Raw genomic sequence first — 41,998 nt, forward strand, 5'->3', positions numbered from 1 at the left:
ATTTAGTTGCATAACTAAATTATACAGTATTTGCGGGCTCTTTGAGCCCGCTTTTGCTATTTCTCACGCAATAAAAGTAGGGCTATTGCCCACGAACGGTTACGTTCGTTGTGCAACAGCCCCTTTTATTATCAATAATTTTTATTTTTAAGCTATTATTTGTCAGTTCATCTCTCATGGATAGCTTGCCAAGTATTATCCATACGCTCATCCCCCTGCTCCTAGGATCTATCATATCACCGTATGAATACTTCTACAGAACTGATTTTTCCATTTATAACCATTTAAGCAAAAATATCTCTTTAGCGGAACCAAACTTCACAACCATCAAAGGGGTTGGCGGTTCCTAAATTCAAGTGCCCGTTTGCTGTTTTAAACAAGATCCTTGCACCGTAGTTATGCGGATTTCCCAAACCGTTTAAGGTAATTGGAGCCCAATGAATGCCATCCTTGGACTTAAACAAATCAAATCCATTAAATGGATAGATTGCATCGCCTACTGTAAGCAGCACGCTAAGAATGATTCGCAGAAGTTCTTCTAGAAATCCGGGTAAATTTAGAATTGCAGGAATGATAGCGGGAACGAGCGGTTTAAGGAGTACAGACCAGTCAAATGTGCCCAGGAAGAATTCCCCATTGTATTCTTCCAGCTGCCAGCAGTATAAATTAAAGGGATTTCCTAACCCCGAGGGTTTATGGCTTAATGCTTTGCCCCGTGTGCCCGTGGTGGGGTTGGTAGGCTTTTTAGCCTTGCCCCCGATTACCAGCTGCCAATGATCCTGCGCGTCTATCCTCACCAGGTCAAAGGGTTTAAATGCGGAGAGATTCATCGGCTGTTGCGCAAGAAGAGGGAACATAATGGCGCCAACATATAAATAATCTTTAAACGCTCCAAGTGTTAAGGGAATAATATTAAGCGCATCACCGGCTCCCTTGTCGATCACCAATTTCCATTCATTAATGATGGGTCCTGTGCCTTCAGTTCTCCAAAGTTCAAATCCTTCCACCAGATTAGAGGTAGCGGCATAAAGGTGTCCTTTAAAGCTTGCCATCATCATTACTTGCCCGCTTGGGTTTTTACCTTGGATAAATCCCGGGTTGCTTGGATCCCCTGTAACCTGCTCCCATCTGCCATTTGGAAAGTGAACGGTAGGAGGGATATATTCATAAATCAGAGCAGTTAGAGTTTGAGAGATCTCATCTACAGTTGACATATAGAGTTTTTCGTTGGTATGAATCACCATTGCCCTTGTGGAAGTACCGTTAAGATTATCATTGGGTATTTCAAGCCAGGACAATCCATCTGTGGACCTAAATGTCCTTACCTTACCCTGACAATACCCACCAACATAAAGCGCCGTTTGACCATTCAGGTCGGTATAACGGATCATATACCGAAAACCTTGGATAATATTGAAATCAGCTGGAGCTTTAAAAACTTTCTCCCAACCGGCATGGGGAAGCGCTTTGTTATAACGCCAGATTTCTGCTCTGTTATCGACAACCTCAGGGGTTAGCTCCTTCGGGATTTCGAAATCCCCCAATATTCCTGCATTCTTAATAGTCAGGAGAATGTTATAGAGAATATTTCTTCCGGTCCCTACATAGAGATATTCTCCCATCTCAGCCATTGACCAGGCATAATTGTTTTGCATGGCGTTGTTGGGATTTGTATCAAAACCGTTTCGGGGAGTTATTTTTTGGAAACCATATTTATTGAACACATAATCACCCTCCAAAAATTAGGACAGACTTTTTCCTGGTACATCATATGAACATTGTCCAGTTCTGACACAGAAATTTTTTTGAAAGGAGTCAGGGTGACTTAGCGTCAAATTGTGCGTATAATCCTCCTACCAATCAGGTTGTTTAACAAAAAAATAGAGAGTTATTAGTCAAAATCAAACAGCGCATTGAGCTCCTGTTCTGTTAGCTTGGACAACATCGTTTCTCCGGGCTGGATGACGGAATCGATCAGCTTTTTCTTCTTGGCCTGCAAGGCGTTGACTTTTTCTTCGATGGTCCCTTGGGTCAAAAGCTTGATGACCTGAACCGAATTATTTTGCCCGATCCGGTGCGCGCGGTCCGTAGCCTGGTCTTCAACGGCCGGATTCCACCAGGGGTCAAAATGAATGACAGTATCGGCGCCCGTCAGGTTAAGGCCCATCCCACCTGCTCTTAAAGAAATAAGAAAGACCTTGCCTTGACCGTCATTGAAGGCTTGGGCCATTTGAGTTCTTTCCAGAGCCTTGGTAGAACCGCTCAGGTAAAAGTGCGTGATCTTATGTTGATTAAGGTCATTCTGAATCAGATCCAGCATCGAAGTAAACTGGGAAAAGACCAGAATCCGATGGCCGGCGTTCAGCGATTCTGTCAAAATCTCCTGAAACAACAGCATCTTGCCGCTTCCCCCCGTATAATTTTCAATAAACATTGCCGGGTGGGAGCAGATTTGCCGCAAGCGGGTTAAGGCTGCCAGTATTTTAATCTGGCTTTTGGCAAAACCTGAGACAGCCAGTTCCTCAGCAAGCTGACGTTTCGTTTGCTGGAGGTAGGCCAGGTAGATTTTTCGTTGCTCATCTGTCAAAGCAGCTTTGATCTCCGTTTCAATTTTGGGAGGCAGTTCTTTTAGGACATCAACTTTCAGTCTGCGCAGGATGAACGGCTTGATCTGCCTGCTCAATTCCTGAAGAGATTCCGTGTCTCCTTTCGACACGGGCAGGGCGTATTTCTTGTGAAATTCCTGGTGGCTAGGCAGATAGCCGGGCATAATGAAATGAAAGATGGACCAGAGCTCCGACAGGGAATTTTCAATGGGTGTTCCGGTTAGAGCAAAATATCCTTTGGCTTGAATTTTCTGGACAGACTTGGCATTGAGGGTTTGCGGATTCTTGATGTTTTGGGCCTCATCCAAAAAACAATAGGAGAATGCCAACTTGGAAAATTGCTCAATATCACGGCGCAGTACGGCATAAGAAACGACAACAAGATCAGCTGGCGTAATCCGGCTGATTTGTTCCTGCCTCTCGGCAGGCTGCCCATCGATGACGAGCACATGTAGGTCAGGCGTAAATTTCTCTGCTTCACTTTGCCAGTTGTAGACCAGGGAAGTCGGCGCGATGACTAAAAACGGTAATAAAGAGGAGGGATTTTGGGCGGCAGTGAGCTTTTCCGATAGAACGAAGGCTAAAACCTGCAGGGTTTTGCCGAGACCCATGTCATCGGCAAGGATACCGCCCAGACCATAGGAAGCAAGCGTCTTCAGCCATTTAAAACCTGTTTTCTGGTAATCACGCAGCACCTGCTGCAGCGGCAGCGGAGGATCATATTCCCCGTCCTGGGGTTCCAGGATGCTTTGGACCAGTTGTTTGAAAGCTTTATTGCGTTGGATTCCAGAAAGTTCGGCCTGCCTGAGGAAGCTGTCAATGTACAGGGCCCGGAACTTCGGGAGGTGAAGCGTTTGGTTGGTTAAATCCTGCCCCTTCAGATCCAGGTGATCGAGAAGTTTGCTCATGGCTTCCAGGTCATGCTGCTGCAAATCAAGAAATGAGCCGTCACGCAGGCGGTAGTATTTCTTCTTCATCTGCAGGGATTGAAAGATATCAGCTAATTCCCCCGGATCAATATCACCGCAGGTAAAAGAGACTTCCAGCATATCCAGGGATTCATCCAGACGAATCCGGCCGGAAAAGGTGGCGGAAGTTTGAATTTTCAATCGGAAATCATCGGAATAGTAGGTTTCCGCCAAATCTTGAAGCTCCGAAAATCCCTTGACGGTAAAATCAAAGATCTTCTCGTCATCCTCCAGACTGATTTTGCCTTCAGATACGATAAAATCAGCCTGTTCAAAGATATTCAGAATTTTTCTTTCCTGCTCAAGATCCCGGATCAGGATTTGATCATCACCTGGCGCAGTCCGGAAGCCCCCGCGTGAAGAAAACGGATTAATCGAGATCTCCCCGTAATGAAATTCCAGGCGGGCTGTAACTCCGTTTTCTCCGGCCCGGTCAAAATAGATCTTCGGCTGCAAATCCTCACGGATAAATCTATCTGCAAGTGTTGGCTCTACGCGGACTGTCGCAATTTTTTGCATCAACGGGAGGGCTTCTGAAGCAAACCGGTCTTTTTGCGCCGCAGTAAACAGAATGCCTGGACGCTGCTTGCCGTTCAGGGCTTTGAGCAGGTTGGGCAGGAATTCCGTTTGCTCCTGAGAGACCTGATAAATCTGCCGGTTGTAAAGATAATATCTCCCATCTGCGGTTAACGGGACAGGCAGTTCATTTTGCAGCAACAGAAGGATATTTTGTTCTTCGGCCTCAACGGAAAAGTCTAGCGGGATATCCTTCCGTCTGATATTTACAGTCAGAAATTCGGTTGTTTCATAGCCGTTGGCAAAACCGGCATGCAGGGAAAAAGGCTTTGATCCCAGCGCATCCAATAATTTGCTCAAATAGTAAGTGCTGAGTACAAACGGTTTTTGACTGAACGGAGAAGCTGTATAGGCAAAATTGGAGACATTCCTGATTTCCTGGAAAGCTTCATATTGGGCCAGCATATCCTGGAGCATGGCGATCAAAGGCGCGTCAGTTTCTTTGAATTTGTGACGGGTCGGATCATAGGTGAATTTTGCCCCAAAGTCCAGAGAATGCTCATTTTTTACGGCAAGTAAAAAATCCTTTAAGTTTTTAACAACATAAGGACGCTTTAGGCCTACTTTCAGCTGGAGCTGGGCACTTATTTTGCGAAAAACCGTACTGAGCTGAAGTCCCACCTCGAGGTTCAGCTCTTCCAGCGGATTCTCCTGCTTGCGGTCGGAGATGAAGGTCATGAACTCACTGCCGGCCTTGATGGAATCCGAAAATGAAGACTGTATGGCAGAAAGTTTTTGCCGTGCAGTTTTTAAAACTGCGACGACATGTTTACAGGCCCCGGGATATTCGGCGTAGGCCGGACAAGTGCAATGAGCGGAGCTCACGGTCCCGCTCTGATTTAACACGATACGGACATCGTAGTGCCAATTGCCGGCGACAATCGCTTTGATGGCCCTTTGCTCAGGGTCAAAATTAAAGTTGCTTACTTTCCGGCTCTGCGCATAAATGACACCGAGCTCGTAAGATTTTCGGTTGGAGGCAAGGGCTTGAATCTCCCTTTCTGTGACGTTGAATAAGGCCATGAAAGGAACTCCTTTGAGGATTAATGGTGTGCAATAATCCTAGAATACCATAAAACAGAGGAAATATCATTTTAACGGCAGGTGTTCCGGTTGGCATTTTTAGCAGATATCTTGGAACAGCTGTTTATTAATAGAATGGATTGAGTCAAAAATTGCAAAAATAATTGTAAGCTGGCTACAAGATCTGTAAAATAAAAATAAAAAGGGAGTGACAGTATGTTAATCGTTACGACCGAAAATATCAAAGGTTACAAAGTAACGGATGTTAAAGGACAGGTGTTCGGTCTCGTTGTTCGCAGCCGGGGATTGGGCGGGAATATCATAGCTGGGCTGCGCAGTCTTATCGGCGGGGAAATCCATGAATATACCGCCCTGCTTGAAGATACCCGTAAACAGGCGATAGACCGTATGGTCAAGAATGCCCAGGCGATGGGAGCAAACGCTGTGGTGATGATGAGGTTTGATTCCAGCGAAATTGGACAGACCATGAGTGAGATTGTAGCCTTTGGAACCGCGGTTGTGGTGGAGAAAGAAGCTTAAGATGAGAATAACGGCTGAAATCTATATATTATTGGAAGTGGGGATATTTCTTATCATTGCCTTCTGTTCATGGTTTATTTGGGATAAACGCTATCGAAAGAATCATGGAAACGATATACCCAAAGGGTATATGGCTACGGATGAGGTTTTTATCGACCCAGTGAACGGTAAGAAATTTAAAGTTTATTATGAACCGGAAACCGGTAATCGGTTTTACAAAGAGGTTAAAGAGGAATGATGACCATTGAGTTTTTATGGATTAGGCAGGGCTTTTTGGGGATTTCAAACTAAGCCCTAACAGCCCAGCCAGCGCTGGTTTTTTTGATCGACCAGGTAACCGAAAACCGGCTGCAAAACAGATGATGTAAGGGTAAACGCCGAAACCAAAAAAGCGCCCTTGCTTATCCCCAATCCGGCAACCACTAAAAACGGCAGCAGTGTTTGAATAAAATTACTTGCCTTTTGGCTGTTTGCGGACCCGCTGGCGGAGGCAGGAAAATGGTGTTTTGCTAGATATCAAAACAAGGAAAATTTGGTATAATTAAGAACTAAGGAAGAAAAAGAAAGGGAGGTTTCAAAAGATTTTGAGCAGGAAAGTAAAAAGCCGGAGAGTCATCACATTCTCCCTGGTGCTTGTAAGCATCATCCTGCTTAGCGGATTGGTGGCTTGCAGTTCAGGCGGCACGGGCACTGAAGAAACGGTCCAAGACCAGGTGGACTCCACCGGAAACACTTTAAGCGATATCAAAACAAAACTCAACAAGGCAAATATTTATGGAGCTACTGTTTCTCCCGACAACGGGTTTGTCGCTTATATCCAGGGTAATTCGGAACTTTGGGAGGGACAGCTCTACCTTTGGCAGGTTGGCAGCAGTGAGCCGAAGCTTATTCCGAGAGTAAACGACAGGATCTGCAAACTATTATGGTCGCCGAACAGCAGCTATCTGTTTGTCGATATCGGGACTTCTGTACAGCGCGAAGGAATCATCGTTAGCGCCCGGGAAGACAAATCGATCGGGGATTTTGGTTACACCGGCGGGCCGTGCTGGTCGCCGGACTCCAAATGGGTGGCCGTCGGGATGGTTAACAGCAGTATCCAACCTGTTACGCCCACGGAATTAAACGGGGTCCAAGACCTGGTCCTTTACAATATCCAGACCAAGGAGAAAAAGGTGATCGTCAAAGCAACGAGCGAGTACGATTTTGTGCCGAGGGAATGGCTTGCAAATGGAAATCTTGAGTATGATAAATATTATTATAGGGGCCAAGCCATGGAAAAGTTGATTTATTCAGCTAAGCCGGACACCGCTTCAGCTCCTGAAGTTTCGAATGCCTCGGCATCGGCGCCGGCGACTCGTGCATATTTTGGAATCTGGATTATTAAGAAAGAAATTCCAACCCCCAATGTCACCTGCTTAAGCCAGGAGCAAATCGACGGCTATCTCGGCCAGGAGATCGCAGTGAACGATAAGCAAGTCGTCACAAGTAAAGGAACGATCAAAAATCCTGTTTATCAGGAAAACATCTGGACAAATACCGACCTTTACAACAATTGGCGGATGCAGTTCAGCAGTCTGGGAGTCACGGACGATACGGTAACGGAAATCGAGATCGCCAATTATCAGAATGATACGGAAAACGGAATTGGCTCGGGTTTTATTCTTACAAACGACAAACGGCTGTATACCAATATTGGCGGTGTTCTTTTTGAGTTAGGGAAATAAACAACATCAGAAAATTATGCCCGTTTTGACTTATTAGAAAAGGAAATAAAGCTGTTTGTACGGCTAATGATTAAGATTTCTTGACTAACCGGACTAAATTTAGTACTATATTTGTACAGGGGGTGATTCGTTTCTATGAACATTAAGGATGATATTCGGCCGATTTCTTATATTAAAGCCAATGCAGCTGAGGTACTGGATCAAGTGAACGAGTCCCGCAGGCCGGTTTATGTAACCCAAAATGGAGAAGCCAAAGCTGTTTTATTGGATACGGAGTCTTACGAAAAAATGAAAAATACGCTTGGGCTGCTAAAATTGTTGACGCAAGGGGAAAGTGACATCGTTAACGGAAATGTTTTATCTCAGGATGACTTTTTTTTGAGTATGGATCATCATCTTCTTGAGCAGGACGAGCAACGATGAATATTAAAAAATATCAGGTTTTTTGGACCAAAACCGCTCAGCAGGATTTAAAAAAAATAATAGAGTATATTGCGATCGACAGTACAATCAATGCGGGAAAGGTCTATACAGACATCAAAGAAAAATCCGAAAATTTATACCTATTACCCCTCCAGGGAAGGATTGTTCCGGAATTGAATTATTTCGGAATTTTGATTTATCGGGAATTAATAATCCCTCCATGGCGGCTGATTTATAAGATTGAAGAAAATAAAGTATGGATACTTGCAGTAATCGACGGAAGAAGAAATGTTGAGGACATATTGCTGGACAGGTTTATCGGATAGCTTTCTTCATCCTCAATGCTGTCCGTTGGTAACAAGGGCAAAAACTAACTATAAGCCGTAGATGAAGTGGGTATGCTATCCTTCATCGCGGCTTTTTCTCGCCTTAACTGGTTAATCAGGGATATAAAAAGAAAAGATGAAAGATAAAAATCAATTGCTTCACTGCAGCGTCCCGCAAAATTAATGAATGGTGTGATCGCAGCACGGTTCGCGGAATGAATACTGCTTTTTTGGGAGAAAATGAAGGGAAAACAAAAGGAGAAACCTTTATGACAGAAGCAATCATTCCGCAGCCGACTTTCCCTGCTCAGCACCAGAATTTTCAGCCCGGACTGGAAACATTAATGAACCCGAGTCCTGCCTTTGAGGATCCCAACTATCAGCCGGGAGGCAAACTCCGGGGAAAAGTTGCCCTGATCAGCGGAGGGGACAGTGGGATCGGCAGGGCCGTTGCTATTCTTTATGCCAAAGAAAGAATAGAACAGCTTGGCCGTCGCTGCCTCCTGATCGCAGGGGATGTCGCCGACGAGATGTTCTGCAATCAAGCCGTCCGGGAAACGATCCAAACCTTTGGTCATCTGGATATCTTGGTCAATAATGCCGGGGAGCAGCATCCCCAGAACTCTATTCTGGATATCACTTCCGAACAGTTGGAAAGAACATTCAGGACAAACATCTTTGCTATGTTTTACCTGACCCGCGCCGCATTGCCTCATCTCCAAAAAGGCGCTGCGGTTATCAATACAGCTTCGATTACCGCCTATCAAGGTGAAGTCCGTTTAATTGATTACGCTTCTTCAAAAGGCGCAGTCGTATCTTTTACGCGGTCTTTGTCCGAATCCTTAGCCAAACAGGGCATCAGGGTCAACGGCGTAGCCCCCGGCCCGATCTGGACTCCGCTTATTCCCGCTTCTTTCAGCGCAGAGGAAGTCCGTACATTCGGCAGTACGAACCCGATGCAGCGTGCCGGCCAGCCAGTGGAGCTTGCTCCTGCCTATCTTTTTCTGGCCAGTGCCGATTCCGCCTATATGTCGGGGCAAATCCTGCATATCAACGGCGGAACGATCATCAATAATTAGAAGAAGCGAGGTTATAGGCCTGTTCGCTTTGCAATACAGTTTTAAGCAGGCGGCTTAACAAAATGCTGCGTGTTTCCGTGGAAAAGTGTCCACGGGATTTTTTTTATCAGGGGGCAAAAGATATTGACAGATATATCGGCTGATGATATATTATATATCGTTAGAAGATATATCGGAGGATGATTGGTTTGGACAATAATACACCTTTGACAGAAGCCTTGTTTTATATCTTATTGGCGGTACGCACACCGAATCATGGCTATGGGATTATTCAGGATATCGGTGAAATGACCGGCGGAAGAGTCACATTAGGACCGGGGACCTTATACGGGGCGATTAATTCCATGCTTTCAAAGGGGTGGATCTGTTTATACAGTGAGGATAAGGAATCCAGAAAGAAAAAAGAATATCTTCTGACGAGCCGGGGTGCGGAAGTCTTTCATAACGAAGTCCAAAGGCTGAATGAACTTGTCAAGAATGCAAAAAAGATGGATGAGGGGCGGATCTAAAAGATGATAAAATTCAAATGGTATTATGACAAAGATGCCGAACAGGATTGGCTTCAAAAAATGTCTTTGGAAGGATGGGCCTTTAAAAAATTCTTCCTTGGATTTTATACGTTTGAACCCTGCGACCCTGGTGAGTACAATTATCAGATCGATTTACTGGATAAATGGGACGGGGACAAGGCTGATTATGCATCTTTCATGGAGGATACCGGCGTAGAAGTCGTCGGTCAGTGGTTCAGATGGGTCTTTTTACGGAAAAAGGCTGCGGACGGGCCATTCGAGATGTATACGGATGTCCAATCCAAAATCATGCAATACAGTAAGATCAAGCGTTTTTTCACCGTCTTTTTGGCCATAGAGATCATCTGCTTCTTGGTGGAGTTGATGGCAGCCTTTGAAAGCGGCGAGGTTCTCTTTGGGGCTTTTACAGTGTTACTTGGGATTATTGCTATAGCGATGTTAAAGATCGTATGGAAATGCCAGTGGAAAATTGAGCAGTTAAAACGTGAGGAAATATGAAGAAGTGACAGCCTTGGGACAAGGCTGTTTTTTTATGACAAGCGCTGATAGCATGGGAAAAATAAAGGAGAACAAATTTATTTGGAGAATTTTACTAAAATAAAGTCCTTATTGCATAGGGGCCTGAAAATTTTGAGATTGCTGTTGTTGTACGGCTTGTCTTCCCTTTTCTATAGACGTCAAGTCCTTTGGACTAATCATGGCTAGCAACTGTTCTAATTCTCCGACGTGTTGTCTTTCTTCATCAGCAATATGATGGAGAACCTTTTTTACTCTCTCATCATTTGTTGCCATAGCATGAGATTCATAGCCGATAATTGCTTCGTACTCCCCTGCAATATCAACCCGAAGGGCCTGAGCCAACTCCTCATTGGACATCTGCTTAGGGACATTCGCTACAAATGGGTTTCCAAGTAAGGCCATAAGATCATATCCTTCCTATGAAAATGAGTTTATCTTATAGTCTGCCTGTTTATGAAAGCAGTAATCAGGTATTTATTGGTAACGAGTACGGCAGCCAGCAACGAAGGTGAGTAAATATAAAAAATAATAGGTTTTGGGGAGATAAGATGAATGTGCACCGGATGAAAAAAAAGAAATATGGGTGGGTTTGCCTTGCGCTAATCCTTCTGCTGGTGTCAGGCTGCGTTGCGCAGCCTGGGTCTTCCACAGGTCCTGCCGGTGCTGCTGAACCATCTCCGGCAACTGAAAACACCGGCAACCAAGGAGACATAGCGCCGGGGCTACAGGAGACCGGAGCTTCAAGTGAGAATAGTGCAGCTATCTCGGATGAAAAAAGCGACAGCATGCACAGCGGGAAGTTTTTCGCCAAGAACGGCAACATCCTGATTTATTATGCCGAACTGCAGGATGGGATCTATATGGTGGATACCGCAAAGAATACAGTACGGCGACTGGTGAAGACCCACTCCGTGCATAAGCTCTACTTTGACGGCACCTACGTCTACTATATGCCCTACTATTATCTGGGACGGGGTATTTACCGGGTTGACCTTAAGGGAAACACAGAAAAGATCTGTACGAACTCTTCGCTGCAACTGTGGCTGACAGAAGATAAGATCTATTTTACCGATCAGATCGGCTTTGACGATATTAACCAGACCCCGCGCGGAAATTTGTGTACGATGAATAAAGACGGCACCAACATCCAGATTTTGATCAAGAACGTCGGCAATTACTTTTCCATTCAGGACGAATGGATTTATTACACCCACTTGAGTAACAGGGACCTTTACCGGGCGGTCTTGGACGGGAGCCGCAGTGAATGTCTGGCCCAAGGGCGCACCTATATCACTGCTGCCGACAATGACTACCTGATTTATACGGATTACGAAGACGGTGAAACGCAGCATTTGCTGAATAACCGGACCGGCGAAAATATTATCCTTGGACAGTTTGGAGGAGGCTCCCGTTATAACGGTCAATTCTACATTGTGACTGAAGAGCGGGGTCCGAATGGTATTCCTTCTTCCACAGGCTGGTCGGTCTTCCGGGTCGATCAAAAAGCAGGAAAAGCTGTGAAACTTGCTTTCCTGGAAATGGACCGGTTTGGACTCGATGGTATGAGCTATGTGTATGGTGATTGGCTCTATTTTTACACGATGGATGGCGGGCCCACTGGTCAAAGGGGGACATACCGGGTAAAATGGCCTTGTGATGATTATGAAGCCGAGTATCTCGTCGACGGATATCTTTTTTATTTGGACGGCTATGGCTATTATATTGAGGAAGACGAGAATGCCCAGCCCCCTACTTTTGCCCGGATCAATCTGCAAACCGGGGAAGTCAGCCGCTGGTCGTTTCAGGAATAGGCAGAACCCGATGGTAGTGTAGCCATCGCCAAACCTTATCCAAACCCATGCAATATGTGCTGGAGAAAAAAGCAATTAGGAACGGTAAGCTAAAGGTCTGGCAAGCAATCCGGGAAATGATTACCGATGGGGATACGGCTAAATTTATGAAGAACAGCACGGAGCGTTTTCAATTCTATTTCGATGAAAAGACAAATAAGATTGTTTTTCTTGAGCACGTTCGGCTGTAGCTGATGGCTAATATTTTAACAAATATATTAGAACTGAACCAAATTTACCGAGAAGACTTCAGAATTGTAGGTATGTTTATTTATTGGATTATGAATTACTCATCGTTATCAAGGAACTCAAACTAATATTGTGCAAGATTGGTGATCCCGTACATGTAATCGCCAATTCTGGTTCGGGGTCATTATTTTGTTTCAACAGACGATTTTGATTGAGGGTATCTTAAATTAACCGGAAACCGGAGGAAGTCAATGAGCCGCTAGATCAAATCGTTAAGGAGGTAGAATAATGGAATTCAACAGCCTTAACCAGTACATACGCTATATTGAATTAGACAGGGAGCGTGTCCCCTCCTTTACGGAATACCCCTTTCATTTACCTGCCATCAAGAACTTAGACAGGTTGTCTTTTCACCCCAAAGTAACGTACATAGTCGGTGAAAATGGTTCGGGAAAATCAACAATTTTAGAATCGATCGCGGTTGCATTTGGTTTTAATGCGGAAGGCGGGACAAAGAATTTCAATTTCACTTCCAGAGCGACGCATTCAGACTTAAATCAATATATCAAAATTATTAAAGGAGCCAAAAGACCTAGAGATGGTTTCTTCTTTAGAGCAGAGAGCTTTTATAATTTTGCGTCCAATGTTGAAGATTTAATGTTGGAGGGGGCCTATGGCGGAAGGTCGTTGCATGAACAGTCGCATGGCGAGTCATTTTTCGCGGTTTTTCAGAATAGGTTTTGTCGGGAGAGTATCTATATTCTAGATGAACCGGAAGCGGCGTTATCCCCTTCACGGCAAATGTCGATGCTGACAAGGATTCATGAACTGATCAACGAAGGATCTCAGTTTATCATTGCAACGCATTCCCCGATCATCTTGGCCTACCCGGATGCCTTGATCTATCAGATTCGTGACGGATTCGAGCAGGTACGCTATGAAGAGACGGAGCATTATCAAATCACGCGTTCTTTCTTAAATAACACGAAAAAAATGCTTGATATTTTATTGAAATAATTAAAATTATTCGAATGCTCATTTGTTCATTGCCAAACATTGCTAATATCTTTTCCTGTAATTTCAGAAGGAAATAAAACATGTTTTAATATATAATTTTCCTTGGTGTTATTTTTTTATATCTTATCCATTATCCACCAGATATCTTACTTACTATTTTTAGGAGGAAGAAAGAATGAGCTTTCGAAAAAATTGGCTGAAGTTCCTGCTTTCAATGGCACTGGTGTTCACAATCACAATTCCTGCGATGCCTTTACAAGCATATGCTGCCCAGGCAGTAGAAAATAAAAGACTTGCAGGGGATAGCAGGACGCTAACTGCGATTGAAATCTCCAAGGAGGGATGGACTGCAGGTTCAAATGCCGTTATCCTTGTCCGTGATAACAATTTTCCAGATGCGTTAGCCGGTGCTGTCCTGGCGGCAGCCTATGATGCCCCGATACTTTTAACGAACAGTCAATCACTCTCTCCTGACACTGCGTTGGAGATCGAACGACTCCAAGCGCAAACGATCTATATCCTTGGCGGTACCGGTGCGGTATCCGCAGCGATTGAAGAGGATCTGTCTGCGGACTATACGGTCGAGCGTATCACAGGCGGCAATCGTTATGAGACTTCAGCGAATATTGCCAAATATCTGCAAGACAATCATAAACTGTTGACGAAAAAGGCTGTCATCGCCTATGCACAGAATTTCCCGGATGCCTTGGCGATCTCATCCTGGGCAGCGCAAAACGGTGTACCGATTCTGTTATCCGAAACAAATTCTCTACCAGCAGCGACAAGCGAAGCTTTAACTACACTGCAAGTAACCGATACGATTATTACTGGCGGGACTGGCGTCATCAGTGCGCAAGTCGAATCCAAACTTCCGGATCCAACCCGTTATGGCGGAAATAATCGTTATGAAACAGCAGTCAACATTATTAATGGCCTTGGTCAAGCGACGGATACCCTCTTTGTTGCCACAGGGCTAAATTTCCCCGATGCCTTAGCTGGTTCCGCGTTAGCTGCAAAACAAGGAAAAGCCATTCTGCTCGTCGGTAACGGCATTGATCCTTCCGTAGAAACTTTTTTAGCAGGTAAGGTAGGACAAATCAATAAAATTTATTCTGTCGGCGGTACCAGTGTTGTGAAGCCATTGGTCCTGAATCAGATCTATTCTTGTATCGTTTTGGAGCAACCCGCCGAAGCATTTGCCAACGCGATGAACGCGATCAAAGCACTGGATCAGGATACCGTTGACCGGTATTTCAGCTACGATGGACTCATGAATTCTGATGAATCGACCAGCACCACGATCACCGATGAAAATATTGCCTCTTTCTTCACCAAACTCGATTACAACATTGTGTCTTCAGCCATAAACGGTGATACGGCAACCGTGACAGCGGAAATCACCAATACCGATTTCGCGGCCGTCTTGGATGCTTACCTCGATGCGGTCATGAAATTGGCGATTGAACAGGGATTATTGCCTGAAGAGGAACAATTAAGTGATGAAGAAGCTGAACAGGCGATACAGGAGCTACTGTTTGACGCCATTGCCAATGAGGACCAGACAACAACAGTCACAATCGAAGTGAATCTTGTGAAGAATAATAATAGTTGGACAATTACCATGGATGACGAATTTGCAGATGCGATCCTGGGTGGATTCATCAGTGCATTTGAAGATCTTCTGAAAGAATAAATAAGCAGTAAATAAAGAATGGCGGCCATTTGGACGCCATTCTTTTTTATAAACTCATTACTGCCAAAAACAATCCAATGTGAAAGTAAGCGGTTTCTAAAAAACGTTAAATAAAAAGGAATAAAAAGGAATAGAAAGATAGATATAGAAATATTAAACATTAATGTAATGGATTAATGGAATTAGAATGAGTTGGGGGATGCGCACGTTGAAAAAACAGATTAATAAATTGCTTTGTCTGGGATTAATTCTGATGATGCTTCTTGTTATGTCATCCTGCGCTCAAAAGTCTGAGGGTTTTGCGTAATCTGAAAAAGGAAAACCGACAATGATCATAAGTGTAAGCAGGCGAACAGATATCCCGGCATATTATGCAAAATGGTTTTACCGTCGCCTAAAGGAAAAGTCTGTTCTTGTCCGTAACCCGATGAATATTCACCTAATCAGTAAAATTGACCTTTCGCCGGATGTCGTTGACGGTATTGTTTTCTGGACGAAAAATCCGGCACCGATGCTTGAACGGTTGGACGAGCTGAGAGCCTACACCTATTATTTTCAGTTTACCCTTAATGCCTACGGAAAAGATATTGAACCGAACGTACCATCAAAAAATGATATTGTTATTCCGACATTTCAAAAACTGTCTCAAAGAATTGGCAAGGACAAGGTGATTTGGCGGTACGATCCGATTCTGTTCAATACGGATTATACAACGGCGTATCATCTTAAGTTTTTTAAGTCGCTTGCAGTAAAGCTCGCCGGTTACACGGAAAAATGCACGGTCAGTTTTTTAGACTTTTACCAAAATACAGAGCGGAACCTTCGGACATGCAATATCATCAAACCGACAACCGATCAGAAAGTGGAATTAATGCAGCGGTTTGCAGAGACCAAAACAGTTCGGAATGGATATGGATACCTGTGCGGAGGATATTGACTGCGGAAAATTTGGCATCCGTCAGGCGCATTGTATTGATAAAGAGCGCTTTGAACGTTTAGGCGGATATTATCTAAACGTTGAGAAAGACAAAAACCAGCGGCTGGAATGCGGTTGTGTTACAAGCGTTGACATCGGGGCTTATAATACCTGTAAAAACGGATGTCTGTACTGCTATGCGAATTTCAGCCCGAACGCTGTTCAGAAAAATGATGCTGCGCATCATCCGGAATCCCCATTGCTGTTTGGCGGTGTCGGCGAAAATGATGTGGTAAAGACCCGTGATATTAAATCGTGCCGCAATTGTCAGTTCGAATTGTTTTAGGGTTGGGAAAAAGTCCATACCTTAGAGTTTCATTGCAATTTATTGTAAAGAGGAAAAGAAAATTGGGCGGTGCTTCACAATCGCAAAAGAAGTCAAGAAAAAAATAAGCATATTTGTTATCCTTTGAACTGGCAGGTGAGAACATGGAAAACTGGGAAAAAATTAAGGCAGTACAGCGGATGCAGGAGTATATCGATGAACACTTGACCGAACCCATTACCCTGCATTCTCTGGCCCGGGCGGCGGGGTATTCGCCCTGGCATTCAGCTAGAATGTTTAAGGAGCTGATCGGAAAAGCACCGTTTGAATACATCCGGGCTTTGAGGTTATCCCAGGCAGCTGTTACACTGAAGGACAGGGATCGGAAAATCATTGATGTTGCTTTCGACTTCGTCTTTGATTCCCATGAAGGATTCACCCGGGCCTTTTCTAAAGAATTCGGAATTACGCCCAAAACGTACAGCCAAAACAAAGAAACGGCATCTCTTAAACTTTTCATACCCGGCTATGTCCGTGATTATTACCTGACGAAACAAAAAGGAGAGAGCAATATGTCTGATCATTCTCAGTCAAACACGGTCTTTGTACAAGTGGTGGAACGTTCCGCCCGGAAACTGATCTTCAAAAGCGGCTTAAAAGCGACCCATTATTTTGAATACTGCGAAGAAGTAGGGTGTGCTGTCTGGGAACAGCTTTCTGCAATTAAAGAAGCCATCTATGAACCCATTGGGATGTGGCTGCCGGACAATTTGCGCCGGCCGGATACGTCGCTTTATGCCCAAGGGGTTGAGGTTCCGGCGGATTATACAGGGGAAATTCCGGATGGTTACGAGAGCATGAACCTGTCGCCGTGCAAGATGATGGTTTTTCAGGGTCAGCCTTTTGATGATCCAAAATTTGGCGAGGCGATCGAAGAATTATGGGAAGTCATGAAAAGTTACAATCCGGAAATCTATGGTTTTCAGTGGGCGGACGAGGACGGCCCGCGATTCCAGCTGGCGCCCATGGGCTACAGAGGGTATATCGAGGCCAGGCCAGTCAGAGAATTGAAAAAATAGGTTTCACAAGGCGGGAATTCAAGCTGGAGCGATTCGTTTCGTTCCGGCTTTTTGTTTTGTTTCCCGCTAATCTTTGAGTATAATATAGGCAAAGAAGGAAAAAAACGAAAAAGAGGATAACCTGTTATCAGTATCTGTCCATTAAAAAGGTATTTGCGAAGGATTAATGAAGGTAAACTCAACTATTTATTTATATTCTTTTCCGGAGAGTGAAATCTTGAATGACAAAGAATAAAAAGAGCATATAAGATTGGAGCCGCAATATCATCTAGGGAAAAACCTATATATAATCGAGAAATCCCAATATTTTGGTTCTAAACTGGTACTAAAGGGAATTATACATATTGTACACACACAAATGGGGTGGTATAATATGGATATAAAAAAAGGTAAAGTGATAGTCTTTAAAAAAGGAGGGGAAACAATGAGTGCGGTAAGAGTTAACGCAACTCCCGAGATTAAAGGAAAATTTGCTGAAGAAATAATGGCTGAGGTAAGAAAAAAACCTTCCCCTCAAGCGATAGAACGTAATAAAAAGGCACATGGTCTTCTTTTAAAACTACGGAAGAATTAAAAGGAGCATTTAATGAGTAGGAAAAGTATATATGACCATCAAAATATCATTCAACTGATTGAATTAACAGAAGGATATCGGTTGAATGATTTTTGTTGGCTGTCAAAATAGGTCATCTTGCGGTTGATAAGAAATATAAGGAAATCTATACGAATATTGGGTCTCTAATGGTTGAATTAGCCCGCGGTATTTGTATAGAAATACGAACTCATGGGGTAGCCTGCCGCTTTATTACAGTCGATGCTGATGTGGAAAACGATCAAGATGTTTGTGATTTTTATATTAAAAATGGCTTTAAATTTAATGAAAGTTATCAAAATCATAAGAGAAAGAACCCCAGTTTACGATTAGATATTGACGGGGATATAGAAGAAGTCAAATTTCAGCAATCAGGATAATTTTCATAGGATAATCTAGGAGGGACAGCCCTTCTTATTTACTAAAAATACGATAAATATACGTTTTCTTTAAAAAAATGAAAATCTAAAGGAGGTACTGAAATGGATTTTAAGGATTGTATGCAATTTATTATGGAGAGTCAGGCGACCTGTACCCTGTGTACGGTCGAGGGGGACCAGCCCCGGGGCAGGGGAATGATTCCTTTGTGGGTGAAAGATGACGGAATCTATTTTACGACTGCCGCTTCTAAGAATTTGTATAAACAACTGCGCACCAATTCCAAGGTGGAACTTTGTTTTGTCACCTCGCAGCCCATCAAGCATTTACGGGTAATGGGCGATGTGGAGTTTGTTGAGGATTCCGCTTTAAGGGAAAAGGCCCTGGAAGAAAGGCCTTTTCTCAAGGCCCTTGGTTTTGATACCTCGAATAATCCGAACTTTATTCTTTTCCGGGTAGTCAACGGGGAAGCCCATTTCTGGACCTGGGGAGACAATCTCAAGGAAGCGGACATACCGAGGATCAAATTCTAGACCGTTAGAATATTATTTTTGATTTGTCCGTTCAAACGCGCATGACAAGCACATAGGCTGTTGACATGCCGTTTTTTTATGGGGTAGAATTCAAATAATGGGAATCAGCGCAAAGAATCCTGAGAAGATCTGAAAGGAGAACAGGGATTGGTAAAGAGATTATGGGTTGCGATTTCGATTTTTACCCTGGTGCTGGTGGGTTGGCAGGCACCGACGGTTTGGGCCGACTCAAGCTCGGTGACGAGCGCCGACAAGTCCGTCAGTATTGCCGGTCAATCCACCACAATTAAGGCGGTGCGCGCCGATCTGAATGATCCCAATATCCGTGTGCTTTCCGTGCCGGCAGGCAAAGTCGGCGATGTTAAGCCCTTCGAGCAGATCATCGGCAGCATAGACAAAAACAAGTATGAAGTATTGGCGGCAGTCAACGGCGCGTTCTTTGAGGCCTACAATGAAGGCAAGAAGCCCATAAACGGGACCTTGGTACATAACGGGGCGACGATGCACTATGAAACCAGCAGCATGATAGGTTTCGGCAGCGCCGGCGAAGCGCAGCTTGATAGGGTGGCCTTCAGGCAGTACGTCTATGTCGACGTTACCGGAGGCAATTACCTTTATAAACAACTCTTTTACTTACGCAACTGGAATGTCATCAGGCCAGCCGGCTACACAGGTTATCGCGAGGCGATCATCACCCCGGATTACGGTACGGAAACCGGGAATACCGATATGGTCTGTGTGGTGGTACGCAATGTCAAAGACGTGACGGGTAGCGTTTATACAGCGGGCGGTGCGAAAGTTCTGCAGAAAGGTACGGTTACAGCTATCAGCCAGGGCAATACGGCCATTCCGGCTGATGGATTTTTATTGTTGATGCCGACTAGCAGCGCCTACCGCCAGCTATTCCATGTTGGATCGACGATTGATTTTGTGCGGCAAGTATGGAATAGCCGCACAAATACGGATGATACGGCTGATTGGATCAATTTGACCAACATCACCGGTTGCGGCCCGAGCCTCATCTTGGATGGACAGGTGACTGCCGATCCGGTCGGTGAGGGCTGGAACGACCCGAAACTCACCACGGCTGCCGGCAATCGTTCGTTCATCGGGCTGACGACCGACAAACAATTGGTTTTCGGTACCACGCCGGGTCTTACGATCAAAAATTTGGCTCAGGTTGCCCAGGCGTATAACCTAACAGACGCCATGAATTTAGACGGCGGCGCCTCCAGCGCCCTGTGGCTGGGCGGCAGGACCATAACGCCCGCCGGACGGGAGCTTTCCAATATCATCGCCGTCGTACGGCTGAAAGTTTCCGAGCCGGCCATGCCGGCGAGTGGAATCACTGCGGACAGAACCATTAACGGGGGCAGTACACCGGCTACCTCGGTAAAAGTGTCCCAAGAAGGATGGATAAAGGCTGATTCAGTGGTCGTCGTCCCCGGAGAAAACAACCATTTGATCGACGCCCTGGCAGCAGCACCCTTGGCCGGCCAGGAGCAGGCGCCGATCCTTATGGTGGAAGGTGGCGTCCCGACGGCCGAAGTGATTGGTGAGATAAAACGGCTGGGAGCAAAAAGAGCTTACTGCATCGGCTTCCAAGCGGATGTCGTGTCTGGAAAATTGAAAGCAGCCATCCCCGATCTCGAGGCAAAAGTGCTGCAGGGGGAAGGGCGCGCGGAGACGGCGAACCTGGTAGGAGACGAAATTGCTGATCCACGTGGGGTATTCCTCGTAGGTTTTGATGCTCTGGCCGACGCCGTGAGTGCCGGGCCCTACGCGGCAGCCAACGGATGGCTAATCCGCATAACGGACGGAGCCGGTGTCTATCATCCCGAAGCTTGGAGTTTACTAAAGGCTGGACTAGACGCCAATAATTTGGTTATCTTGGGCGGCACGTCCAGAGTCCAGGATACAAACGGATTCCGCCGCATGTCCGGCGTGGATCGCTACGTGACCAACCAGGATTTTAACGAGAAGATGGGACTTAATACCAGCAAGGTTTACTTTGCTGACGGTTACTCTTTGGCCGCGGCTCTGATGGTTGCACCGTTGGCTGCCCAGAACAATTGTCCGATTGTCCTGGCGGAAAAGAACGATCCGAACCAAGCCAGGTTTCCCGCCGGAGTCACTAACGACGCTACTGTTATCGGCATCGGCTCGCCTGCCCGTTAACCCGGGAGATCGTTGATAAGTGGGAATTTTATATAACACGATCATTGATTGGATGGAGGGGACATTAATGAACACGAATATAGACTTTTTGAAACTGGCAGAGGAACGCTATTCAGTGCGCAACTTTACCGACAAAGCGATCGAACAGGATACGCTGAATAAAATATTGAAAGCGGGACACCTCGCGCCGACTGCTTGCAACCGCCAACCGCAGAAGATTCTGGTCATCAACAGCGAAGAAGGATTGGCAAAGCTCAGAAAATGCACGAAATGCCACTTTGGCGCACCTGCCGCAATGCTTATCTGCTACGATAAGAACGAATGCTGGCAACGGGAATACGACGGCAAGACCAGCGGGGTTATCGACGCGAGCATTGTAACAACACACATGATGCTGGAGGCTACGACGCTGGGCGTGGGCACGACGTGGGTCATGTACTTTATACCTGAGGCTGTTAGGGAGGAGTTTGCGATTCCGGACAACATTGAGCCGGTCGCCTTGCTGGTGATGGGTTATCCTGCCCCGGCTGCAAAGCCTTCCCCCGGACATTCGGAATTCAAGCCAATAGAAGATGTCGTATCATACAACAAGTTCTGACAACAAGTTTTGATTGATACGGTTTTCAATATGATCTGCAGGCTGATAAGCTATGCGTACAAAAATATTGAAATATAGGAATAATTTGGGAGGTATTTGGCGTTAAGCTGAAGAATCATATAGTTACAACATAGTGGAGAGGGGAGTAACTATATGAAGATTAGAAAAAAAACAGCCTTAATTCTTACGGTCTTATTTGTATCCGTTGTGGTATTAGCTGGTTGTACCCAAAATCAGCTGGCAATCTTTAATGCCTATATGAAAATGCAAGATGTGACTTCAATGCAGCAGCATATGACGATGTCTCTTCAAATGTCCGGCACAGGGTTTGATCAGGCAGACCAAGAACAAATCGATTCAGTTGCTGAGATGTTAAATAATGCGAAACTCGATGTCGTTTTGAAAATGAATTGCAACGAAGAGAAAACAATCGCTAAATTACAGGCAGATTGTAACGTAATTGCATCCGGTCTTAATATTGACATGCCGTTTTGGGTAGATGAAGATTTCTCAGGGAAAACTCCAAAGCTAATTGAAGTCTTTAAAATCCCGCAAATTGCAGCAGCCTATTTACCCCCTGGATATGCTGGAAAGCCATATATGGTTATAAATCCTTTTGATGCGAAAAATACGGATCTTAAAAATATGGATGTAACGAACCTTATAAAATTGCAGTCAGATCTACAGAAAAAAAGTACTGATTTTCTAAACAGTTATGTTCAAAGGTTCAACCCGAATATTGACGTCGTTAGTGAATCAGCAAACGATGGCCTTGGCTCACAAAAATATACGATAAAACTTAATGATGCACAATTGAAGGAATTTATCCGTTATGGGATTAATAACTTTGCGAAGGACAAAGAAGCGTCGAACTTTTTAAATGAATACTTCACGATAATTGCTCAGTATAGTGAGCTCTCAGGCAGTTCATCGGAATTTGGTTCTATTGATGAAGAGTTTTTAACTGAATTTAATTCAGTCATGGATCAATTGAATGATGTTTCTATTCTAGGGGACAAAGGTATCGAGTTAACGTATACGATTTCAAGCGAAGGTTATATCACCCATGAAAATGGAAGTATCAACCTAGAGCTCGATATGTCAGCATTAAATAGATTGATGAATGATACCGTAGGCGGAGAAGAAATTCAATCGGATGTTACCGGCATTTTGAATCTTACGTTTAACTATGATACAGATATAACAAACATTAACCTACCCGTGGACATTCAAATGCCTGAGCTAAATTCAAGCAACTCGTTTAGTTATCTTGACCTGATACCAAAAACAGATGTAGAAGTGGTTAACAGCACGTATAAGGTTCTGCCCGGTGATACGTTAGCTACGATCGCCTTAAACCATTACGGAAGTTACAAATACTCCGGTAAGATATATGAGGCAAATCGTGATATTATTGAGAAGAATAATAACCGTTTATACGCAGGAATGGTTTTAACCCTTCCGCCTGAGGGGCTGCTCCCGGATATCGTTGCCGGTGAAAAGCAAAGAATATATACCGTGAAAGCAGGAGATACCCTGGCAAAAATAGCCCAATTAGAGTATGGTGATGCTTCACTTTACATGAAAATATACGCAGCAAATAAAAATATACTATCCAGTCCAGATTTGATTTATGAGGGACAAAAGATATTAATTCCATAAAATTGTATTTTAACTTGAATATAATATCATCATTCTTAGCATCATAAAAATATCGAGGATGGTAGGGGATGGTGGCTCGGTTCGCAGCTTTTGAGCAGCGGAGAATGATATCATCATCTGATATCATGGAGGGTCTGTTATGTCTGAGATTTATCTTGCAGGCGGCTGTTTTTGGGGTGTGGAAAAATATATTGCGTCTATTCGCGGGGTCCGTACCACGCAAGTGGGCTATGCCAATGGCAAGACCGCGAACCCGACCTATGAGGATGTGTGTCAGCGCGGCAGCGGACATGCCGAGACGGTGTATGTAGACTATGATCCGGAGATTGTGCCGCTGGAATTCTTGCTGGAATTATATTATCAGGCGATTGATCCGGTCTCACTTAACCGGCAGGGCGGCGACAAGGGGACGCAATACCGTACCGGGATTTATTATGCGGATATGAATGATCTGCCGGTGATAGAACGGTCCCTGGCCAAACTGCAAAAAAACTACGACAAACCTGTCGCGATCGAGATAAAAGCAATCGAGAACTTCTGTCCGGCGGAAGCGTACCACCAAAAATATCTGGATAAAAACCCGGACGGCTATTGTCACATTGGCAGGGATCAATTCACGAAGGCGGCAGGGGCCATTATTAACCCAGCCGATTATCAGGCGTCGGATCCTGGCAGGCTTCGCCAAACCCTGACCGGAACGCAGTACGAAGTGACGCAGAATAATGCCACCGAGCCGCCGTTTCATAACGCGTTCTGGGACATTTTCCGGCCGGGTATTTACGTGGATATTACGACAGGCGAGCCGCTTTTTGCCTCCTCGGATAAATTTGAATCAGGCTGCGGCTGGCCGAGCTTTACCAGGCCTATCGATCCGAATGTAGTCTCGGAGAAGACCGATACTTCCCATAGCATGCTGCGGACCGAGGTCAGGAGCCGTGCCGGCGATGCCCATCTGGGACATGTGTTTGCTGATGGACCCAGGGAATCCGGCGGTCTGAGATATTGTATCAACAGCGCCTCGCTGCGGTTCGTGCCTAAAGAAGATATGGAGCGGGAAGGGTACGGAAATTTAATTGGACTCGTGAAGTAAAAGATTGCTATGATGAAATTGTGAAAATCGCTGAAAACTTAGGCAAGTAGATGGATGATAATGGCAAAAATTTCATAAAAGTGTAACAAAACACCTCCCCTAATTGTTTATTAATAAATAGGCGATAATGGGGAGGTGATTTTTTTATTGACATCTTTGTATTGTTTGTATTATATTATATAATACAAACAATACAAAGAACACATTAACGCAAAGAAGGGAACGCCCATGCTATTAAGGATCGACATGACCAGCGATATCCCGATTTACCAGCAGATCCGCAATCAGATCGTGTTTGCTGCAGCCAAAGGGAATTTAAAGCCCGGGGATGCACTGCCGACCGTCCGCCAGCTGGCCCAGGATATTGGGGTGAATCCTATGACGGTCAACAAAGCCTATGCCCTCTTAAAAGACGAAGGCATCATCATCATTGACCGGCGGCACGGCGCCCAGATCAGAGATTGCGGCAAGACCGGCATGGTTTTTAATCAGGATTTTGACCGCCGGCTGGAACTTCTGCTTTCGGAGGCCCGGATGAAAGGTGCGTCCAAGCAGGAGATCACAACGCATCTATCCGGTCTGATTGACTTGGTTTACGAATAAGGAGGAATGTTTATGCTTTTAACACTGCTCATCCTATCCTGGTTGATTTTCGGGACGATGGCTGCGTTTACGCTCTTTTATAAGAACCAGCAAAATCAGCAGATTTTGGGCGTAACCCTGTCCGCAACCCATGCCCAATCATTGGAAGTTCAGGACATCATCAGCGGCTACAAACGGATGTGTTATCTCATCTTTCTGCTGTCCGCAGGGCTCAGCCTTCTGCTGCTGCTTCCAGCCGCGGCATCCTTCACGGAGTTCTTCCTGCTGATCCTGGTACTGGTCAATATTTTCTTCAATTGGCTGGCGGTTCACCGCTATCAGCGCAGGCTCCGGACGCTGAAGAAGGAAAAAGGCTGGATCTACCAGCGCTCGCGGATCGTAACCGTGGATATGAACGTGGTCAAAGAGAAAGGTAAAGCAGGCGTTTCCGCGGTTTGGTCCTGGTTGTTTCTGCTCCTGAGTTTCATTCCGACGTTCTACTTGCTGTTCTCACCGACGGCGCGGGCGTTCTATCCCGTTGTCTTCAGCATGATCGGTCCGTTCTGCCAACTGAATATGATTTTCTTGTATTACCAGATGCGCAATAGTCATACCCCGGCCTTAAGCGAGAACACCGAGATCAATAAGGTCTGCGCCAGAACCCAGGAGCGTATCCGTACGCAGGCGGCGACGCTGAGCGGGCTGACGATGCTGGTGTTTTGGTTTCTGTTCAGTTTTTCCGTCTTTTACGCCGGAGATGGTATCCTGATTATACTGCCGGTGTTTGTCTTGATCACCGCGCTGCTCCTCATTGCCTACTGGCAGCAGAAAAAAATCCGCGCTGCTGAAAATCACTTCTTCGGTCCTGAACTTCAAAACGAAAGCCATCTTTCCGAACAAGAAGGCGCTTACAAATGGGGATGCTACTATAACCCGAGTGATCCCAGAATCTTTGTACCCAAACGGATCGCGGGCATGGGCTTCACCATTAATCTCGCCCACCCGGTCGGTAAGGCCGTCGGCTTCGGTATCCTGGCGCTGGTCCTGGCTGCCCTGATTCCTGTATTCTACGGCGGCGCCAAGGATTATGTGATCACGGAGAACGGTTCCCAGATCACCATCGACGCCGCGATGTATGACCTAAGCCTTGCAAAAGACCGGATCGTATCCGTTTCCACCCTGGAAAGCCTGCCCCGAAGCTTGCGTACCAACGGCTACGGCGGAGAAAGCAAAAGTTTCGGCCATTTCACTGTCGAGGGATACGGGAAATGCATGCTCTATGTGTACAGCCAGGGCGGAGCGTACATTGTCCTCAAGCTGGACGGGGACAATCCAGGATATGTCATTGTCAACGGCAAGACCCCGGCAGAAACCGAGAACCTGTACCGATCCATCAAAGCGTGGCTGGGCGAGGGAGTCTCCATATATTAACAGAAAAGATGCTGCGAACTTCAAACTTGCAGCATCTTTTTGCAATCAGAAGATGAAAAGACTCCTTTACACATCGTTATTTTCGATGGATTGCTTTTTGGCATAGCGGTATTATAAAAGCGGGCTGATCTCTCCGGTATAAAACAGGTTCAGTCGATGCAGCGCCCGCGTACAGGCAACATATAAAAGGTTTTGATCATCAGTGCTGTGATAATGCCCCTGATCGGCCTCGCAGATCAGTACGGCGTCAAATTCCAGGCCTTTGGCCAGATAGACCGGGATCAGGAATACGCCGTTTAAATCAAATTGAACGTCACCTTTTAGCAGCTGAATATCGCTTTGGTCCTTGAGCTGCTCATATAAGGCAAGGGCGTCGTATTCCGTTTTACAGATCAACCCGATGGATTGGTAACCCATTTCCCGGCAGGTATTCATTTCCGCAAGCAGGAGAGTAGTCAGCGCCGCCCGGTTTGACGCCGCAAACACGGCAGGCGTATCTCCCGATCTCCCGAAAGGATGGAGCTTAACGCTTTGGTCAAGAAACCTGGCGCTGTACGTCAAGATCTCCTTGGTGGAGCGAAAGCTTTTGTCCAAAGTCACCAGCGTGGATTTCGGCTTAGCGAATATCTTGCCAATCTGTTCATAGCGTGCGGAATCTTCCTGTTTGCCGATCGTCTGATGAATATCGCCCAGGATGGTATAATGCGCTTTGGGAAACAGACCGTGGAGTATTTCAAAATGCAGGGGATCATAATCCTGGGCTTCATCGACCACAACCTGCTTGATATCACGGTAAGCCGTATATCCTTTGATATGGATATGGAGAAAAGTAAGGGCCAGGGCGTCATCATAAAGCAAACCATCTTTTTGCAGGTTTTCTCTGGTGAAGTCCAAAATCTCTTCCATACAATCAGGCAGCTCCAGACCTTCGGCTAAATGATAAAAATAGCTTTTATCGCTGAACAGCTTCCGGTATAGTTCCTGACAATCCAGCTCGGTAAACCTTCGTATCTTCTTCAGCAAGGCGGTGCTTTCCAGGATGGATAACCGCCGGGCTACTTCTTTCCATTCAAATTCATGCTCGGGTTTGGCCTGAATAAACTTTTTTAATTTTTCCTGACGGCTGGGACGCAGTTCATGGACAATTTGCAGAATCGACGCTTCCAATTGCTTTAAACGTACGCTCAGCAGGAATTCCTGATCGCCCTTAAGGATTTTGGCTTTCAGCAATTGCCGGTCCGCGACGACCTTTCCGTCATAATAAATATCGGCAAACGGCAGCCAGCGATAAGGCAAGTCCTTAATGAAACGTCTTAAAATCTCAGCAAACAGGCCGGAGCCTTTAAATGCCATGCTGCGTTTGGCGAGCTTCTTGTCGTTATAACTAAGCGCTCGGTCATTTTGGCCGGGGGAGAGCAGGCCTTCCCAATATTGATTCCTGCTTTGGATAGAACCAGTCTGCAAAACCTTGCCGAATATTTCTTCAAAGACGAGCGAATGGACATTTTTCTCGCCCAGCTCAGGCAAGACATTGGCGATGTACTGTTCAAACAGGGTGTTGGGAGAAATGATCACGATCTCATTGGAAGCCAGCTTGGCCGCCAGTCCCTGGTACATCAGATAAGCCGCGCGGTGCAGCGCCACCGAAGTTTTACCGCTTCCGGCAGCTCCCTGGACCATCAGCAAATCCGTTTCCAGATCGCGGATCACCATATCCTGATCTTTCTGGATGGTCTCGACGATGGTTTTCATTTTAGGGGAAGCATTCTGGGAAAGCAGTTCGCGCAGGAATTCGTCAATGATTTGAATATCCGCATCGAAGAAATATTGCAGTTTGCCATCTTTGATCTCGTATTGGCGTTTTAAATGCACCTCTCCCGTTATTTTACCGCCCGGCGACTCATAGAACGCTTTCCCCGGGCCAAAGCGGTAAAAGACACTGGCGATGGGAGAGCGCCAGTCATAGACAACCATTTCCCGGGTTAGGCCGTCCTGCAGCGAAGACCGCCCGATATAAATATTCTCAAAGGCTTCCTCGCCCGCGAACTGAAAATCAATCCGCGCAAAGTAGGGGGAATAGAGCAATCTTTTTAAAGCCAGGATCTTAGCTGCATCCCGTTCGTAATCCGACACCCGTTCCGACACCGGATTGGCGTACTGGCTCAACTCGACCAGCTCATGGAAATTATCCATATTCCAAAGACCGGAGATGGAGCGGGAAGTATCTTCCCACATATCTAACTTCGCGGCAATAATGGCGTCTTTATTTTCCTCGCTCTTTTGCAGGGCACAGTCTAATTGTTCCCGGGCGAGAGCCAGCACCTGCTCCAGGCGTCTGATTTCAAAATCTTGATCAAGGCGGTCCCGTTCCAAAAGTTTACCCCCTAAGTTTGGCTTAAGTTTGATAAGTTTTATCTTACACAAAATATAGGATAATTATAAGAATGTTATTAGAGAAATGTTTTTGGTATAATTAATGTAGAAAGAGTATTTAAATAATTCAGGGAATGTATAATTGACAAAATTTTCAAGTAGCTATGTATTTTAACTTCAATATGGTATATAATATAAGCAAAGAGGAATCATGCAGTAACATGATTCCTCACAACAGCCGCTTTAAGGGCGGTCGGCAGATGAATACGGATAGACCGCTATCCATGTGAGTTGGGCGGTCTATTTCCGTTTGTGGAAAGAAAGTATCAAAACCACCAATGTTCCGAAGGATATCATCAGTGTTAATGTTTGATATACTTCCATGGCATCACCTCCTTTCCGGAGGGAATGCCGACCGCCCTGCACGCCATCTGTTGCAGGGTTATTATAACATAAATTACCAGAATAAACCATATAATAACATAAAAGATGCTGCGTATAACTTGCAGCATCTTTTTGCAATTTATTGTAAAAAAGAAAAGGAAATAGAAAAATAAAAGAGAATTAAACAAAATTGGGTATTTTAGCCAAGTGAAAATATAGGGCTATGAAATGTTTAAGGGTGTAGTTCAAAAACATCAAACCAATCAATTGATAGTGGGTTGAGACGATGGAAGAAAAGAAAATAACACAGGTTACTGCAGCGATCCTGCGACAGGATGAAAAAATCTTAATCTGTCAGCGAGACAACAGCGGCAGCTGTCCACTGCTCTGGGAATTCCCGGGCGGGAAGCTGGAAGAAGGGGAGACTCTAGCCGAATGCTTGGTTCGGGAATGCCAGGAAGAACTGGGCGTGACGATACAGGTCGGAGAGGTTTTTGCTGAGAGTCGGCATACTTATGGAGATAAAGAGATGTGCTTTACTTTCTTTGAGGGACGGATTGTTGAGGGGGAGCTGGAAAGAACGGTGCATCAGGATATACGGTGGGTGAGGGCGGAGGATTTGGGAAGGTATACGTTTTGCCCGGCGGATGTGGAAGTGGCGGAGAGGTTGGGAAAGGCAAGCAAGATGGTGAGAATAGTCCTTAAATGAAAGTAGGATTATGTATATAATGGGAAATTGACTAAAAGTCATAAAGTACATTTGATGATACCAATTAGATTTTTAAATACAAAATATTTTTGTTTGTAATATTAAATCAATAACAGATAGCGCCAAGAACCAACCATCCGTTGCTAGATAGAAATGCGATTTTGAGGAGGATTTCAAATGGAATGGGGAAAGCTTCTAATGCCTTATCGTTTGGGATGTCCCAAAGAAAAATGCGCTCATAGTCCGGATAGGAATGAATTTCTCAGAGATTTTGACCGCATAATTTTTTCTGCTGCGTTTAGAAGACTAAATGGGAAAACACAAGTCTTTCCATTTCCCGAAACCGATGTAATTCATACAAGACTTACACATAGTTTAGAGGCAGCATCTGTGGGAAGATCATTAGGTACTATTGTCGGAAATGAATTAAGTAAGAAAGACCCCACTATTCAGCAGCTACAATTCGGTTCAGTTGTTTGTGCAGCTTGTCTAGCGCATGACATCGGGAATCCACCTTTAGGGCATTCTGGGGAAAAGGCAATATCTGAGTTTTTCAACAGTGAACGTGGTGACGAAATAATGAAAGGCATTAATCCTAATGAAAGAGCTGATTTTCAGAACTTTGAAGGTAATGCGATGGGATTTCATATCCTAACATACAGCAATCCCCAAAAGACAAATGTGGCTGGTGGTCATGGATTAACTTATCCGACTTTGGCTGCGTTCACAAAGTATCCGAGACCCATTAACATTTATAATGAGAAAAAAGTTGCTAGTGAGAAAAAAGCTGGCCTATTTCAATGTGATGTAAACGTATTTTCTGAAATTGCAAAAGATTTAGATATAAATATTAAGGAAGATGGTGGAAGATGGTATCGTTATCCATTGGCTTTTTTAACAGAAGCTGCAGATGACATATGTTATGGCGTTATAGATCTTGAAGATGGCTATAAGCATGGACTTATCTCATTTGAAGAAGCGTCTAGCTTATTTATTGAAGTATGTAAAGCTTCATCCGGTGATACGGATATTAACAACTTAACCAACATTTTAAATGAGAGAGAAAGAATAGGTTACCTTCGGGCTAAGGCTGTGAATAGCTTAATTTATCAAGTTACTGATGTTTTTATTAAGAATGAAAGGGATATTCTTTCCGGCAAATTAGATAAGCAAATATGTAAACTCATTGAATCAAATGAAGTAATGGAGAAGATAGGGCAAATATCAAGTGCTAAGATTTATTCACATCTGCCAGTTATACAAATTGAAGCTGCAGGTTTCGAAGTATTACCTGGTTTACTTGATATATTTCTTTCTGCCTTAAAAGAAAATACGAAAGAAAGTAGCAAAAAGATATTACAGCTAATACCTGAAGAATATAAGTTTGATTTTGATAAACAGCCTTATGATGCAATCTTAAGTATTACATCTTACATTGCAGGAATGACTGATACATTCGCTGTGGATACTTATAGAAATCTTCGTGGCATTAAACTTCCAAACTATTAAACTGTTCAAATTCGCAATATCAATAATAATGGGCAGTACCGAGTTATGCGTGATATAGCAATAATGGGAATCTTAAGCCACATATTCTTACATACAAAGGAAGGTGAATTCGTTGGAACTTGCTGACACTTATAGCAGAATACCCCATGACCTGTCAGGCTCGATGAGCAAGAATCGCTTTCGTCAAGAGTTATTCTGGGGAATAAGCAAAATGTTTGACCTCCTCGATAGGGAGAATTTTTGTATTGTTTTTGACTACAAGTGTGATATCGAAATACATCTTAGCAATTCCATTGAATTCTACCAGATTAAAACGCATAAGGTGCAGTCGCCCTATAAATTCACTGCATTAAAAAAGATTGATGGGAAGCAGAGCATCATAGCAAAGCTTTATCTTCTTAAAGACGCTTCATCGCCAGATGTACCAATCAAGTGTGCGTTGGTATCCAATGCTTTCTTTCAGATCGGTAAAACCCCGAAAGCCGACGTTGAGACTTTCTGTTTTACTGATTTGGATGACACAAGCCAGAAAACGATAATGAAAGCACTACAGAATGAGCTAAAACGCAGCAATGTCGATTTAAATAATCTTCACTACATATATACATCTATGAATTTACTTTATCCGCAAAATGACCTTAAAGGTAAAATAATAGGCAGTTTTGAGAAAATCAAAGGTTGTGAACCAATTAAACCAAATGCTTTATATCGATTAATTGTTGATACTGTGGAGGAAAGAGCATGTTATGAATTGTCAGCCTTTAATTACGATGAGTTGGTGAAGCGAAAAGGTATTACAAAATCAGAGCTCGATAACATGCTTGACCGACATATGGAAAAAGCTGATGACTCTGTTGAGCAGGTCCGTGTGCTCATTGATCAACGGCAATTGACAATTAGAGAAAAAGGAAAGCTCAAAGCAGCTTTGGCGAAAATTGTTGAGCTCGAATACTCCGCAAAGGAACTCCAACAAAGCGAAAAAAAGATATCTGGATATATTAAAGAAATAGCAACTGACGTCACAATAGAGCAAATGGCGGATATACTTCTGCAGCAATTTGGCTCGAGATTCTCAATCGAATACAGCCAAGAGGAAAAGTACGTTTTTTTGCTTTTGATCATCAAGCGTTGGGAGGGCGGAAAATATGCGTAAGCTTGTTTTTAAGGAACTGTTTCTTTTTTCGAGTATTGAAAAGAAAGCAAGAAAAATTGAGTTTTCACTTGGCAAGACGATGATCACTTCCAGTTCGACAGATGGTACGGACAGAGGAAAATCTGTTATCATGAAATCACTGTATCATGCCATGGGCGCAGACTGCTTTTTTGAGGATAAATGGGACGATGCAAGCAAGACGTACATACTCTCATTTGCGATCGGTGATGACGGATATTATATATTTAGGCATAATAAGCTTTTTAAAGTTTTCGACGCCAATAAAGACTTGATGTTTACGTCTGTCTCTCGTCATGAACTGGCAGAGCGATTATATGAGTTATTCCACTTTGCAGTGAAACTCCCCAAGAGAAATAATAATGAGGATGACGAACCGATCGAAAGGTTGGAAGTTACTCCTCCCGCCTACAATTACCTCTTAAACTTTGTTGATCAGGATAAACAAAACGGATCGCAATTCGCTTCTTTTCAGAGGCTTAGTGAATATCCTGACTTTAAGGAAAACGTTCTTTATTACCATTTCGGAGCATTCGACGATAATTATTACAGCTTGATCCAGCAGCAAGAAAAAATAGAGACCGAAGGCAAAAGACTATCAAAAGAACAAGACATGATGCTTATGATGCTTGACAGAGTTTACGCAAGCATTAACGATGTTTCATATTCGATGGATATTGAACATCTTCGCGCCGACGTAAGCCGAACGAAAGATAAATACAACACGATTGCCCACACGCTTAATGATCTTCGTCAAAAGTTAGTTAACTTTCGCAATGATAGGGCTGATCTGGAATATCATCTACGTGCATTGAGTCTTCTTGATAAGGAAAACGAAAAGCAGATTGCTGCTCTAAAAGAGCATATTTGCCCTCTTTGTAAATCCAATCTTGATGACACTATGGATATTCGTATAAAACGCTATAATACAGGCGACGACATCATTTTGCTCAGTAGTGACATTCAGTACAGCATTGGAGAAATCGATCGAAAAATTACGGTTGTTGAAGCGGAATACTCAAACTGGCTAATAAAACTGGAAGAATACGAAGCTTCAATAAGCATCAAATCCACCGAAATTAATGATGTTATGCGTCACAAAGGATATATTGACATCAAAGAAAAAATCTCAGACGATCTTCACGCCGTGCAAGGATCAATTGCCACGAATGAAGCTGACGCAAAGGTAGTTAAAAAGAAACTACGTAAATACAGCGATGCAAAGAAAAAGATAAATGAAAGATATTACACACTTATGCTCAGCGACAAAAATTGGTTCGGGCTTGAAGGTATTGATTCAAAAAGCTTTGAAAATATCAAGCGGACATTTTCGGCTGGAGGTAGCAACAACCCTATCTCCACAATTATTTGGTATGTAAATTTGATCCAGTTAAAGCACGAGTTCAATCCCGATGCTATTAATTTTCCTGTCGTATTTGACAGTCCTAATAATGCTGAGACCGACGATGAAAAAAGGAACCAGATTTACAAGTATATTTGCGAACGCATTTCCTCAAACCAACTTATTGTCTCTGGAATTGGATTTACTGAAGAAGCTAGTAATGTCCATTTTGACAAAGTGATTACGCTCGCAAATGAAAAATATGAATTACTCTGCGAAGAGGATTATATAGAGAATGTTGATCTGCTTCGCGAACTTAATAATAGGTAACTTTGATTTGAATAGAAGGTATAAATAAAAACTCATTTTGTACGATTAAGAGCGATAATCTATATAGAGTCCCAAAATACTAGAGCAGTTCAGGAGTAATATATGAAAGGAAGAAAATCATGCCAAAAGGAGACAAATATCTCGGACTAAAGAAATTCTTAATCCGGATAGCCAATGATTAACCTATTTTTTTAGGAAATTGAGCACATAATTCATGACAAGTTACCTCTTTCGGCATATAAACACTCTGAAGATCAGTGGTCAAATAACATAGGCAGTATCATGGCTTAATGAAGGTATGAAACGGATTATGTGACTTCCCATTATGTTTTATTACCCTACTAAAAGTTGCATAGTTACAAACTGCTTATTATCCATATTATCTGATTCTATTTCTTGATTAACATAAGATAATAACTTTCCGAAAAGAGCTGCATTTATTGGATTCTCACGAAAATTACGTCTACAAAACTGAAGTCAACTGGTCCTTATTAACCGAAGGCCTTACCCTGCCCGTAGAAAATCAGGTCATTTTTGCCCGTAACATGGGGAAATTTTTACATAGAGGTGAGGTCAAACCTATTACCTTATACCTCAACGGAAAGGGATATCGCGCCCAAATACGTAATGTAAATTTTGATTCCAGATTCAATAGGAAAAATGATACTCTCCAAATTCGATATACAAGAAACGGCCATCTTGCCCAAGCTCTAAAGGCTTGTTTCTCCAAAAGCTATAATTATATTAAGGCTCAAAGAGAAATCCGCCTTAGAGATAACCGGTCAATCATAAAACTGCCTGAAGGATATAAGGAATATCTGGCGATTTATACTACCGCCTATGAGGATACCTATATATTGGAGACTATCGAAGCCGAAGATATTATCTCAATTAAGAAAGCAGTCCAAAACCAGTCCGAGTTAGCCATGGAAGCAAAATTTAATTATGACATAGAAGATAAAACCGCAAGTATTTTTGAAGATGAAAGAATATTAAAGTTCCGTAAGCTCAGCCGGAAAATCGGCGAAAACTTAAAACTGTTCTATGATTACAGGTGCCAAATCTGTGGGCAATATGTCGGTGAAGAATATGGTGCAAAAGTTGCCGAAGCGCATCATATAGACTACTTTGTCCAAAGCCTTAACAACGACGCGAATAACCAGCTAATCGTATGCCCTAATCATCACAGTATCATTCATGAGACCAACCCGGTATTCAACCGTAAGAAGCTAATCTATTTGTACCCTAACGGAGTTCAGGAAGGCCTGATGCTTAATCAGCATTTGCATTTGTAGGAGGAAAAAATGCAAGACCATATTATTGCATACACAAAAGTGAAATTTTACCCATTGAGTCCCATCAAAACCCAATGAAGGATAAGGCCGATTGCTTATGAAAATGGTATATCCCGGCATTCATCATAGCTATCAATGATAGTGATAACTTTTCAGCAATCTATGGCCAAATATGAATTAATTGCTCCCTTTGCAGAACAGCCAAGGCAAAAGGTGATTAAAGAAGCTTATAAGCTTCAAGTACCTATTACGTGGACATTTTCTTGTAATGCCATTGGTAGCAACCATTGCTTACTGTGTAGAAGTTGTTATGAACGGGAAGAAGCGCTAAAATTATATGAAAAACTCTCACAGGAGGAGTCGTCATGAAATTAATAATAATTACTTACTTTAGTTGTTAAATCCTAGGAAATTTAGTAAATAAAAATAATCAAAAGTTGATCTACATGTGAAAGCATCAACAATAAGAAAATTAAGCAAGTAATAATGTAGCTGTTGGTTAATACGGGTTCAAAAATATTTACATACCTGTACTATTGAAGGTCATAATTGATTTTGAGAACTGTCTTCCTCGAAATTGAATTAACTAATAAGTTAATCTGGATGATATAATAAGACCATCTAAGAGCAGGAAAATGTTCTCGCCTTATTTATTAAAAGAAGGAGAAATCTATTATGAACTATATTCATGCACAGGAAGCTCATATAAATATGGCATCTCTTACCGACGCGTACAGGTGCTGTTTAAGCAGAACATATTCCCGATGTGGAAAGGCTTGAGAGGTTTGAGATATTCATAGATCACATTGAAACCACAATAGCATCAAAGGAGAAGCAATCCAATGCCAACTCTTGAATGGATAGGAAAAGATAAAGTTATCAACCATCACTTGGAAGTACCGTACCGGGTGTTGGAGCATCAGTATACTTACATTGGCAATAGACAGACCGAAGAAGAAATCACGGATGGAAATAAAATTATCCGTGGGGATAATCTGGAAGCGTTGAAAGCTCTTCTCCCACAGTATGAGGGTAAAATTAAGTGCATCTATATTGATCCTCCTTACAACACAGGCAATGAGGGTTGGGTATACAATGACAACGTGAATGACCCTAAAATTAAAAAGTGGCTGGGCGAGGTAGTCGGTAGAGAAGGAGAGGATTTGAGCCGCCATGATAAGTGGCTGTGCATGATGTACCCTCGGCTCAAGCTATTACAGCGATTGCTTGCTGACGCTGGGGCGATATTCATCAGCATTGATGATGCAGAGTTGGCGAATCTGCGCCTTATATGTGACGAGATATTCGGAGCAAATAATTTCATCGATACTGTTATTTGGGAAAAAAGGTATAGCCCTCAAAATGCGGTACAATGGTTTTCTGAATCTCATGATTTTATTATTGTCTATGCCAAAAACAAAGAACAATGGCATCCAAACCTTCTTAACCGAACAGATGAAATGAATGCGCGTTATAGAAACTTAGATAATGACCCAAGAGGTATATGGAAACCCACAGATTCCACTGCACAGGCAGGACATGGTACAGATAGTCAGTTTTATGTATTGACAGCTCCCAACGGCAAAGAACATAATTTGCCAAATGGTAGATGTTGGGTCTACACCAAAGAAGTTATGAATAGAATGATTGCTGAAAATCGCGTTTGGTTTGGTAATAGTGGTAATAATATGCCAGCTATAAAGCGTTTTTTATCAGATGTCAAAAAGGGAATGTCTTGTAAAACAATTTGGCCTTATCAGGAGGTTGGACATAATCAAGAAGCAAAAAAAGAAATAAAAGCTATTTTCCCTGAATCTATACCATTTGATACACCAAAGCCTACACGTTTAATGGAACGCATTCTTCACATTTCGACCGATCCAAACTCCATTATCCTTGACTCCTTCGCTGGGTCCGGTACGACTGCCCATGCCGTCCTTAATATGAATAAAGCAGACGGCGGCAACCGAAAATTCATTCTCGTTGAGATGTTGGACTATGTCGAGAATATCACCGCTGAGCGTATGCGCCGTGTTATCGACGGTTACGGCGAAGGCAAGGCTGCTGAAGAAGGCACAGGGGGCAGTTTTGGCTTTTATGAGTTAGGAGAGCCGCTACTAAACACTGACCAAACACTCAATGAAAGAATACCTGCTGAAAAAATCCGGCAATATGTGTTTTTCATGGAAACCAAACAACCTATGGGAGCACCCAGTGAAAATGAGCCTTATCTGCTGGGCTGTCACATAAATACTGCCTACTACTTTTACTATGATAAAGATCGTATCACGACACTCAATTATGAATTTTTATCCTCAGTACAGACCCAGGCGGAAGGCTATGTTATTTATGCTGATTTGTGCGCACTATGCGATGGGGAATTAAAGCAATACGGCATTACCTTTAAAAAAATACCCCGCGACATTTCCAGGCTATAAGGAGATGACGATATGGAACTGAAAAATTATCAGAAAAAGACAATTAGTGATCTTGACTCTTATCTTTCTTTTTTAAACTCAACTCATAATATGATAACAGCGTATCAAGAGCATTGGAACGCACAAGATGTTCGGATTGGATTTGGTGGAGTGCCGCAGTATCGGGATACTATCCCCGGCACACCGCACGTTTGCTTCAAAGTGCCTACCGGCGGCGGAAAGACGTTTATGGCCTGTGCTTCGGTAAAACCTATATTTGACGCTATGCCCATGGGTAAACCGCGTGTGGTGGCTTGGCTTGTGCCCTCCAATTCTATTTTGGAGCAAACCATTAAGACCCTGTCCGATGTCAATCATCCCTATCGCCAGCGGTTGGACTTCGACTTTGCTGGGCGAGTGGTGGTATATACCAAGGAACAGTTATTGAGTGGTCAGGGCTTCAATCCGACCGCTGTACGGGAACAGCTTTCAGTCTGCATTCTCAGCTATGATTCCATTCGGAGCAATAAGAAGGACGGCCGCAAGGTCTATCAGGAGAACAGCCAGCTTGCGCCGTTCACCAAGTCATTCACCAGTCCGGAAACAATGATTGCCGATATCGATGATACGGCGCTGATACAAGTGTTGAATCAGCTGTCTCCGGTAGTAATTGTCGACGAAAGCCACAACGCCCAGTCGGATTTAAGCGTTGAGATGCTCAATAATCTGAATCCTTCTTTTGTGCTGGATTTAACCGCAACACCTAAAAGCAACAGTAATATTATTTCCTATGTGGATGCTCGCGAGCTGAAAAGCGAAAACATGGTCAAACTGCCCGTGGTGGTGTACAATCGTACCTCTCGCCAGAGTGTGATTGCTGATGCCATTCAGCTTCGTGGCAGCATTGAGCAGCAGGCACTTGCGGAAGAAGCGGCAGGAGGGGCTTACATTCGCCCGATCGTGCTTGTTCAGGCTCAGTCGAAAGTTCATGAGGACAGCGAGACCTTTGACAAAATCAAGACTAAACTTATTGATATGGGGATTCCGAACGAGCAAATTGCGATTAAGACCGCCAATATTAATGAATTAAAAAATGTCAATTTAATGAGCCGAGCTTGCCCTATCCGCTATATCATCACGGTCAATGCGTTGAAAGAGGGCTGGGATTGCCCCTTTGCTTATATTTTGGCCTCGCTGGCCAACAAGACCTCCGCCGTGGATGTAGAACAGATTTTAGGGCGCATTTTACGTCAACCGTACGCCAGGCGACATCGTGCTCCGCTTCTGAATACCTCCTATGTACTGACCAGTTCGAATGATTTCCGTGATACGCTGGAAAACATCGTGAAAGGTTTGAATAAGGCAGGATTTTCCCGAAAAGATTTTCGCCTAGGAGGAGAAACACAGACATCTTCGATTCCCGAACCGGGTAAACCTGAGCAGCCTGACTTACTTGGAGCTCTCGCGCCGGAAGAGGACGATTTTGAAGATATTGCACCAGAGGCTGTTCGTGCAGTGTTAGAAGGCGGCGTGACAGATGCCGGTATTGCAGGGATGCTGGATGAAGCGCAAAAAAAGGCCGAAGAATATAATGCCGTGCTGACTGGCAGTGAAGGCTCCGGTCTGTTTGGAGGAGAGTTGGGCGAGATGATGAATCAATGTAAAATACAGGAGCAATTTTCAGATGAGGCCCTTAGCCTGCAAATACCGCAACTTTTCCTCAAAACCGCCCCCAGCCTTTTCGGTGGAGAATATACGCTGCTTACCAAGGAGGCACTCAGCGATGGGTTTTCGCTCAACGGACAGGATGCTCAGATCAGCTTTGAACTTGCAACGGGTGAGATGTATCGCGTTGATATCGACAAGTTTGGTGAAGCTGTGCCAAAATATCAGCTGGCATCCAAAGCGGAAAGCGAATACTTGCGAGAACGTCTGGCCAGGCTTCCGGAAGAGGGTAAAACCAAGCTTTGTACAAGCATGATATGCAATCAGATTAATCGAAGCAATCAACTTGCCGCAACAGAAGTTAACGAATACGTTACTCGTATTATAAAGAAAATGACAGAGGACGAGCTTGCTGCTTTGGAGACTTCCGTTTCGACCTATGCTCGCAAAATTCAACAGAAAATTGAAACGTTGGAGGATATCTACAGAGAAAATCGCTTTGATCGGATGTTGGATGGAGGCGCGATTGTCTGTCGTCCTACTTATGTATTACCAAAAGTGATCACTCCAGTAGACAGTACGGAGTCGATCCCCAAGTCGCTTTACGATGCCGAAAAGAACGATATGAACGACTTTGAGTTTCGTGTTATTAATACTATCGTTTCATTAGATAATATCAAATGGTGGCACAGGATTGCAGACCGTAAGTCTGGCGAGTTTGTCTTAAATGGTTTTATCCATCATTACCCCGATTTTATGGTGATGACCAAAAGCGGCATTTTAATATTGCTTGAAACGAAGGGCGATTATTTAGCAAACGACGAGAATAAAGCGAAACTCAATCTGGGCCGCAAGTGGCAAGCACAGTCCGGAACACAATATCGGTATTTTATGGTGTTCAAAGATAAAAACCTGAAGGTTGATGGGGCATATATACTAGACGAATTTGTGGAAATGATAAAGGGGTTGTAAACTCGTTAGGAGGTGCAATGCTTAATTTACTACAAAGTACATTTGATACTTACGTGCTTTGGGAAATTAATGTTTCTTAGAACTACAAACACTACGTTCATAATTCCTACAGATAATGGCAAATTTGATCCAGAAGATGACGACTATATTAGTAAGGAAGCTTACGGTGGTGGATGTGGACTGAATAATTTGCAAAATACTGTTGTTAATAGAAGACCAATCGCAATTTGGAACATTCGAAAATTTAAAGCAGACTATTAGTTATGTATATAAAACAAATCTCCCCTTGCCTTAAGGGGAGATTTGTTAAGTGAAGAATAACTCAGTTCTAATTGTTTTTTGACGACGATTCAGAATATAAATCTAACATTTTTAATATGAGTTGGAGATCATTATTCGAAAGTTTTTTTAGTCGATTAACGATTTGATATATGACTAAATCTTCATCAAGAAATGAAAAAGAGAAAAATTCATTTAATTCTATTCCTAAACTGGATAATATTTTGTCAAGGGTTTCCAAAGTTATATTTTTCTCGCCACGCTCTAATTGACCAATATATGTAGGATGTAGATCAGAATAGCTACCTAATTCTTCTTGACTTAATCCTTTTTCTTTTCTGGCAATTCTTAGGCGTTCTCCAATTAGTTTTGATAAATCACTCATATAGACACCTCAAGTTTATCATATCTTTTCAGGTATTCCTTACCAACAGACTATAAGTATTAAATAATATATAAATATATACTATAGTATTGATTAATGCGCCTTTTTCACATAAAATAGTATTTGTTTAAAAATTTATCTTAAACAAGGTGGTATAAAATGGCGGATTACAAAACGATGTATATGAAATTGTTCAATAAAGTAACTGCAATTATTGAGGAACTTCAGGAGGTACAGCGGCAAACGGAGCGGATGTACATAGAAAGTCCCAAACCGGAAATTGCCCTGTTTGAGCGGGAGCAGGTTGTGATAGGCTCAATTCAGAAGGAATAGATGGGACTCAATGATTCCATCAAGGCTAGAGATCTGTTTTTCGATGAGGTGGCGGCTTATCTTTATCAGTTGGATTTCAATAAGGAGCAATTTATTAAAATACTGGAGATGGGTGACGTAGATGTGCAAAATGTTATTACAACATGGCAGTTAAAACAAAAATCGAATGGACCGAAAATACCTGGAATCCTGTGACAGGCTGCACCAAAATATCTGATGGCTGTAAGAATTGCTATGCTTATCGTATGTAAGCGTAAACTCTAGCGGCGTAAAAAAGAGGCCGCCGTAACCAGCAGGCTCGCGTCATATAAAAATCATTCGTCGCATTTGCTCTTAGCATACGGTACTCGGCAATGCTCAGGAGCATTTGCCGGGAGTAATGGAATCACCCAGTCTGGATGTGTTTG

General features: G+C 43.6%; 39 protein-coding genes and 1 pseudogene. 34 read left to right on the forward strand and 6 right to left on the reverse strand.

What is annotated here, in order from left to right; all coding sequences use genetic code 11:
• Window positions 1-302 precede the first annotated feature (302 nt).
• Entirely contained in the window at window positions 303-1,724 is a 1,422-nt protein-coding gene (locus OKX56_RS11330) for a hypothetical protein (protein ID WP_025205235.1), read from the reverse strand.
• Between the two features lie 167 nt (window positions 1,725-1,891).
• On the reverse strand, window positions 1,892-5,173 hold the full coding sequence (locus OKX56_RS11335; protein ID WP_025205236.1) for a DEAD/DEAH box helicase: 3,282 nt from the start codon (window positions 5,171-5,173) through the stop codon (window positions 1,892-1,894).
• A 216-nt stretch (window positions 5,174-5,389) separates the two neighbouring features.
• Here OKX56_RS11335 and OKX56_RS11340 point away from each other — a divergent pair, with 216 nt between their 5' ends.
• The 8 genes from OKX56_RS11340 to OKX56_RS11375 all read left to right on the forward strand — a co-directional run bounded on the left by OKX56_RS11340 (window position 5,390) and on the right by OKX56_RS11375 (window position 10,293).
• Complete coding sequence (locus tag OKX56_RS11340; RefSeq protein WP_015044541.1) at window positions 5,390-5,713, forward strand: heavy metal-binding domain-containing protein; 324 nt, start codon at window positions 5,390-5,392, stop codon at window positions 5,711-5,713.
• A gap of 1 nt (window position 5,714) precedes the next feature.
• Entirely contained in the window at window positions 5,715-5,951 is a 237-nt protein-coding gene (locus OKX56_RS11345) for a hypothetical protein (RefSeq protein WP_025205237.1), read from the forward strand.
• 346 nt (window positions 5,952-6,297) lie between these two features.
• Window positions 6,298-7,437 carry a hypothetical protein gene (locus tag OKX56_RS11350; RefSeq protein WP_025205238.1) on the forward strand — a complete coding sequence of 380 codons (1,140 nt, stop codon included), beginning with the start codon at window positions 6,298-6,300 and terminating at the stop codon, window positions 7,435-7,437.
• Between the two features lie 135 nt (window positions 7,438-7,572).
• Entirely contained in the window at window positions 7,573-7,860 is a 288-nt protein-coding gene (locus OKX56_RS11355) for a type II toxin-antitoxin system Phd/YefM family antitoxin (protein WP_019225700.1), read from the forward strand.
• A complete protein-coding gene (locus OKX56_RS11360; RefSeq protein ID WP_025205239.1) occupies window positions 7,857-8,186 on the forward strand; it encodes a type II toxin-antitoxin system RelE/ParE family toxin in 330 nt (109 codons plus the stop codon). The genes OKX56_RS11355 and OKX56_RS11360 overlap by 4 nt, the downstream gene beginning before the upstream one ends.
• A gap of 269 nt (window positions 8,187-8,455) precedes the next feature.
• The gene (locus tag OKX56_RS11365; RefSeq protein WP_025205240.1) at window positions 8,456-9,265 is read left to right on the forward strand and encodes an SDR family oxidoreductase; all 810 of its coding nucleotides are present in this window, start codon (window positions 8,456-8,458) and stop codon (window positions 9,263-9,265) included.
• 188 nt (window positions 9,266-9,453) lie between these two features.
• Window positions 9,454-9,774 (forward strand): PadR family transcriptional regulator, encoded by a 321-nt coding sequence (locus OKX56_RS11370; protein WP_019225693.1) that lies wholly within the window; start codon window positions 9,454-9,456, stop codon window positions 9,772-9,774.
• 3 nt (window positions 9,775-9,777) lie between these two features.
• A complete protein-coding gene (locus OKX56_RS11375; protein WP_025205241.1) occupies window positions 9,778-10,293 on the forward strand; it encodes a DUF2812 domain-containing protein in 516 nt (171 codons plus the stop codon).
• Window positions 10,294-10,401: 108 nt separating this feature from the next.
• On the opposite strand, the gene OKX56_RS11380 is transcribed toward OKX56_RS11375, so the two are convergent.
• A complete protein-coding gene (locus tag OKX56_RS11380) occupies window positions 10,402-10,716 on the reverse strand; it encodes a demethoxyubiquinone hydroxylase family protein (RefSeq protein WP_019225691.1) in 315 nt (104 codons plus the stop codon).
• Between the two features lie 161 nt (window positions 10,717-10,877).
• Here OKX56_RS11380 and OKX56_RS11385 point away from each other — a divergent pair, with 161 nt between their 5' ends.
• The 14 genes and pseudogenes from OKX56_RS11385 (at window position 10,878) to OKX56_RS11450 (ending at window position 26,427) form a co-directional block, all read left to right on the forward strand.
• The gene (locus OKX56_RS11385; RefSeq protein WP_242837024.1) at window positions 10,878-12,125 is read left to right on the forward strand and encodes a DUF5050 domain-containing protein; all 1,248 of its coding nucleotides are present in this window, start codon (window positions 10,878-10,880) and stop codon (window positions 12,123-12,125) included.
• 516 nt (window positions 12,126-12,641) lie between these two features.
• Window positions 12,642-13,370: an AAA family ATPase gene (locus tag OKX56_RS11390; protein WP_019225688.1), complete on the forward strand. Its 729-nt coding sequence runs from the start codon at window positions 12,642-12,644 to the stop codon at window positions 13,368-13,370.
• Between the two features lie 175 nt (window positions 13,371-13,545).
• Window positions 13,546-15,063, forward strand: a complete 1,518-nt coding sequence (locus OKX56_RS11395; RefSeq protein ID WP_025205243.1) for a cell wall-binding repeat-containing protein — start codon at window positions 13,546-13,548, stop codon at window positions 15,061-15,063.
• Between the two features lie 328 nt (window positions 15,064-15,391).
• Window positions 15,392-16,325 (forward strand): annotated as a pseudogene (locus OKX56_RS11400) (DUF1848 domain-containing protein).
• Between the two features lie 143 nt (window positions 16,326-16,468).
• The gene (locus tag OKX56_RS11405; protein ID WP_019225686.1) at window positions 16,469-17,383 is read left to right on the forward strand and encodes a helix-turn-helix domain-containing protein; all 915 of its coding nucleotides are present in this window, start codon (window positions 16,469-16,471) and stop codon (window positions 17,381-17,383) included.
• 373 nt (window positions 17,384-17,756) lie between these two features.
• Window positions 17,757-17,957: a hypothetical protein gene (locus tag OKX56_RS11410; RefSeq protein WP_141690667.1), complete on the forward strand. Its 201-nt coding sequence runs from the start codon at window positions 17,757-17,759 to the stop codon at window positions 17,955-17,957.
• 95 nt (window positions 17,958-18,052) lie between these two features.
• The gene (locus OKX56_RS11415; RefSeq protein ID WP_025205244.1) at window positions 18,053-18,355 is read left to right on the forward strand and encodes a hypothetical protein; all 303 of its coding nucleotides are present in this window, start codon (window positions 18,053-18,055) and stop codon (window positions 18,353-18,355) included.
• A 102-nt stretch (window positions 18,356-18,457) separates the two neighbouring features.
• Window positions 18,458-18,886: a pyridoxamine 5'-phosphate oxidase family protein gene (locus OKX56_RS11420; protein WP_019225683.1), complete on the forward strand. Its 429-nt coding sequence runs from the start codon at window positions 18,458-18,460 to the stop codon at window positions 18,884-18,886.
• 147 nt (window positions 18,887-19,033) lie between these two features.
• Window positions 19,034-21,064: a cell wall-binding repeat-containing protein gene (locus OKX56_RS11425; protein WP_019225682.1), complete on the forward strand. Its 2,031-nt coding sequence runs from the start codon at window positions 19,034-19,036 to the stop codon at window positions 21,062-21,064.
• A gap of 67 nt (window positions 21,065-21,131) precedes the next feature.
• Entirely contained in the window at window positions 21,132-21,662 is a 531-nt protein-coding gene (locus OKX56_RS11430) for a nitroreductase family protein (protein ID WP_019225681.1), read from the forward strand.
• Between the two features lie 153 nt (window positions 21,663-21,815).
• Window positions 21,816-23,324, forward strand: a complete 1,509-nt coding sequence (locus OKX56_RS11435) for a LysM peptidoglycan-binding domain-containing protein (protein WP_019225680.1) — start codon at window positions 21,816-21,818, stop codon at window positions 23,322-23,324.
• 139 nt (window positions 23,325-23,463) lie between these two features.
• On the forward strand, window positions 23,464-24,414 hold the full coding sequence (gene msrB, locus OKX56_RS11440) for a peptide-methionine (R)-S-oxide reductase MsrB (RefSeq protein ID WP_019225679.1): 951 nt from the start codon (window positions 23,464-23,466) through the stop codon (window positions 24,412-24,414).
• 228 nt (window positions 24,415-24,642) lie between these two features.
• Window positions 24,643-25,017, forward strand: a complete 375-nt coding sequence (locus OKX56_RS11445; RefSeq protein ID WP_025205246.1) for a GntR family transcriptional regulator — start codon at window positions 24,643-24,645, stop codon at window positions 25,015-25,017.
• Window positions 25,018-25,029: 12 nt separating this feature from the next.
• Window positions 25,030-26,427: a DUF5808 domain-containing protein gene (locus OKX56_RS11450; RefSeq protein ID WP_019225677.1), complete on the forward strand. Its 1,398-nt coding sequence runs from the start codon at window positions 25,030-25,032 to the stop codon at window positions 26,425-26,427.
• Between the two features lie 111 nt (window positions 26,428-26,538).
• Here OKX56_RS11450 and OKX56_RS11455 read toward each other — a convergent pair whose 3' ends face one another.
• Window positions 26,539-28,800, reverse strand: coding sequence for a HelD family protein (locus tag OKX56_RS11455; RefSeq protein ID WP_019225676.1), 2,262 nt, complete (start codon window positions 28,798-28,800; stop codon window positions 26,539-26,541).
• A gap of 300 nt (window positions 28,801-29,100) precedes the next feature.
• The gene (locus OKX56_RS14960; protein WP_353737771.1) at window positions 29,101-29,184 is read right to left on the reverse strand and encodes a putative holin-like toxin; all 84 of its coding nucleotides are present in this window, start codon (window positions 29,182-29,184) and stop codon (window positions 29,101-29,103) included.
• Here OKX56_RS14960 and OKX56_RS11460 point away from each other — a divergent pair.
• From OKX56_RS11460 to OKX56_RS11495, 9 genes are all read left to right on the forward strand, one after another.
• Window positions 29,160-29,357, forward strand: coding sequence for a hypothetical protein (locus OKX56_RS11460; protein WP_156804683.1), 198 nt, complete (start codon window positions 29,160-29,162; stop codon window positions 29,355-29,357). The two genes, OKX56_RS14960 and OKX56_RS11460, sit on opposite strands and share 25 nt — an antisense overlap.
• Before the next feature lie 113 nt (window positions 29,358-29,470).
• Entirely contained in the window at window positions 29,471-29,893 is a 423-nt protein-coding gene (locus tag OKX56_RS11465) for a (deoxy)nucleoside triphosphate pyrophosphohydrolase (RefSeq protein ID WP_019225674.1), read from the forward strand.
• Window positions 29,894-30,070: 177 nt separating this feature from the next.
• The gene (gene dgt / locus OKX56_RS11470) at window positions 30,071-31,402 is read left to right on the forward strand and encodes a dGTP triphosphohydrolase (protein ID WP_019225673.1); all 1,332 of its coding nucleotides are present in this window, start codon (window positions 30,071-30,073) and stop codon (window positions 31,400-31,402) included.
• A gap of 112 nt (window positions 31,403-31,514) precedes the next feature.
• A complete protein-coding gene (locus OKX56_RS11475; protein ID WP_019225672.1) occupies window positions 31,515-32,555 on the forward strand; it encodes a dsDNA nuclease domain-containing protein in 1,041 nt (346 codons plus the stop codon).
• Entirely contained in the window at window positions 32,548-34,245 is a 1,698-nt protein-coding gene (locus tag OKX56_RS11480) for a hypothetical protein (RefSeq protein WP_019225671.1), read from the forward strand. The genes OKX56_RS11475 and OKX56_RS11480 overlap by 8 nt, the downstream gene beginning before the upstream one ends.
• A 440-nt stretch (window positions 34,246-34,685) precedes the next feature.
• On the forward strand, window positions 34,686-35,540 hold the full coding sequence (locus OKX56_RS11485; protein WP_019225670.1) for an HNH endonuclease: 855 nt from the start codon (window positions 34,686-34,688) through the stop codon (window positions 35,538-35,540).
• Between the two features lie 162 nt (window positions 35,541-35,702).
• Window positions 35,703-35,909, forward strand: coding sequence for a 7-cyano-7-deazaguanine synthase (locus tag OKX56_RS14965; RefSeq protein WP_158208142.1), 207 nt, complete (start codon window positions 35,703-35,705; stop codon window positions 35,907-35,909).
• 473 nt (window positions 35,910-36,382) lie between these two features.
• The gene (locus OKX56_RS11490) at window positions 36,383-37,978 is read left to right on the forward strand and encodes a site-specific DNA-methyltransferase (RefSeq protein ID WP_019225669.1); all 1,596 of its coding nucleotides are present in this window, start codon (window positions 36,383-36,385) and stop codon (window positions 37,976-37,978) included.
• A gap of 12 nt (window positions 37,979-37,990) precedes the next feature.
• Window positions 37,991-40,594 (forward strand): DEAD/DEAH box helicase, encoded by a 2,604-nt coding sequence (locus tag OKX56_RS11495; protein WP_019225668.1) that lies wholly within the window; start codon window positions 37,991-37,993, stop codon window positions 40,592-40,594.
• A gap of 328 nt (window positions 40,595-40,922) precedes the next feature.
• Here OKX56_RS11495 and OKX56_RS11500 read toward each other — a convergent pair whose 3' ends face one another.
• The gene (locus OKX56_RS11500; protein WP_019225666.1) at window positions 40,923-41,258 is read right to left on the reverse strand and encodes a helix-turn-helix domain-containing protein; all 336 of its coding nucleotides are present in this window, start codon (window positions 41,256-41,258) and stop codon (window positions 40,923-40,925) included.
• Between the two features lie 159 nt (window positions 41,259-41,417).
• On the opposite strand from OKX56_RS11500, the gene OKX56_RS11505 reads away from it, so the two are divergent.
• The 3 genes from OKX56_RS11505 to OKX56_RS11515 are packed head-to-tail and all read left to right on the forward strand — an operon-like array spanning window position 41,418 to window position 41,842.
• Window positions 41,418-41,591, forward strand: a complete 174-nt coding sequence (locus OKX56_RS11505; RefSeq protein WP_019225665.1) for a hypothetical protein — start codon at window positions 41,418-41,420, stop codon at window positions 41,589-41,591.
• Window positions 41,592-41,786, forward strand: a complete 195-nt coding sequence (locus tag OKX56_RS11510) for a hypothetical protein (RefSeq protein ID WP_019225664.1) — start codon at window positions 41,592-41,594, stop codon at window positions 41,784-41,786.
• Window positions 41,783-41,842 carry a phage Gp37/Gp68 family protein gene (locus OKX56_RS11515; protein WP_242837073.1) on the forward strand — a complete coding sequence of 20 codons (60 nt, stop codon included), beginning with the start codon at window positions 41,783-41,785 and terminating at the stop codon, window positions 41,840-41,842. Before OKX56_RS11510 ends, OKX56_RS11515 begins: the two co-directional genes overlap by 4 nt.
• Window positions 41,843-41,998 lie beyond the last annotated feature (156 nt).

The organism is Dehalobacter sp., from assembly GCF_030063005.1.
Taxonomy (GTDB): domain Bacteria; phylum Bacillota; class Desulfitobacteriia; order Desulfitobacteriales; family Syntrophobotulaceae; genus Dehalobacter; species Dehalobacter restrictus.

Excerpts from the sequence above, each read along its gene's own strand:
- OKX56_RS11435 (WP_019225680.1), top strand. The coding sequence starts at position 21,816 with ATGAAGATTAGAAAAAAAACAGCCTTAATTCTTACGGTCTTATTTGTA.
- OKX56_RS11510 (WP_019225664.1), top strand. The coding sequence starts at position 41,592 with ATGGGACTCAATGATTCCATCAAGGCTAGAGATCTGTTTTTCGATGAG.
- OKX56_RS11355 (WP_019225700.1), top strand. The coding sequence starts at position 7,573 with ATGAACATTAAGGATGATATTCGGCCGATTTCTTATATTAAAGCCAAT.
- dgt (WP_019225673.1), top strand. The coding sequence starts at position 30,071 with ATGGAATGGGGAAAGCTTCTAATGCCTTATCGTTTGGGATGTCCCAAA.
- OKX56_RS14960 (WP_353737771.1), bottom strand. The coding sequence starts at position 29,184 with ATGGAAGTATATCAAACATTAACACTGATGATATCCTTCGGAACATTG.
- msrB (WP_019225679.1), top strand. The coding sequence starts at position 23,464 with ATGTCTGAGATTTATCTTGCAGGCGGCTGTTTTTGGGGTGTGGAAAAA.
- OKX56_RS11335 (WP_025205236.1), bottom strand. The coding sequence starts at position 5,173 with ATGGCCTTATTCAACGTCACAGAAAGGGAGATTCAAGCCCTTGCCTCC.
- OKX56_RS11430 (WP_019225681.1), top strand. The coding sequence starts at position 21,132 with ATGAACACGAATATAGACTTTTTGAAACTGGCAGAGGAACGCTATTCA.
- OKX56_RS11410 (WP_141690667.1), top strand. The coding sequence starts at position 17,757 with ATGGATATAAAAAAAGGTAAAGTGATAGTCTTTAAAAAAGGAGGGGAA.
- OKX56_RS14965 (WP_158208142.1), top strand. The coding sequence starts at position 35,703 with ATGGCCAAATATGAATTAATTGCTCCCTTTGCAGAACAGCCAAGGCAA.
- OKX56_RS11375 (WP_025205241.1), top strand. The coding sequence starts at position 9,778 with ATGATAAAATTCAAATGGTATTATGACAAAGATGCCGAACAGGATTGG.
- OKX56_RS11360 (WP_025205239.1), top strand. The coding sequence starts at position 7,857 with ATGAATATTAAAAAATATCAGGTTTTTTGGACCAAAACCGCTCAGCAG.
- OKX56_RS11385 (WP_242837024.1), top strand. The coding sequence starts at position 10,878 with ATGAAAAAAAAGAAATATGGGTGGGTTTGCCTTGCGCTAATCCTTCTG.
- OKX56_RS11390 (WP_019225688.1), top strand. The coding sequence starts at position 12,642 with ATGGAATTCAACAGCCTTAACCAGTACATACGCTATATTGAATTAGAC.
- OKX56_RS11445 (WP_025205246.1), top strand. The coding sequence starts at position 24,643 with ATGCTATTAAGGATCGACATGACCAGCGATATCCCGATTTACCAGCAG.
- OKX56_RS11505 (WP_019225665.1), top strand. The coding sequence starts at position 41,418 with ATGGCGGATTACAAAACGATGTATATGAAATTGTTCAATAAAGTAACT.
- OKX56_RS11395 (WP_025205243.1), top strand. The coding sequence starts at position 13,546 with ATGAGCTTTCGAAAAAATTGGCTGAAGTTCCTGCTTTCAATGGCACTG.
- OKX56_RS11500 (WP_019225666.1), bottom strand. The coding sequence starts at position 41,258 with ATGAGTGATTTATCAAAACTAATTGGAGAACGCCTAAGAATTGCCAGA.
- OKX56_RS11340 (WP_015044541.1), top strand. The coding sequence starts at position 5,390 with ATGTTAATCGTTACGACCGAAAATATCAAAGGTTACAAAGTAACGGAT.
- OKX56_RS11495 (WP_019225668.1), top strand. The coding sequence starts at position 37,991 with ATGGAACTGAAAAATTATCAGAAAAAGACAATTAGTGATCTTGACTCT.
- OKX56_RS11345 (WP_025205237.1), top strand. The coding sequence starts at position 5,715 with ATGAGAATAACGGCTGAAATCTATATATTATTGGAAGTGGGGATATTT.
- OKX56_RS11420 (WP_019225683.1), top strand. The coding sequence starts at position 18,458 with ATGGATTTTAAGGATTGTATGCAATTTATTATGGAGAGTCAGGCGACC.
- OKX56_RS11405 (WP_019225686.1), top strand. The coding sequence starts at position 16,469 with ATGGAAAACTGGGAAAAAATTAAGGCAGTACAGCGGATGCAGGAGTAT.
- OKX56_RS11365 (WP_025205240.1), top strand. The coding sequence starts at position 8,456 with ATGACAGAAGCAATCATTCCGCAGCCGACTTTCCCTGCTCAGCACCAG.
- OKX56_RS11380 (WP_019225691.1), bottom strand. The coding sequence starts at position 10,716 with ATGGCCTTACTTGGAAACCCATTTGTAGCGAATGTCCCTAAGCAGATG.
- OKX56_RS11465 (WP_019225674.1), top strand. The coding sequence starts at position 29,471 with ATGGAAGAAAAGAAAATAACACAGGTTACTGCAGCGATCCTGCGACAG.
- OKX56_RS11450 (WP_019225677.1), top strand. The coding sequence starts at position 25,030 with ATGCTTTTAACACTGCTCATCCTATCCTGGTTGATTTTCGGGACGATG.
- OKX56_RS11490 (WP_019225669.1), top strand. The coding sequence starts at position 36,383 with ATGCCAACTCTTGAATGGATAGGAAAAGATAAAGTTATCAACCATCAC.
- OKX56_RS11480 (WP_019225671.1), top strand. The coding sequence starts at position 32,548 with ATGCGTAAGCTTGTTTTTAAGGAACTGTTTCTTTTTTCGAGTATTGAA.